This window comes from Anaerovibrio sp. JC8 (assembly GCF_002100115.1).
In the GTDB taxonomy this organism is placed as follows: domain Bacteria; phylum Bacillota; class Negativicutes; order Selenomonadales; family Selenomonadaceae; genus Anaerovibrio.
Genome location: NZ_ANBM01000007.1, coordinates 57,672 through 114,146, shown reverse-complemented (window position 1 = coordinate 114,146; position 56,475 = coordinate 57,672). Strand labels below are relative to the sequence as shown.

Genomic DNA, 56,475 nt, shown 5'->3' with positions numbered 1-56,475 from the left:
AGTAAACAAAACCTGCTGGGACATTTTGTATAATTGCGATAAGCAGATATATTCTACTTAAGGACAAGTTATATTGTAATGTCAAAGGGGTGGATATTATGATTAAACGGTTGTTTGTGATGTTTGCGATTTGTACATGTCTGTTTGCTTGTTCCGGTACCTCCTATGCTTATGAGGGTGAAAGCATAGAGGAATGCTTTGATCGGGTAGTATATCAAAATAGTTGGATTTGTCAGGAGCCAAGCCCAGGAACGGTTATTCCGCCTGAAAATATGCCTAAATTAATAAGAAATGCGCATATAACTTCATGTGATGTCCAGAGTGAGAATATGACCTTTACCTGTAATACCCAGTATTTGAGCAATCTGCATGGTGAAATAGTAAAAGGACACATGATGATTATATACAATGCAGAAGGCGAATGGGTTATAAAAATGGTTCGTTGGGGATAATGATTTGGAGAAATGACATGGAGAGGGGGATGACCCCTCTCTTTTTTATGCCTAGAATAGATGTAAATTGAGTTTTAATATTTTTGAAAAAATCCTGTTACAGCTAATTCCCATAACAGTATAGATTTGTGAGTTAGTGAATTACAAATCTTACATTACTTATCCGACAATCGAAAATGTTGGTAATAATGCAGGAATTTTTATAATTTATGTTGAAATAGATGGTTAAAACTTGTTATAAATAACTATTTGAAATGTTTGTTTTACACAAAGGTTATTTTTTGCTCGACAAAATATTGACGAATATTATCGGTTGAATAAAATCTAATCAATAATAATTATTTAAATTATTTGAAACGAAAAACTTGCATCAGAGAAGGAGGAAGATCGGAATGAATAAATTTGAGGATAACTTAATCCGTTTTATGGATGCAGGATTTCCTATTATTTATATTGACACCTTCGAGGAAAGCAAGGCTGTAAAATATGTGCAAAGTGCAGCCTGTGGACGGGTAATTATGGAATGGTCAGTAACCGGCTTTTGTGATTATGCAACTAATTCTGTATGCCCGGACTGGTCTTTGGCTGATACATTGAGATTTTTAATAAGTGATGCAAACAGCTGTCATCGTAGGGTACTGGTCTTGACGGATATTCATAGTTATCTGTCAGATCCGGTTGTAACAGCATTACTGAAATTATTAGCACAAAAGATTGTAAAGGGACTGGATGATTTTAATATTGTGATGGTTTCTCCAGTAGTAGTTATTCCTCCGGAACTGGAAAAATTTATGTCAATATTATCCATGGATTATTTAAGCCAGCCAGAGATAAAACAAGTGGTAAATGATTTTTGTGATGAACAGGAAATAGACAGGCTCAGCCCACAATTTTTGGATGAATTGTCAATGGCTTTAAAGGGGCTTACAGAATTTGAAATATGTAATATGTTGGCCATGGCTCTGACTGATGATGGTGAAATTACCAGTAGCGATATGGACCTCATTATTGAACAAAAACAACAGTTGATAAGAAAATCTGGCATATTGGAAATGATCCCGGTAAAAGAGGACTTATCCAGCATCGGAGGACTGGAAAATCTCAAAAATTGGCTTCAGCGAAAAGGAAAAATATTTAAGAATGTGGCAAAGGCTGAAAAGTTTGGTGTTGATATTCCAAAAGGTGTATTAATCGCTGGGATGCCGGGATGTGGTAAATCACTTAATGCCAAGGCTGCCGCAAAACTCTTTAATGTTCCGCTTTTGCGCATGGATATGGGGCGGCTAATGGGTAAATATGTTGGTGAGTCCGAGGCCAATATGCGTAAGGCCATAAAGCTGGCGGAGGCGATTTCTCCGTGTGTTCTTTGGATTGATGAGCTGGAAAAAGCCTTTGCTGGGGTAGGAGGTAACAGCGGAGCTTCCGATGTAACAACCCGACTTTTTGGAACATTTTTGACATGGCTGCAGGAAAAGGAAAGCCTAGCCTTTGTAGTAGCTACTGCAAATGATATTGAAAAGATGCCACCTGAGCTTATGCGTAAGGGTCGTTTTGATGAAATATTTTATGTCGGATTGCCAAACAAGAATGAGCGGGAAAAAATATTTGAAATACATATAAAAAAGCGTCGGCCAAACGACTTTAAGAAAATAGATATAAGTGCTTTGGCCAGTAAGACAGATGGTTACAGCGGAGCGGACATTGAAGGTGTAGTAAAGGAAAGTATAGAGGATACCTATGCAAATGAAAAAACCGAACTTACTACCCAGGCTATTAATGAAGCTATAAAAAATACCCACTCCCTAAAGGAAATAATGAAGGATAAATTGGAAAAAATGGATACTTTATATAAGGAGCGGAAATATAAAAATGCATCAGTATAGGGGGCGGTGCTATGGAGAATAAAATCGTAGATGCTGTGGAAGAAACACCTACAACACCTGATGAAATGGCCCAAAATCTTAAACCTATAATGCAGCGCTTTTTGACATCCTACAGTGAAAAAGACAGTAAACAATCTGATGAAGAATGGCTTAAACAACGATTTAAGGAGGAACTTCCGGAAAAATCCGAAGAAGAAATAGAGCGGATGAGTAAGGAGGTTATTTCAGAGGTACAGTCTTTTGATAGCAATTTAGCTGGACTGAACAAAGTTCGGGAAGCTGGAGGAACCAGTGAAGAATGGCTATGTAACAAATTAGAGGATGCGGCTGTAGGGTACAGCGTTACGGAATTTGGCCAATATTTGGCAAATGTGGAAAGTACGCTGGCCCAAAACAATCAGTTATTAATGGAAGCTGTTGCCACGAAAGGTGGCGCTACCAGTATGAATCCTAATTTAGATGGATTTATTGCAGAGCAGCTTCATGTAAATTCCTTTAATGCAAATGCTGCCTTAGAAAATCAAAGTTATCGGGCAGAGGTGTTGGTACCAGAACCCGGACAGGCCTATGGCAAAAACTCCATGGATATTTTGATAAGAGATGGCAACAAGACTCTGCACCAGTATCAAGCCAAGTTTGGTAAGGACGCCCAAGCTACTGCCGAGATGTTACGGCATGGAAATTATAATAATCAGCGCTATTTGGTACCCAAAGGGCAAGCTGAAGCCCTACAGGAGAAATTTCCGACTAAATCGGTTTCCGACCATATAGGTGGAACAGACCGTGTTTCCACTAAGTCTCAAGCCCTTTCTAAGGAGCAAGTAAAAAAAATACAAAATAGGGTGCAGGAAAAGGGTACTATTGTGGGGCAGGACTGGAATAGCTTTACCAATCGCCAGCTGGCTATGAATATTGGTAAACAGGCTGCAGTGGCTGGTATGGGGGCAGCTGCTTTGGGGACTGGCTTTCATTTGGCCTATAAAGTTTTTAAAGGTGAGGAAATAAAGGGCAGTGAAGTGGTACAGACTGCTTTAGTAACTGGTGCCGATGCTGGCGTAAAAGCCGCCACCGCCGGAGCATTAAAAGTGGGAGCGGAAAAAGGCCTTATTCCTCTACTGACAAAAGGTACCCCGTTGGGACTTATTACCAACATTGCTTGCGTTGGTATTGAAAATGCCAAGGTGATGTATAAATTGGCTAAAGGTGAGATAACTGGTTTGCAAGCGGCTGACTTAATGGGACGAACCACCACATCTATGGTAGGTGGACTGGTGGCCTCCGGATATGGAGCGGGCAAAGGATTTGCTATAGGTGGAGTTTTAGGTGGCCCAATAGGCGCAATCGTTGGCGGTATTGCCGGAGGCGCAGTAAGCTATATGGCTGGTTCGGCAGTTGGCAATATGGTATATAGTGGTGTTAAGAAAGTGGGTTCAGTGGCCAAAAGTTGTGCCAGTGCAGCCTGGAGTGGAATAAAATCTGTTGGCTCCGGTATTTTTAGTGGAGTGGGATCAGTATTTAGCGGTATTGGTAATGCTGTAAGTTCTTTTGGAGATTGGCTGTTTGGCTAATTGAAGGATGATTAATATTATTATTTATAAATATTACAAGGAGGATGCTTCTTATGGCTAAGAAAATCAAATTTGCATTGGAAATGGCTAACGGAGTACAAGTAAGAACTATTGAGGAATTGCGGGATAACTTTGATCAGGGCAAGGCCATGGAATATTTTGTTAATGGAAAATTAGTTGAATGGCTGGAAGATCGTTACTATGATGAGGAAGCAGAAGCCATTTCCGAGATAGAGGAAAATGCTCCGGATGCTGCAAAAAAAATCTGTAAGGCATTAGGCGTTGAATATAAGGATGATGGCAACGATATGGAGGATGCTATCAATGTAGCGGAAAAAACTGCCAAGCTAAAGAAAGTAACTAATGATGAGGCTATACTGAAAAATGCCGGCTATACAGCTTTTGATCAGGAGGATTTGGCTGATTTGCTGGATGCTGATGCCAAAACCATTTACCTCTATGGTGATGTTTTTAGTGTTCCTGTAAAAAGAATAAGTAATGTAAAATTCGTGGGTATACTGGAATCAGAACCTAAGATTAAATTGCCTAGCAGTTGCACTAAAGAAATGCTGGGAGAGAAAAAGATAGTATTTGAAGATGTATTATTACCGAAAGAATTTAGAGATGAAGTAGCGCCGGCTAAGTCGGAAGAAAATACTACAAATAGCATAAGAGAAGTTAGTGATGTTCAATTTAAAGTAATGAAAAAAGCCGTATATTCTGGCATGAAAAAAGTACAGCTTTCAAATACTATTTTGAATGATGAATATGATTTAACGAAAAATAAATTCTTTACGCTAGATGAATATGATGTACATGAAATTGATGATGAGATTGATGAAGCTGTTTATTATATGTGTGGCGATAAATACTCAAAGGATGATATCATATTGCTGGTAGTTGCAGAAGACTTTTCCTCCGGATTTGCATTTACGAGGGACGCCTTATGTATAATCAGTGATCTTGTTGATACATCTGATAAATATGAATATGTAACTAAGGCGATTATAAAATACTTTGACATTATAAGAGTAGATGGAGAATATGACGATGTCATAATAAATAAACTTAAAATCGGATTTAGTAAGTTGTATATGAACTGTAATTATGAAGATTTTGGACAGGTTATACTGAATGTGTGTAATGTCTTGAATGTCAAGGCTGGCAAGCAAATTCCAGATGGATATACGGAAGTAGATTTAAGTGGAGCTATAAACACGGTTAGCGCATTTTATGAATTAACAAATATTTTTAAAAAATAGCTTGTATAGCTAAAATGGAGCTGTAGTGTTATATAAAGATTTGTAATATTAAGGGCCAGTCGTTTTGACTGACCTTATCTTTAAAGTTAACGACGAACAGCAGATTTTAGCAAAAACACAAAGATTGTTTTTATCTTTAAAAACAAATAACCATAAAAATTGTCCCAGCGGGTAAACAAAACCTGCTGGGACATTTTGTATAATTGCGTTGAGTTGTAATGGCTCTATTGAGATTCATTTGGATGGTTTTCCTGATCATATACGGCATTAAGGGTGATATCCACAATATCCTTGCCGGAATCGCTTAAATCCAGATATTTCTGGAGCTGTCCGCTTATATGGGGAGATACTTCCCGTACCTTGCTTTCCAGTGTAGATTCCTCACGGCCAAGCAAGTAGTCGACACTGACATTAAACAAGACTGCCAGTTCATTGAGCTTTCGTACAGGTTTGATGTCGCCACTTTCGTACTTGTTATAGGCGGTTCGAGTGATACCAAGATATTTGGCTACATCTTCCTGAGAAAGCTGCTTTAACTTACGAAGCTCCCGCAGTCGGGACGCTATAATATCCATACGCAATCACTCCTTACTTTAATAAGTATAGGGGTTATTTTGCGTACGAAAAAGTCGTGAGTTTAAGTAAAAATATTCTTACTACTATGGCAGGATTTTTGTTATTTTACGTTGAAATAGTGAGTTAAAGTATACTAAACGAGATTAAAGTCGTAAGTAATAATTAATATCTTTATTATTATGAATGAAGGGATATGCTATGTGTAAGTGTATAAAGAACTCATGGTTTTATGGAATTGTTATGGGATTCGCGACAATTATCGTTATGACGGCGGTATTCACTAGCGTTGCAGTAGTAATATACTTTGTTCTGGGTAATATCCTAAGTTATATAGGTATTCCTACGGATGAAGTCAATATAGCATCTTTATTTGGGAATGTGCTTGCACTGACGACATTGGGTTATACTGCACTTAAAGTATATGAAAAAAGAAATTTTAGAAGAAAATTACAATACAAAAAGATTATTGCAAATGAGAGATTTCGGGAAAATTGGAAACTGGGGAAAGTTATTGCGGCTCTGCATGGGGCGGAACGAGCTATTTTAGAATTAAAGAAAAATAAGAGACGGGAGAAATTTATTTGTGAAATAGAGCAAAAATTATCGATGGTTGTAATGATGCTCAAAATTTATGGCCTATCGGACAGTTGTGATGAATTTGTCTATTTAGCTAAAAGAGTTAAATGTTGTGCTGGAAAAGATAGTGGAGATAGAGCAGAACTGCTATGTGATATATCCAATCAGGAAGATAAATGGGGCAGAAAATTATACAAGAGGCAGAAGTATGCTAAAAGAAAGGCAAAATGGAAGAAAAAATATAAATAGGGCAATAATATTTAAGTGTTAATTGATAATCATTATATGTACTACATGAGAGATGAGGTGACAAATATGGGCTTTTTTAGTTCAAACACCGAGGAACGTATATTAGGAAATTGTCTTTATTGTGGTAAACCCATGATAGGCAAAGTGGATAAAGATTCCGGCAAAATAGAAAAGAAGCCTGATGGCACGACGAAGGATGGAAAAGGATTTATTTGTAAAGAATGTTATGAAGCAAGAGATTTAATGTCATATGATGTTGAAGATAAAAATCTACCTGATTTGTTGGATTTTTTAAAAAAGAAAAACTTTGCGGATCCATATTCTTTTACTCCAACACATAAAATTCACCATTTGGCCAAATCTATTTCTCCAAGAAAAAAACTTATGTATTTAGAGGTAGATGAAGAAAATGAAATGATAAATATTCCTTATTATAAAATAGGATTCTTTTCTGATGATATGTTTGATGTTGTCTACAGATATGAGGATATTATTGATTTTAAGGTTATTGAAAATGGGCTTACCCTTACGGAAGGCGCTAGTCTGTTGGGGGCTGCCGTGGGTGGAATATTATTTGGTGGAGCCGGAGCTGTAGTTGGTTCTATGTTTGGTTCTAGGCAATCCAGTGGAGTTTGTAGGGAATTAGTCGTTAAAATTGTAACAAATGACATAAAAAATAATTCTAGATATATATGTATATTAGGACCAAATACGGAATTTAATGATAGCGATGGATATGAACATAACAGTAGTTTATATGGTGCGGCAGTGGCAAAAGCAGAGGAATGTTTATCTGTTCTGACGATTATATTACGTCGGAACAGAGAGCGGGCGAGTGCAGCAGCCATGAGTGCTATGACAAAAGTAATCGCTGGTAATAATACTCCTAAAAGTTTGGATGCTTCCGATTCAAATAAATGGACCTGTTCCTGTGGATCGACAAATATTGGTAATTTCTGTTCACAGTGTGGAGGCAAAAAACCAGATACATGGAAATGTGAATGCGGTAGTGTTAACACTGGAAATTTTTGTACTAACTGTGGCAAGAAAAAGGTAGACAAGTGGATATGTGATTGTGGTAGTGAAAACACGGGAAATTTTTGTACGCATTGTGGGAAAAAAGCTGATGATTGTTTATTGACAGCTCCTACATCAACTGGCGGGAATACCTCATTGAAAATCGAAGATTTGTATAACGTACGATTGGTTGGTGTCCCTGAGGATAAGGTAAATTTTATAAAGACTATCCGGTCTGAAATGATGGATTATGGTGTTTCACTCAAGGAAGCTAAGGAAATGGTCGATTCATACCCTATAGATATTGCAAATAATGTTCCGCTTGATAAGGCAAACAGATTAAAGGAGGAACTTGAAAAGCAAGGTGGTAAAGTGGTTGTTTTTAATTAATTATAAAACTTAAAAGCATAGGTACCTTCATTACTTGTAATGGATGGCCTGAGAAGAAATATTTTTTGCGATAAATATGTTATTAGTGAAAGGTAGATTTTCTTATGAAAAATAATATACTTGATGAATTGGCTAATATTTTGACTAAGTATCCAGCTGTTATTGCATCAGTAGTGTTGGTTTATGTTTTTTTAAGAGGTGATGGACTTTATGATTATGTAGGTAGTTTGTTAGCTATTGGTGCCCTGGTTATTTTAATTTTTTGTTTAAGAATAATGAAAATGCCAGATGAAACATGGTTAGAGAAAGAAAAAGAGAAGCGTTTACAGAATCCTTATTACAAAATCAAGGAAAAGCCTGCAAAGAATGTAATTATACTTGTTATTATTGCATCACTTGCAATGGGGGCTGGAGGTATTACATTAAAACACTATAACGGGGTGGTAACAACACAAGAACAACTGGAAGATCTAGACAAGAAAATTGCTTCATTAGATGAAAAAGATAGAGAAGCTTTTAACAGTGTCTACGATAAGAAATGGGATGGAACCTCTAAAGAAGTTAAATTCAAAAGGATGGCATATGACCAAATAAGGAAACAAGTAGCAGAAAGATTAGATTTGACTCATAAAATTGTAGCTTTGGATGAAAAGGGAAAAGCTATTTTTGATGGCTTTTATGACAGTAAATGGGATGGAACCCCTGATGAAAATAAATATAAGAAAGAGGCCTATAATAAAACCATTAACATAATTGAAGAAGAAAAACAAAAAGTTGAAGAAGAAAAAAAGGAACTTCAGAAAAAATATGATGATCAGGCTAAATATGAGGAGTGGGTAGCATGGAAAAAAGCAGAAGAGGCAAAGTCGGCCCAAGCCGCTGAACAACAACGTATAAAAGATAATACTATTTCTATGGGAGATTCTCCTTCCAAGGTAGAACGAGTGAAAGGTAGCCCTAAGAATGTAACCAAATCAACTAATGCGCTTGGTACGGTATTGGTTTATACGTATTTAAGAAATGGATACGATTACAGCAATGGAGTAGTTATTTATGAATTCGTGAATTCTGAATTAGTAAATATAACAGAATCACATTAAAGAAACAGGGAGGTATATAGTTATGAAAAAAAGTATTTCTATTTTATTTGCCGTTCTAACATTTCTATCATGCGCTTTATGTTGCGCCGAAATTTCGCCTAGCGAAGTTGCGTTAGGTGGCATAAAACTTGGTTCTTCACCTGAATATGTGAAAAGTGTTTATGGAGAACCAACCTCATATGATTATGGGGCTGGGAATAGTATTATTTACAATTATAATGGAACATTTAAAATCATGTTTGCTAGCGGAAAATATATGTATTGGATGGAAACAACTGCTAATAATGGAATTACAACTCCGAGTGGAATTGCCGTTGGGATGAATGCCTCAGTGTTGGATAGATATGGTGAAGCATATTACGATAAAATTGAAAATGGAGTACGCAAAAAGGCTTTCTGGGCACCAGGAAGGATTGTTCTTATTTTCAGTATAGTAAATAACAAAATCGTTTCCATAAGAGCAGAATGTTGAGCATGAAAAAGGGGAGCAAAATAATATCAAAATTTGTACATCACTTTAACAACAATAGATATCAATGGGGGTAATTGCATGAAAAAGTATGTAACTACATTTTTTGCTTTGCTTACTTTATTAATGTCACTTTCAGTTGCTTCGGCATATAGAGGTTATGACATATCAAATAGTGATTGGGACCACACATATCAAGGGATAATTCCGAAACATGCCCTGAGTGCCAGAGACTATGCTTATGGCCAATATCCACTGGTAGGAGCCAGCGAAGCCGGAACATATTATTTGGATACTTCCAGTTGCACTTACTATATTGACGGTGATGTGGCGGTAGTTAGCTGTATCGCTTATAAGGGTAGTGGTGGTGCTGCCCCAGATGGAAGCCCAGCTAAAATGAGTCCAGATACTTATAAATTTGCTACTGCTAAGCAGGATGGTCAAAGAGTGATATTTTTGTTAAGTATTGCCAAAAATTCCAATGGTGATGATGAAACCCAATGGATTTTTAAGCAGGATAATGGCTATCTGAAAAATTTGTTTTGGGAGACAGCCGATCATAGTGGATTGAGTAAAAGCCTAGACTGATTTTTATTGTGTCATATTAAGGTAAAGTGTTATAAGAGTATTCTAAATAAAATTAAATTCTGTTATACACTTGGAGGGATATAATCATGAAAAAATATATTCTGGGGATATTAGCTGTATTAACTGTTTATCTGGGAAGCACCATTTGTTTTATGCCTCAAGCTGAGGCTACTGATGTGTGGGTATGTGATGGATACTATATAGTCACGGAGTCAGTTGTATACGGAAATAAAACCTCATATTATGCTAAATTAAATGTTAAACGCGTGGCAAGGGATGGTTCCTTGCTTAACAATAGTCGTATGGAAATTAATAAAGATGGAGGTGATTGGTATTTTGCTTCCGAAGGGGAAAATAGAGGTTTAAGAGCATATGATTATGAATATACAACCGCTATTGTAAATTGGCTCATTGCACATAGAAGTGAAGCTCATCCAATAGGTAATGGTATGGAATTAGTATTCTAGTACAATGGAGGTTTGGATTATGGTAAAAAAGACTCTTGTATGTTTATTTTGAGTATCGTATTTGTTGCGGCAAGCTCATTAGTAACTTATACGCCATTAAAATATTCTATTGGTGAGGCGTCTGTTACGGTCAATTAGCAATACGGTCAAATTGGGCCATTGCGATTTGTGGCATACCAATGGATGAATAGATGTAGTTGTAAATTTCCGTCATGTCAATATCGTTCAAGTTGGGGAGATTCATGTACCGGCGAGGTTCTAAAGGGACATATTATGATTTTGTATGGTTCTGATGGTGGTGTGTTATCCAAGTTCGTCCGTTGGGGATAAAAAAATAACGCCAGGAGGTAGCAAGTAGCTACACTCCTGGCGTTTTTATGTGGAGTTATTTAGTTCGTTTAGCAAGCTCCTTGATACGGGTTTCTGGCAAGTGGGAATATTTAATGATTTCTTCCATAGGCTTGTTGTCACGGAGCATTTCTTTGGCGGTTGCTTCGCGTTCTTCGTTACGGGCTTCTGCCTGTAATTCGTTTCCAAATTTTTCCATTATTCCACACATGGCTTTAACTCCCTTCTCGTCATATTTGAAGAAATTGGCTCGTTTGGCCAGTTCAGGATAGTGCATTTTTGCTGGGTCTGCACAGAAGAAATCCTGCATTAGGAAGCCCAAGGCATCGTTACCTTTATGTTCTCCATTGACATAAATAATATGAGCAGCATCCAGGAAGGGCTGGTTTAGCTCGGTGATAACCCGCTCAATATGGTACATAGGAAGCTGAGCACCGAATATATCATTTTCAGTGATGAAAATAACCCAGATTTCAGGAAAATCTTTATACTCAGTATTTCTGTTGATTTCCCGTGAGTCAATAAGTGCGTTATTGAAACGGGCCCTCTTGGGATTAGCACCTTCGTCAGCTCGTTGAACTTCAACGTTGTATATTTTGCCATTACTATCCATGGCAATAACATCAAAACATACACCACGTCCATATAAGTTGCGGGCGGAACGCTGAGTAACAACCTCGTTGACAATGATATCATTTCGTTTGAAAAAGATGTTAAGCAATAACTGCATACATTCGTTACTGCCATCGAAACAGACATCAAAGAATGTATCATCAATTAGGCGGAATTGCCTAATCAGTTCAAGATATCTTTGGGGCGGGTCAAAGGTAAACATCTCCACATAACATCATCCTTTCTTAAAGTATAGCATATTTTGGAAAATGGAAAAATAGTATAATAGATGTTGTATAATGAAATTATATAGCATCTATTCTCAATATTCAATAATATATTATGCAATTATATTAAAATACATTACATTGTAAAATACCATGCTTATATTTTTATCTAAACTTGTTGGCTACACGCACCAGTGGTGTCCTAATTTATCATAAATGTTATTTCAGTACGTAATATTACGTATTATAATATGATACAAAGAAGGGATAAAACATGGAGGTATAGCTATGAATAGCAAATTATTCTACCCCGCTATTTTTGAACCTGAAGAAAAAGGTTTTTCTGTTTATGTACCGGATATTCCTGGATGTATGTCTCAAGGGGATAACCTTAATGAAGCTGTAGAAATGATTCAGGATGCCATTGGACTTATGCTGGAAGATGTTTCAGAGAGTGATTATCCTGCTGCTTCTGATCCATCTGCCATTTCATTAGAGGGCAAACAGTTTGTTATGATGGTATGTTTTGATAAATTGGCCTATGACAAGAAATATAATTCAAAGGCTATTAAGAAAACTCTATCCATCCCCGCGTGGCTAAATAAATTGGCTCAAGAACGGAATATCAATTTTTCAAATATATTACAAAATGCACTTATGCGGGAGCTTAATTTATAGGGATTAGAATAGATATTGTTTTTTCGTATTTATGCCAATTTTCGCAAAAAAAGTGTAAATTTAAAAGGCAATGTGCCTAGTATTTAAAGGGTTTGTATGCTATAATACGAAATAAGAGAAAATTCAACAGAGAGGGAGGTATAATAATATGCCATTAGTTGATACCAAAGAAATGTTTAAGAGGGCATACGAGGGTGGTTACGCCATTGGTGCCTTCAATGTAAACAATATGGAGATTGTTCAGGGAATTGTTGCTGCCGCTGAAGAAACTCAGTCTCCTGTTATTTTGCAGGCTTCTGCTGGTGCCAGAAAGTATGCTGGTGCTGAGTACCTGTTCGGTTTAGTACAGTCTGCTTTGAAGGTTAGCTCTGTACCTATTGCATTGCATCTCGACCATGGTGCAGATTTTGAAACCTGTAAGTCCTGTATCGATGGCGGCTTTACATCCGTTATGATTGATGGCTCCGCTCATTCCTTTGAGGCAAACATTGCCATTACCAAGGAAGTTGTAGAGTATGCTCATGCCCACGGCGTAGTGGTAGAGGGCGAGCTTGGTCAGCTGGAAGGCATTGAGGATGATGTCAATGTGGCAACAGGCAGCTATACTGATCCTGATGATGTGGAGGAATTTGTGTCCCGCACAGGTGTAGATTCCTTGGCTATTGCCATTGGTACCAGCCATGGCGCATTTAAGTTCAGACCAGAGCAGTGCACCAGAAACGACCAGGGTGTGCTTGTTCCGCCAGAGCTGCGCTTTGATATTTTAGAGGAAATTTCCCAGCGTTTGCCTGGCTTCCCTATTGTATTGCACGGTGCTTCCTCTGTTGTGCCTAAGTATGTAGAGATTATTAACCACTTTGGTGGTAACTTGAAGGATGCTATTGGTATTCCTGAGGATCAGCTTCGCAAGGCTGCCCGCAGTGCAGTTTGCAAGATTAACATTGATTCTGATATGCGTCTGGCCCTGACTGCCGGTATTCGTGAGCACATGGCCAAGTATCCGGAGCATTTTGATCCACGTCAGTATCTGAAGCCTGCACGCCAGAATATTCAGGATATTGTGGCTCACAAGATCAGAAATGTTCTTGGCTCCGATGGTAAGGCAATTGATGTTTAATAGTTGAATATTTAAACATAAAAATAAGGACCGGCCCGCTGGGCTGGTCCTTTTATGTTATTTGTAGAAGGCCTGTATCATGTCCTGGGGAATATCCGAATATACAGAAACAGTTTCCCCGTTAAGTGGGTTAAATACCTCCAAATGATAGGCATGAAGGGCCTGACGGCCGATTATATCATGATTTCCGCCATAGAGGTCATCACCTAACAATGGAAAACCAATAGAGGCCAGATGAACCCGTATTTGATGGGTACGGCCTGTTTTCAGCTCCAGCTTTATGAGGGACTTGCCGTTATTGACAGCAACTGTTTGGTAATGGGTTTCAGCGTATTGTCCATCGGGGCTGCAAATCCGCTGTATAATGCTGTCGGGATGACGGGCAATAGGCAGGTCAATTATTCCTTCCCGCTTTGGCATTATGCCGTCAATAAGGGCAAAGTAGCTGCGATGAAAGAATTTCTGGGTTATGTTATGCTCCTGCATATTTCCCTTCATTCGTCTGCCGGGCTGGGTAAGGGCACTCTGCAGCTGGGGCAGCTTGGCTACCACCACAAGGCCGGTGGTATTTCTGTCCAGCCGATGTACCGGGTGGAAGTCTATGTCTTGTCCCGTTGCCTGATAATAATATTTTAGGCCATTGCCCAAGGTGTTTGTGTGATCGCCCCCTGTGGGGTGTACCAGAATACCGTTGGGCTTGTTTAAAATAATAAGGTATTTATCCTCATAGCGGATATCCAGGGGCATTTTGGTAGGAACGATGGCTGATTCTTCTTCCAGAATACAGGTTACTTTGTCACCGGCAGCAACGGTGGCCATGGTGGCCTTTACGGCTTCACCGTTTACCAGAATTGTGCCGTTCCATTTCAGGCGGCGCCATAGACCATGGGACACACCGCAATGACTTCTAAGAAAAGCCCTGACCGAAACAGGGGTCAGGGCTTCATTATCCTTAACTTCGTAAGTGATGTTCATTTTATTTCTCACCGCGGAGCTTCTTGATTACATTGAAGCAGATGCTGAGAATGATAGCCACAACAGTGGCCAGGGACATGCCGGCCAAGGTAGTGGAGCCAATGGTGATGCTGGCAGTGGATACGCCGATACCGAGCACAATGGCGGTAAGCATCAGATTAATTGGCTGGTTGTAGTCAATCTTGGCATCTACCAGAACACGAATACCGGAAGCGGCAATAACACCAAAGAGCAGCATGGAAACGCCACCCATTACTGGTACTGGAATACTCTGAATTGCAGCGGCCAGCTTGCCGAAGCAGGACAGAAGGATTGCAAAGATAGCAGCACCGCCGATAACCCAGGTGGAGAATACCTTGGAGATAGCCAATACACCGATGTTTTCACCGTAGGTGGTGTTAGGGGTGGAGCCGAAGAAACCGGACAGGATGGTGGAGATACCGTTACCGATGATGGAACGGTCAAGACCAGGATCCTTGGTAAGGTCGGAACCAACAATGTTGCTGGTTACAAAGAGATGGCCCACATGCTCGGCAATAACTACCAGGGAGGCCGGCAAAATGATGGTAATAGCAGTAAGATTAAATTCAGGGGTATAGAAGGTAGGCAGAGCGAACCATGGTGCCTTTTCAATACCGCTGAGGTCAACAATGCCGAAGCAAAGGGAAATAACATAACCGCAGATGATACCGATGAGAATTGGAATGATACCCAGGAAGCCACGGAATACAATCTGGGCAAAGAGGGTAATTGCAAGAGTAGCAACTGCTACGATGATGCTGTTCATATCCGGCTCAGCCTCAGTGAGACCGGCCATCTTGGCAGCGGTAGGCATAAGCTCAAGACCGATAACAGCCACGATGGCACCCATGGCAGCCGGTGGAAAGATGAAGTCTATCCAGGCAGTGCCTACAGCCTTAACAATTAAACCAACCAGAACAAATACAAGTCCTACGGCAATGAAGCCGCCCAGAGCTGCCTCGTAGTTGAACTGACTCAATACGGCAAATACAGGGGAGATAAAAGCGAAGCTGGACCCCAGATAAGCAGGGATTTTACCCTTACAGATTATCAAGTAAAGCAATGTACCGATACCGTTAAACAGCAGTACAGTTGCAGGATTTACATTGAACAGGATTGGCACCAGTACGGTGGAGCCAAACATAGCAAATAAATGCTGTAAAGATAGCGGAATAGTTTTTGTAATAGGTGGCCTCTCATGGACCTGAATTACGCGATTCTCACTCATTAATAAAAACACTCCTTTAAAAATATAAACAAAAGTGGGCTTAAAAAACCCTATAAGACTTTAACACAAAAAAACAACTTGTCTATTAAAGATTTGACAAGTTGTTCATGTATACAAGATATTATTATTTATGCTGATCCTTCAGGTGATCCTTCCAGTATTCCTTATCCGGCTCGCTGAGGGGCAGTGACACCTTGTCGCCGTTATCGTAGGCAAACTGAATGGTGATAACCTCTGCCTTGCGCATGGAATCAAAGGATTCCGGCGGGAATTCCACAAAGAGCTTGTTGGTATTTTTTAAAGTGGTCTTGTCGTTATAAAAAGCGAAGGAATAGCTGGGTGGAGTCTGACGGACAGAGGCTTCCATGGTGTAGGTATCATCATCACAAATCAAAGTCATGGCAGCCAGCAGATTGGCACTGGAATAGCGGTAATCCTGTATGGTGAGGGTGGCGGAATTTACCTTGCCGTTTAAATCCACTCCGGTCTGGAAATCTATATCGCAGTAGCCGGAAAGATTATCAGCAGGACGATGGTCGAATACATAGGTAAATCCCCAGCCGAAGCCGCCCAAGCAGATTAAAAAGATACCGAAAACCATGAAAAACTTACTTGGTGATTTAGACATTTAAGTATTAATCCTTTCTACGTGTGGTTCCAAACATACGATTAAGAGGGTTCTCCTTGAAGAGATTACCCTGCTCAATGTAACGGTGAACCATTTTTTCAGATTTATGCCTGGTCTGTCTCATTATGGAAAGAGCATCCAGATCATGCTGGGCTGCACTGGTAGCAAAGCCACGGCGTAGGCTGTGGCCTGCAAAATCATCAGGATTCATACCAAGCATACCCATATATTTTTTGACAATCAGGGCTACGGCCTTATCAGAAAGCTGTGTTTCCCGAGGGTCAAGATTACGTTTAAAGCCTCTGAACAGAGGTCCTGACTTGATATTTGCTGCCTCTATCCATTCCTGAACAGCGGTAACTGCACAGGTGTGAGGGTCAGGAGCATAAGGAATGGCTATCTGGCTGCCGTGTCCCATCTGGTCTCCCTTGGATTGTGGAATAAAAATAACCATACCCTGAGGAGAAAAGGTGATATCTCTCATCTGAATAGCCACCAGCTCTGAGCGGCGAAAGGCACCGGCAAAGCCAAGAAAAATCAGAGCTTTGTCACGAATGGATACCAAATCACCGGCATCAAAAAGGTCAGCCAGCAGAGACATGGTTTCCATAAGAATAGGGGCCTTGCCATGCTGGAAGGTGCCCTTTTCACGGCGTATGGCCTGCATAGCATTACGTACCATGCCGTCCTTGGCAGGATTATTGTCATGAAAGCCGGCGGCAATGTGGTTTTCAGAGATGGCTGTTATGCGTCTGGAAACCGTATTGGCATGGGCATGGTCTGCCAGATCATTAACGTAGTTAACGATGGTTTCCGGAGTGCATGGCAGAGCAGATACCTCATGGGCCTCGCACCAGTCCGTAAAGTCATTCCAGTCGGCAGAATAGGATTTCAAGGTGTTGTCAGCCTTGGATTTCCTCATTCGTCGCTTACTTTTGGCAGACAGCATGACATTTTGGTTTATATTGTCATTTTTATAAAGAAAAAAATCATTGCGCACATTCATAAACAATTCACCACTCATATTTTATACAAGAAAACAGGGTAAATCAATAGCAGTGCCTTTATCAAGGTGACTTATGGGTGTATAATGTAGTAGTTATTAACGAATATGAAAGGTTCTTGATAAAATGACATCGGAAAATCCTATTGGGATAATGGATTCAGGCATGGGAGGCATCAGTGTGCTTCGGGAAATTACCAAGCTGATGCCTAATGAAAGCTATATATTTTATGGAGATTCCAAGAACGCACCCTATGGCAGCAGAAGCACCGAAGAAATTTATCAGCTTACGTCCAATGTAGTGGACAGGATGCTGGAACGTGGGGTAAAGGCTGTGGTTATTGCCTGCAATACCGCCAGCAGTGCCGCCGGAAAACGTCTGAGGGAAAAATATCCCCAGCTGCCAATCATTGCCATTGAGCCTGCACTGAAGCCGGCGGTTATCAGCTGCCCGGGAGGCCGGGTGCTGGTACTTGCCACCGAGGCCACCCTGAGGGAGCAGAAATTCGCCACCTTGATGGAGGCATGGAAGGACAGGGCTGAAATTATTAAAATGCCCCTGCCGGGACTCCCCGAATTCGTGGAACGGGGAGAGCTGGATTCTCCTGCCCTGCGGGAGTTTCTTATGGGTTATTTCAGCAGGCTGGAGGGCAAAAAAATTGATGGAGTAGTCCTTGGCTGCACCCATTATCCTTTTGTCAGAAAAGTTATAAGTGAGCTTTTTTAATAATGAGGTTAAGATATTTGATGGTGCTGCCGGTACTGCCAGACAGCTGAGAAGACGGCTTCACTCCAGAAATCTGCTTAATTCGTCTGCTAAACAGGGGAGCATTACATGGCTTAACAGCTCCGATGACCCTAAGATGCTTGAGCTGTCCCAAAAGCTTTATAATTTGAAATTAGATTAAAAAAAATAGGCTGATAACAGCCTATTTTTTACGTTATTCAGAATCACATAATAAGTCCCAGCAGTAGGCCTATAACGCCACTGCCAAAGAGCAGGGTAATGACACTGACCTTCTTTTTTACAGCAATCATGGCAATTAATATAATAATGATTCCTTTTATATCAAAGTCTGCAAAATTTGTTGGTATGGTCTCTGTATCCCATACGGAAAGCCATATAAAGCTAAGACCAGCGGTACAGATAAGAGCCACAACCGCAGGGCGGAGCCCGTTCAGGGTTCCCTTGATGACACTGAGATCACCGTATTTTTTCATCAGATAGGTTATCAGCAGGCACAGAATAAGGGATGGAGTGACAAAGCCCAGGGTGGCCACAATGGCACCGGGAGTACCGGCAATTTTCGTGCCTACAAAGGTTGCAGCATTTATTCCTATTGGTCCCGGAGTCATCTGGGAAATGGTAAATATATCAATGAATTCCGTCATGGTAATCCAGTGATAGTCATCGACTACAGCCGCCTGAATCCAGGGCAGTGAGGCATAGCCACCACCAACGCAGAAAAGGCCGATTTTGCAGAATTCCCAATATAATAGAATTAATATGTTCATTTTATGTACTGGCCTCCTTCTTAGTTGTACTTAGGATCTCTCAGCAGCAAAAGACCGATAATCGCATCCACAAGAACGCAATACATAGGATTTACATTAAAGCAAAGTGATGCCACAAAGGTTCCAACTGCAATTAATATTGGAAGCAACAGCTTCTTTTTGAACAGCTTGTTCACCAGATTAAGTCCCACATCGATAATTACCGCTGTGGCACCGCACTGCATGCCCTTTAGAATCAGCTGCACATAGTAGTTATGGGCAAAAAGGTCATAGAAAAAGGCAATTATGGTAATAGTAATAAGGGGAGGCAGTATCGTTGCCAGAATGGTTACCATTGTACCCATCAAACCGGACATTTTATACCCCAGCATAATGGAGGCATTAACAGCCATTATTCCCGGCAGTGACTGGGCAATAGCGGTTATATCCAGGGTATCCTTGTCATTGATCCAGCCGTATTCATCCACAAATTTTTTCTTCAGCAAGGGAATGATGACCATTCCGCCGCCTACAGTAAAGGCACTGATGAGAAAGGTGGATTTAAAAAGCACCCAGTAAAAGTGACGGGTGCCGGGTACTATATTTAGTTTGCCAGCGGCTTCCTCCAGCATTTTGTTTTCTTCTTCCATTGTCCTGCTCCTTTTAAAATTCGTCATACCTTTGTAATAATTATATACGATTAGGTAATCTAATTGCAAAGATAAAGACAAAATAAAAGAAGCCCCTTGGAGATGAGGGGCTTCTCACGGAGAAGGAATGATAATGGGATCTACATCAAGGTAATCTTCGCGTAACAAGCAATTGGAGAGGTTTGTCTGTTACTTTAACCTTGATTAGCTTTCAATAGGAGAAAAAATACTCTCCTTTGATGTAGGATAATACTACTATTTATAAATTAAATAAAAATGAAACAAAGATTAAAATAAGATTAGAAAATACTAAAGGTTCAATTTTGATGATACAATAGGTTAAACAAGTATTATGGGAAGGGACGAAAAATTATGAATATCTTAAAGCTGTGTCTGGTAGCAGTGCTGGTATTTTGGTTAATTTCCGAATTTGCACCTGAAGATGTGTCAGCTGTAACCAGCATGCTGGGAATTGCCGTGGCAGTTGTGGCCATGATCCTGTATAACAAAAAGCAAAATTCCGATGATGAACAGGGAGAGTATGGCGACTCTGATGACTATGATGATGACTACGAGGAGGACAAGCTGTCAGACAGCAAAAAATAAATCTATAGTATTATGGTCTGAAACGTGGTATAGTTAACAGGATATTTGCTCACTGTAAAATGATAGTGAATGAAAGGTTGTGTTAGTGAGGCAATGGAAGAAAAAGGAATGAACAGGGGATTGAAGAATCGCCATTTGCAGCTTATTTCCTTAGGCGGTGTAATTGGCAGCGGATATTTCCTTGGTACCGGTTATATTCTGGAAAAAGCAGGACCAGCTGCAATAGTTTCCTATTTATTGGGAGGAGCCATTGTACTGTGTGTCATGCTTTGTTTGGCAGAATTGGCGGTAGCAGAACCTATAGCGGGCTCTTTTGTAACGTATGCCAGAAAATATATTAATCCTACTTGGGCGTGTGGTGTAGGCTGGACGTATTGGGTCACATGGGTTTCCTATGTCCCGTCAGAAATGATTGCTGCCGGCATTATAATGAACAATTTCGTGCCGGAGGTCAGTCAGCTTTGGTGGGCTGTTCTTTTTTGTCTTCTGGTCACGATAGTGAACCTGTTTCAGGTTGATAAATTTGGCGAAAGCGAATTTTGGCTGGCGATCATAAAAATAATAGCTTTGTTGGCTTTCGTTTTGGTAGGTATCCTTATTATTTTAGGTATTATTGGTGATCAGGGTTACCTTGGTACCACGCTTCTCCTTGGAAGTGGGGGCTTTACGCCAAACGGCTACTGGGCCATCATTGTAACCATGACCATTATTCTTGTTAATTTCCAAGGAACGGAAATCATCGGTCTTGCTGCCGGTGAATGTGAGAACCCGGAGGAAAGTATTCCTCTGGCTGTCAGAAATGTTACCTGGAGAATTATCGCTTTATATATTATTCCAATATCAGTTTTGATTTCTATTTTGCCTTGGGATAAGGCAAGCCTTGAAGAAAGTGTTTTTGCTGTGGCTTTGTCCCAGTACGGATTGGACAAGTTTGCCGCATTCTTTAGCTTTGTGGTGCTGACAGCAGCCCTGTCCTGTACCAATTCCGGCCTTTATGGAACCAGCCGTGCCCTTTATTCCTTGTCAAAGATAGGCATGGCTCCGAAAAAGCTGGCCAAGCTGAATAAAAACGGTATGCCGCAGAATTCCGTGGTGGTTACCATTGCCACCTGCTGGCTGATTATTCTGCTTTACAGCTTTGATACCAGTGATATGGCCTATACTTACCTTCTTTCCCTTTCAGGATTTACAGGGGCCATAGCCTGGATTTCCATTTGCTGGAGCCAGTACAATTTCCGCAAGCATTGCGAGGTCAGAAACTCTGTGGATAGACTTCGCTATAAGACGCCGTTTTTCCCGTTTGTTACCCATTTTGGTATCTGGGCACAGATCATCAGTATTATTATTGTGGCATCTGAGCCGGAGCTTCGGGAGACCATTTATCTGGGTGTGATCAGTCTTATTATTCCTATGGTAATATATAAAATTGAGCATAGCCGCTGGAAGCGAAAAAAGAAGAAACGCGTTATGCAAATAAAGAATAGCTGAATATGCCTGAGCCCTTTTCGGTAGATGTCTGAGAAGGGCTTTTTTATTATGTTTTAACGTTGAAAAAAACAAATTGCCATGATAAACTTGTAGTTGTAATTTATATTATCCGGAGGATGAATATGATGGGGTTTAGGGCAAGAAAAATTGTGGGCATGATATGCGCAGCAATGCTAATATACGGTACAGCCTGGGCAGCTGAACCGGTGGCAGCCAACGTGACTGAGCATGAGGTGGGTACTGCCAATGTTCAGACAGCAGCAGTGACCAATGGGGAACAGAAAGCTCATGAGGAGGAGCTGATTCCTATGGTCAATGATGGTACCAAGATTATGGTAAATCTTGCTTCACGGGGGATTTATCTTTATGAGAAGGGGATAAAGACCAAGATTTATCCTATAGCCTGTGGCAGAGTGGAATATCGTTCACCTGTAGGCTATTATAAGGTGTATGAAAAGGCGGTAAATCCTACCTGGATTGACCCATCTAACCGCGAAGTAGAGGTGGCTTCAGGTCCGGATAATCCTCTTGGATATCGCTGGATTGGCTTTAATGGCTACTATGGCATTCACGGCACCAATAATCCTGCCAGCATCGGCACCTATGCCTCCAAGGGCTGCATCCGCATGCGTGAGGAGGATGTGGAGGATTTGTACGAGCGGGTAGATGTTGGTACTCCTGTGGAGGTTTACTACAACCGCTGTGTAATGGAAAAATCTCCTGATGGCACGGTAGTATATTACATTTATCCTGATGCCTACGACTGTCAGCCTATTACAGTGGAGCAGATCAATGAGTGGCTCCACGGTTATGGTGTAGATTGTTTTGAAAGCAATGAGGCCATTCAGACCAATATTGACGATGCAGACGGTGAGCCAAATTATGTGGCCAAGCCATTTAATTTGCTGGTAAATGGAATTGACCTTCAGAGAAAGGCCGTTTTAAAGGATGGCATTTACTATCTGCCGATTTATCAGCTGTCTGAGGTCCTGAACATTCCTGTTCACAGTGATTTGGATGCTGGTATGGTTCGTACTTCTCATGGCTTCGCTACGGTTTATCTGTTTAAGGATATTCTCTATGTAAATGCTGATGAGGTTGAAGGCCTGTTTAATATCAGCGGTGGAAAATTCTCCAACAATTCCATGGTTTATAAGTCCAATCCTGTCAAGGCTGTTGAGCCGGTAAGGGAGCCGGAGACGGTCAAGGAGCCTGTAAAGGAAATTGTTGCTCAGCAAAACACATTGGTTCAGGCTGAAGCTGTAAAACAGCCCGAAAAGGTTGTAGAAGCCGAAAAGGCTAAAGAGCCTGAAAAAGTTACGGAAGCTGAAAAGGTTGAGTTGCCTGAAAAGGTTGAGACAGCCGAAAAGGTAATAGAGCCTGAAAAGGTTAAGGAAGCCGAAAATCCTAAGGCGTCTGAAGAGGCCAAGGCACCGGAGACGGTAAAGGAGGCTGAAGAGGCCAAGGCACCGGAGACGGTAAAGGAGGCTGAACCTGTAAAGGATAATGAGCCAGCTAAGCCGGCTGAAAATAAGAAGAAAAAGATAAAACAGCCTACTACCACAGTAAATACTACTCCTTGGTACGCCAGAAGGGTTACAGCGGTAATTAAATAAGTTTTGTAAAGTTTGTTTTTCAAAGCAGAGGTAGATAATATCTCTGCTTTCTTGTGCCTATACGTCCATAGGCTTTGTATGGGGGGAGAACCTTGAAGAAAAAGTTTTTTATTTTAGACGGAAGCAGCCTGTTGTATAGGGCCTTTTATGCCTTGCCACTTTTGGAATCCAAGTCCGGTGAGTTTACCAATGCCATTTATGGCTTTTCCAATATGCTGGTTAAGCTTATGACAGAGTGGAAGCCGGATTATTTGGTTATTGCATTTGATGCCGGCAAAAAGACCTTCCGCAATGATATGTTCACAGAATACAAAGGAACCAGAAAGCCTACTCCTCCCGAGCTTTTAAGCCAGATTCCAATTTTCCATGAAATGATTAAGGCCTGGGGCATATCCCTGGTGGAGCTTTCCGGATATGAGGCTGATGATATTATTGGCACTCTGGCCAACAAGGCCCTGGATAACGGCTGTGAAGCCTATGTGGTCACTGGTGACAGGGATGCCCTGCAGCTGGTTAAGCCTGATTTAAAGGTGCTGTTTACCAAGAAGGGCATTTCCGAGCTGAAGGTTTATGATGAGGCCGCTTTCCAGGAGGAATATGAGGGATTGGACCCAATTCAGCTCATTGACATGAAGGGGCTTATGGGTGATACCTCCGATAATATTCCGGGTGTACCGGGGGTGGGCCCAAAAACAGCCATGAAGCTGCTGGCAGCCTATGGTACTGTGGAGGAAGTGCTGCTCCATGTTGAGGAAATTGCGGGCAAGAAGCTGAAGGAAAACATCCGTGATAATCAGCAGATGGCTGTTTTGTCCAAGAAGCTGGCCACTATTTGTCTTGAGGTGCCTGTGGACTTCAATGAGGCAGAGTATAAAATCACCACGGACGGCAATGAGCTTACCCGCTTTTATACCCGCTACAATATCAAATCCATGCTGAAGGCTATTCAGCCATTTATTACCGATGGTGAGGCTGTGGCGGCTGTTCCTGAAGAAACGATTCCTGATTGCGTGATAATCAATGATATTTCAACGGCAGAGAAGGTTGTTGAGGAATGCAGACAGCATGGAAAGCTTTATGCTTCGGCCGTAATCAGGGGCAAAACTCCAGATTTATCCATTGAGGGGCTTGGGATAGCCGTAAATGGCAAGCGTTTTTTTGCAGAGGTCTCTACCAATGGTGAGTTTGGACAGGATTCGCTGTTTTTTGATGAAAGCACTGCTGACAACGGGCTTTGGAATGTATTCAAGGAGCTGTTTGCTGACGAATCGGTGGAAAAATATGTCCACGGCTTAAAGAATTATTATCATGCTGGTGTTGAGGTTAAGGGTAAGGTTTATGATTTGGAGCTTATAGGCTACCTTTTAAATCCTGTCAGCTCCAAATATGATATAGCCGAGCTGGCGTCCATATATGGTCCCAGCATCAATGCACCGGAAAAGAACGCGTCATTGTGTGAAAAAGAGTCATGGCAGGCAATGGCCATGGAGCGCATAAGTGCTGATATGCTAGAAGGCATGAAGGACAAAGAGCTGGACAGGCTGTATTTTGATATGGAGCTCCCATTGGCAGAGGTGCTGGCGGATATGGAGAGTAACGGAATCTATGTAAACCGCAAAAATCTCCATGAGCAGTCAGTGGCCGTGGGAAAAACCATTGCTGAGCTGGAGAAGGAAATTCATGAGCTGGCAGGACAGGAGTTTAATATTAACTCGCCAAAACAGCTGGGTGAAGTTCTCTTTGAAAAGCTGGGGCTGCCGGTGATTAAAAAGACCAAGACCGGATATTCCACCAACGCGGAGGTTCTGAATCAGCTTCGGCATGAGCATCCGGTTGTTGAGAAAATATTAAGCTATCGCCTTTGGACCAAGCTGAAATCCACTTATCTTGACGGTATTAGTCAGCTTATAAATCCGGATACCAACCGTGTTCATACCAATTTTAATCAGACTGTTACGGCAACGGGAAGACTCAGCAGCTCTGATCCAAATTTACAGAATATCCCGGTCCGTACAGAAGAAGGCAAGAAAATCCGTCTGCTTTTTGAGCCTGGAGAGGGCTATGATTATCTTCTCAGTGCTGATTATTCCCAGATTGAGCTAAGAGTCTTGGCGGATATGTCAAAGGATGAGAGCTTTATCAAGGCCTTTAAAAATAATGAGGACATTCATGCCCGTACTGCTGCAGAGGTGTTTGGAATCTCAATTGATGAGGTTACCCAATTGCAGCGCCGTAATGCCAAGGCAGTAAATTTCGGCATTGTTTACGGTATCAGCGATTATGGCCTGTCCCAGGATTTGGGAATTACCCGCAAGGAAGCTGCCGGGTATATTGAAAGCTATTTTGAAAAATGCAAAGGTGTGAAGACCTTTATTGATAAGGTGGTTGAGGATGCCCATGCCAAGGGATATGTGCAGACCTCCTTTGGTCGGCGCCGTGAGCTGCCTTCCATCAACAGCTCCAATTATATGCAGCGGATGCTGGCTGAAAGAATGGCCATGAACACACCAATTCAGGGTACTGCAGCTGATATAATCAAGCTGGCAATGATTAAGGCCCACAAAATGCTGAAGGATGCCAAGCTTAAGAGCCGCATTCTTCTTCAGGTTCATGATGAGCTGGTATTGGAGGTTGTGGAGTCCGAGATTGAGGCAGTAAAGAGCATTTTAAGGGATGCAATGGAAAATATTGTCAAACTGGATGTGCCTCTTTCCATTGATATAAACATGGGTAAGAATTGGGCTGAGGCTAAATAGTAAGGGGGAAATGGCCATGCCGGAAATGCCGGAGCTTGAAACCATAAAGCGTTCATTGGAGCCACATATAAAGGGCAGGAAAATCACTGATGTGGAGCTGCTTCTGTCCAGACAAATAAAATTCCCGTCCCCTGAGGAGTTTGTATCCCGTATTAAGGGACAAGTAATCAGCGAGCTTCTGCGCAGGGGAAAATATCTTATTTTAAAGCTGAACAATGGAATATCCCTGGTTATCCATCTTAGAATGAGCGGACAGGCCTGCTACTGTGGTCCGAATGATCCCGATAGAAGGCATTCACGCATTATTTTCCATTTGGATGATGATGCCCGCTTTATTTTTGCGGATACCCGCACCCTGGGAACCATCTATGCCATGACGGATGAGGAGCTTCCACAGATTGGTGGTTTGGCAGAGCTGGGGCCGGAGCCTCTTAGTGACGAATTTACCCTGGAGTACCTTAAAAATATACTTTCCAGAAAAAAGGGCAAAATAAAGAGCTTTCTTTTGAAGCAGAACTATATTGCAGGCCTGGGAAATATTTATGTGGATGAGTGCCTGTTTTTGGCGGGAATTAATCCTTTAAGGACCCCTGATTCTGTAACTGGAACTGAGGCCAAGAAGCTGTATGCCTCAATTAATAAGGTTATAGAGGACGGAATAAATGACGGTGGTACCACCTTCCGGGACTATCGTGATGGTACTGGTGGCAAGGGAAGTCATCAGGATAATCTTTATGCCTATGGCCGTGCTGGTCAGCCATGTCGTAAATGTGGTACTATAATGGAGAAGCTGAAGGTTGGTGGCCGTGGTACCGTCTATTGCCCTAAATGTCAGCTTCCTAAATAATACTTAAATATATTAGTAATGCTTCAAAAATAAGGATTCATTTAAAATATGAAGATTATTGGTTTAACTGGTGGTATAGCCAGTGGCAAGAGTACTGTTACCAACTACCTTCGTCAGCAGGGCTATACTGTGGTGGATTGTGACAAAATTGCCTGGGAGCTGGCAGAGCCTGACCGTTCAATATGGCAGATATATTTTGCCCGTTATGGCAGCAGGGTTATAAACCCTGACAGAAGCCTTAATCGTCAGGCTGTTGCTGATATTGTGTTCAACAATAAAAATGAGCTGTCAGTCATTAACAGCCTTGTGCATCCCCTTATAAAGGAGGAGATGCTTTCCCAGGTGGAGGAGGCCAGAAGCAGGGGAGAGAAATATATTTTTCTGGATGTACCTCTGTTGTTTGAGGCTTCTTATGATAAAATAACTGATGAAACATGGCTGGTATATGTACCCCGTAATACACAGCTCAAAAGGCTGATGGCTCGAAATCACTACAGCCGTGAGGAAGCTATTCGACGGATAGATTCACAGATGAGCCTTGAGGAAAAGAAAAAATTAAGTGATGTAATAATAAACAACAATGCTGACAGAAAGCGACTTCGCAGTCAGCTTGAGGAAAAGCTGGAAAAATTGATGTTAGAAGGTGAGTAATGGACAGGGAAGACGAACGTTTAAAACGTCGCCGTGAATATCTACGCCAAAAAAAAGAATTTCAGAGACGAACCTGGAGCTGCGCAATAGGTATTATCATCCTTCTGATGGCCTTTGTGGTTTTCTTTGTTACTCAGCAGAAAAGTGTTCAGCAGACCTTCATGTTTCCGTATCATTATCGCCAGATTGTTCAGGTGTGCAGTCAGGAGCATGGCGTGGATGAGTTTTTGGTGGCTGCGGTCATAAAGAACGAAAGCAATTTTAAGGATAAGGCAGTTTCCACCCCTGGGGCCATTGGACTGATGCAGCTTATGCCTGATACTGCCAAATGGATTGCAGGGGAAATAAACGATGAAAGCTATTCTCCGGAGATGCTTGAGGCCCCGGAGATGAATATATACTACGGTTCATGGTATTTGGGCCGTTTGTTGAAGGATTTTCACGGCAACAAGATATTGGCCCTGGCGGCCTATAATGCCGGACATGGCAACGTGGAGGAATGGATGAAGGAATATGGCTGGGATTATGATTTTAATGATATATCCGCCATTCCTTTCCGGGAAACCGAAATGTATGTCAAGAGCGTCTTGAAAACGGAAAAGAAATATATTCAATTATACGGAGAGAGTGAATAATACCTTGGCTAATAACAAGCTCAACCTTGAGGGACAGATACAGCAGATGAAGTCGAAAAATATTGGCTTCAACATAGTGAAGGAACCGGAAGCACTGGAATATCTTGCCAGACATACCTATTATTTTCGGCTTAAGCATTATGCAGAAAACTATGAGAAAACCAAGAAGCCTGGGGTAGGTACCAGATATGTAGATCTGGAATTTGCCTATTTAAAGGAATTGTCCCTTCTGGACCTTTATTATCGCCGGGTAATGTTTAATCTCGTGCAGGATGTGGAGCATTATGCCAAAATCCAGCTTTTGAACGCCCTTGCCCGCAACAAGAAGGAAAATGGCTACAGCATTGTCAGTGAATACATGGAAAAGCGCAAATACATGGACAAGGAATTGTCCCGCCACCAGTCCAAGTATGCCAAGGGCCTGATTGAAAAGTACAATGGAAATTTTGCCGTATGGAATATTATAGAGGTTCAGACCTTCTCACAGTTCATTGACCTCTATCAGATGTATTTTGAAAAATATCAGCAAAAGCATGTTGAGGCCAAATATCTTGATACGGTAAAAATGCTCCGTAACAGTATTGCCCATAACAACTGCCTGATGTTTAACCTTCATCCATCTGCTACGGCACCGGATACTGATTTGGCTATTAAAATTGCGGTGGATATGGGCCTGGATGAAAACGAATCAAGGGTGCTGAATCATGTTTCCTTCATTAAGGAGCTAAATATAACCCTCTTTGTTTTCTGGAATATTGTTACCAGTACCGAGGAAAAGCATTTTCAGCTGGAGCTGTTGCATGATTTGGTAAATAAGCGCTTCAACCGTCACATGTATTATTTTGAAAACAACGCTACAGTATTACCGGTATTAAAATATGCACAAAAGCTGGTAAAGTATTACTTTGATATGATTCACGAAGAAAAATAAATAGACACAAAAACAGCTGCCGGGGGTATCTGGCAGCTGTTTTTGTGTTGGACTATCATTAGGATAATCGAGTTGGGTTATATGTGTATGTAATGATAGGGAACGACTAATTAATCACGGACTATAACGGATATTCCGTTTGGAATACAGGTTACAGTAGCATTTTCACCCTTGATGCGGCGTGCCTCTGCATAAGCCTCTTCCAGGGTAGGGAAGTAGTGGGCCTTCAAATCCTCAATAAGCTGCTTCTGGGCCGGATCAGCCACAAAGAGAACAGTGTGCTTTCTGAGAATGCGGCACCAAACCTGGGCACACCACTGATCCGGGAGAGTTTCCTCCTGCGGTGTGTTCACGCACTTCTGGAAAAACTCATCGGCAGTGGCAGCATCATGTATAGAGTCATAATAAGACTGACCGCCGTGGCCGTCTTTACAGGTGGCCAGCATTATTATGACACCGCCTTCATTAATGGAGGCCTCAGCGGCGGTCATCCCCTTTGGACACTGGTATGCGTTCTGGTCCAGTGGATAGCCACCGTTGGTTGTGATAACAATATCAGCAGGAGCTGGCTTTACGGCACAGTACTTCGCCAGGAATTCAGTGCCCTCCAAATGTGCTGTTTCAAAATTGCCGGCATAAGCGGCAACAGTTTTTTGTTCTTCGTCAATAATTACATTGCAGATAAAGGCAAGCTTGGCCATCTTGGCTGCAGCCACCATATCAATGTGCAGTGGATTACCCTTCAAAATACCGGTACGGGCATAAGGGGAGGCAATAAACTCACCGCAATGGTTGCCCATAACAGTTACAGCATCACAAATTCCAGGCAGGACACTCTTGCGTCCACCGGAGAAGCCGGCAAAGAAATGAGCCTCAATGAAGCCTTCTGCCACCAGCAGGGAAGATTCAGCAGCCACCTTGTCAATTATGCAGTCTGGGCCGGATGGCAATACACCAACCTTGGTGTTGCAATCTGGATTATGGGCGTCATGTACTATGATGTTTTCTTTGAATTCATCATACAAGTCATCCCCAAGTTTACTGCGCAATTCATCAATGCTTGTAGGACGATGGAAGCCGGTAGCTACCAATAGCTTGATTTTTATATCTGGGCTGCCCTTGCGGAGCTCAGCGATCATTTCAGGTAAAATATCCTTGCTTGGAACAGGACGGGTGTGGTCAGAAATAATGATGCAGCAGTCCGGCTTACCCTTGGCAAGCTCGGAAAGACGTGGGCTGTCTATTGGATTCATCATTGCTTCATGCACGATTTCACGGCCGGAGCGGGAGCTTTTCAGTTCATCCACCCGGGAGGTGAGAACTGCACTTTCAGCTGGAACCTCCAGTTCAACAGTACCTGTATCGTAGAGAAAACTAACTTTTTTGGTATTTTTCATGTTATTTTGCATCCTTTCCTTCTGATATCTCTATTGTAATTTGTTCGACAAATTTTGTCAAAGACCTTTTTTTCATATGATAAATTTTTATTGAAAATATTTCAAAATTATTTTTTAAATTGACACCGACCGATTAATCGGTTATTATTTAAAACATGAGAAAGCGTGATGAACAAAAGAGTAATTTAATATTGAAAACCACCGCAGACCTTATGGCCAAGCAGGGGATCAGTGGGGTATCCATGTCCATGATCGCCAAGGCTTCCGGTGTTCCTCAGGCCACTATTTACGTGTATTTCAGCAGCAAGGAGGAGCTGCTGAAGGAGCTTTATAAGTACGTAATCAAAAAGAATTGCGACTACATTATGGAAGATTTTGATGACAGTGGCGATATAAAGGAATGCTTTAAGCGATATTTTTGGCGGATGGTGGAATATTTTCGCCTTTATCCTGCGGAGTTTCAGGTTTATGAGCAATTTATGTCGTCTATGTTGGGCAAAGCATTGATGCTGGATAATGTTACTGACTTATTCGAGCCTATGTATGCCTTTGTAGAACGGGGGCAAAAAGAGGGGATTATAAAAAAAGAGCTGCATCCTATTGTGGTCCTGAGTTATTTTTCTCTTTTGGCTTCCAATATAGAAAAGGGTAAGCTGTTTTGGGGCAATAGGGCCGATGACATTGTTTACCAAATCATTTTTGATACCAGCTGGGATGCTGTTACTATACACAAATAATTATTCGAAGGGTGTTGTATTGTTAAGATGACGGGGAAAAGACTATTTTTTATGGATAATCTGAAGATGTTTACCATTAATCTGATGATTGTCTTCCATTTAGGACTTTGCTACATGGCATACGCTCCGGAATGGTGGTATGTGGTGGATAAGGAGCATTGTTCACTGTTTCTTACAGGTTTTGTTTGCTGGGTTGATATCTTTATTATGCCAATGATGTTCTTTATCAGTGGTTATTTTGGTATCAGGACCTTAAAAAAGCACGGGGGAAGCAAGTGGTGGCATGGCCGCTTTAAGCGGATTATTGTTCCGTGGATAGTGGGTGCAGCCCTTTTTGCGGCTCCTGTATCATATCTGACCTTCTTTAGCCGTAACTATCCTGTTGATTTTGCCACTTTTTGCCGTGACTGGTTTTTCTTTGACCCGGTAAATGGCGGATCCGGTTTGTTCTTTTCCCATATCCAGTATTGGTTTTTGGGAATTTTGACGGTATTTTATCTGCTTATGTACATTATCAGCAGATTGGACAAGAACTACCTTACCCAGTATGAGCCTACTCCAAATGACAGATCCATGGCCGTGCCATTGTTTATCTTTGTATTTTGTAATGTTGTAGCCATGGATATTATTACAGGCTTTGATGATTTATGGATTCATCTCAGCTACTTCCTTGTTCTTCAGCCATGCCGTATTTTGCCATATGTGTGGGCATTCTTTTTGGGTGCTTATGCCTGGAAGCATCAGTGGTTTACTGATAACGGATATAAGCCTTCTGTAAAGATTTGGGTACCTTTTTTTGTTATTGCTACTGCGGCTTATCCTTTGTGGGTGCTTATGGGCCGGTTTATGGTGGCTAATCCGCTTCATTTCGTCTTTATCAGGGGAATTTTGCAGGCCTTGATGTTTACTTCATCCTTCTTTGGCCTCTTGGCAATTTTCTTCAGATTTTTCGATGGAACCAATAAGTTCTGGGGAGAAATGGCCGCCAATTCCTATACCATGTACTACGCTCACATGCAGATCGTATTCCCGGTAGCATATTTCCTGCTTCCATTGGATATTCCGTGGTTCCCTAAGTGGATACTGAGCAGCATAATCGGCCTGTTTGTGACATATTGTGTAAGTAAGCTGCTGCTGTTCCTGCCGTGCTTTGCCAGCAGTAAAAAAGCCAAGCTGTCTTATTACGAAAAATAACGACGCTTGGCATTGAATGCAGCTAAAGCATTAATTTATTAAAATATATCTATACTAATAAGGTTACTGTGATATAATCATTATAGTAACCTTATTTTATTTTTGAAAATAAAAAAGGCACCTGATAAAAATCAGCTGCAATTTCAGTTTAGTGAAGAATATCTCTAAGATTAGAGAATAGACTTCACAAGGGCACGCATTTCGCTCATAGCCAGCTCTGGTGCAAAGATGCAAGGAATAGCTGCTGCTACGGTGAATAACCCTACCATTGAAAATAACATATCGATGTTAGTCAATGTTCCCACTCCTTTCGTGGCGATATTCAGTTTTTAAAAACTGTTGGTAGTTTATAACAATTATTGATTGATGTCAAGAATTATTTTTAGATTTTAGATATTTATGGCGGTGATTGTATGGAAATCAGTTTTGTAACGCCTAATGACCTGGTTCTTTTGGGGAGATTGGCGCTGTCCTGTATATTAGGTGGGCTCATAGGATATGAACGTGAGTCCAAAAGCAAATCAGCAGGCCTTAGAACCAATATGCTGGTGTGTCTGGGTTCCTGCCTTATTATGATTCTTTCCACTGAGATTTATTCCACAGTTGAGGGAAAAACCAATGCGGATCCGGCCCGTTTGGCAGCCCAGGTAGTAAGTGGTATCGGTTTCCTTGGTGCAGGTGCTATCATGAAAGAGGGGCTCAACGTCACTGGTCTTACCACCGCCGCCTGCCTGTGGGTAGTTGCCGGTGTTGGACTTTCTGTAGGTGCCGGCTATTACATGAGTGCCTTTATGACAGCGGCACTGGTATTTTTGGTATTGGAGGTTTTTGCCAAGCTGGATTCCTTTCACCCTATTGATAAGAAGATGACAGCAAAAGCAATAATTAAAAATGATTCAGTAACTATCCAGCAAATATATGATGTCTTAAAGCTCCATGACGTAAAGATAAGTCAGGTGAAAATGAAGACTGCCGAGCATTGTCAGGATGATTCCAAGGCTCTGGTTGAGATGGATTTGATTAACACCAAGCATATTAGAGAAGTTGAAATAATGAATGCAATGTATGCTTTGGATGGAGTAGAGACAGTAGAAATGACTTAATATATAATGGCATATAAAATGAAAAGGAGACCCGAGGGGCCTCCTTTTTATATCAGCGAAACAGCATATTGAACCTCATTCTTGGCAAAACCTTCCACGAGAAGCCGCTGGTTGATTTTGTCATTGGACCAGCCCATTTCCTTGTATTGACGGGCTTTGCCCAAAGCCTGGGCCTGCCAGTCAGCCACCACGTTGGTCATGGCATAAAAGGCTTCCTCCCTGGTAAAGCCCTCATTTGGAGAAAGAAGCTGAGTATAGATGCCATTTTTTGAATAATAGCCGGTGGTTAAATAATCACTGGCCCGATTTAAAGCATTATTTTTCCAGTCTATATCAGCATTTTCACTGATCATAGTTGCAATATTTCTGGGATAACCATTGTTCAGCATATATTTGAATAATCCCTTTTTCGAGAGATGATTCGATAGAGAATAGGCTTTGGCCTGTTGTAAAGCCCCCTGATATTCCGGAGGGATGGTTTTGGATGGTTGAGTATTAGGCTGAGTAGGCTGAGGGATTATAACTGGTTGTGGTGTAATAGGCTGTGGTGTTACAGAAGGGATAGGGGAGGCTGAAGTAGCATTACCACTCTGTGGCGACTTAAGGGTAGAAAGATGCTTTAATTCTGTAAGTACTAAATCCGGGTCTGCATTGCCAGTAATACGGGCTGTAATATGAATGTCGCCATCATCATCAATATGCCGTTCTATTTTTTTATCCAGCACCTTTACAAAACTGCTGCTAAAGGTGACTATTTCATCGTGGGTTACAACAGCATTTTCTACTTTGGTATTGCTTGATACAACTACGCCTACTTGTTCAGATATATCTCGTAGGGCTTCCTTTACTGCACTGTCTTCAGCCTGCTGCAAGGTCTCATTATCGCTGACAGTATATTCCCCAGTGCCCCGAAATGTTTCCATTCGAGCCTCACTATGTTGAGGGATAAAAGAGAACAGGCTAATGGCCAATAATGTATGTAAGATAAGTTGTCTATAGTGTTTCATATCCATCCGCTCCTAAGTGTATTTCTACTGATATTTTATTCATTTTAGCCATAAAATTGCAAATTAGAATTAAATTAAGGGGCTGTTTTGGCAAATTTGTACTTCAAGTATACATTTGCCAATTTTTATGAGAAAATGTGATAAAAGCAATAAAAATGTGTTGAAAAATGTGATTTTCATCGCTAAAAATGCCAGAAAAATGTGATATAATATAAGCGAAATGGGGTGATTTTTGTGAGTGACCGTTTACAACGTAAAATTGACCAATATTTAATTGAATGGAAAAACTCAGAAGGACATCTGCCCCTAATCGTTAGAGGGGCACGTCAGATAGGAAAAACTGAAGCTATAGAGCATTTTGCCAGGAATAATTATAAACATGTGGTGGAAATAAATTTTATATTACAGCCAGAGTACCAACATATTTTTGCTGACGGTTTTGATGTAGACCGAATAATTCAAAACATAACGTTTATAAATCCTGATTTTGCTTTGGAAGCGCACGAAACATTGATTTTTTTTGATGAAATGCAGGTGTGTCCTAGTTGTGCCACCAGCCTGAAAGCATTTAAAATTGATGGACGTTTCGACATAATATGTTCTGGCTCTATGATGGGATTAAATTATCAGGAGATAGAATCCAATAGTGTAGGGTATAAGCAGGATTATAATATGCACTCATTGGATTTTGAAGAATACTTGTGGGGCAAGGGATATTCGTCAAAGCAAATTGATATGCTTTATGAGTGCATGAAGGAGCTGAAGCCTCTTTCAACTGGAATGATGAGTTCTTTGCGTCAAAATTTTCAGGAATATTTAATGCTGGGGGGGATGCCAGCTGTGGTTTGGCTTTTTATTCAGCAAAAGAACTATAGCGGTATTCTCAATCTACAAAGCCAATTGCTGCTCGACTATGAAGAAGATATTACAAAATATGCCGGGGGCCTGGATAAAGTCAAAATCCTTAATGTTTACAGAAAAATACCGGTTTTTCTTGGGCAGGATAATAAGAAGTTTAAGATATCAAAAGTCGCCCATGGTGCAAGAAGTCGGGAATACGTTGGCGTTGGTGATTGGCTGATAAATGCTGGTATTGTAAATGTGTGTTACTGCCTGGATACTTTGTCACTGCCTTTGCGGGGTAATTACAATCCAGATAATTATCGCTTGTATTATGGTGATACGGGATTACTGATTGCCAGTTTAGACGAGGAGGCCCAGACAGATTTGCGGGCAAACCGAAATTTTGGCGTTTATAAGGGAGCATTGATAGAAAATGTTGTAGCTCAAATGCTTAAACAACAGGGGTACAATTTGTATTTTTATCGTAATGACAATGCCACTGTGGAAATGGATTTCTTCTTACGTGATGCCGATAGTTTAATACCTTTGGAAGTTAAAGCAACTAATGGTGCTACAAAGTCACTTAATGCTCTCATTAGTGCTGATAAATATTCTGACATAATATACGGAATAAAATTAGGTGATACCAATATTGGCTGGAATGGTAAGTTTTACACCTTCCCTTATGCATTAACATTCTTGCTTAAACGGTGGCTAAAGGAACATATTCCTGTTGAAATAAATGCTGATTCATGATATAGCAGGAAAAATATCATAAATCACGAAAGTAGTAATGTAGATTATGATTGTGATTATTGTGCCCTCATTTACAACTATTACTTGATTGATGGGAGATGATTAAATGTACAGAAGCTTATTAATGTTGGTATCGATGCTGGTTTTTAGTACAGGTATATGCTTTGCTCAGGTGTTGCCAGTGAACAGCTTGCCGGAAAAACAAGTAACGGAAATAAGGCAAACGGATTTATTGCCACATGAGCATACTTCAGAATGCCAGCTTACATCCGCTGAGCCAGTGCAAATTGTATGCATTTTGGACCGCTCCGGCTCAATGAGACATTTAGTTGGAGATACTATAGGCGGTTATAATTCTTTCTTGGATAAGCAGCGGCAGGAAAAGGGAAGTGCTGAGGTTACCACGGTTCTTTTTGATGATAAGTATGAAAAGCTGGTGGAAGCAGAGGATATAAAGAAGGTGTCTGAGCTAACCGACAAAGAATACTATGCAAGAGGGATGACTGCCCTTCTGGATGCAGTGGGAAGAACGATTACAGATATATTTGGCAAAATGAATCATGATGGTATTTGCCCTGCCAAGCGCCGAGTGTTGTTTCTCATTATGACCGATGGCAAAGAAAATCACAGCAAGGAGTATACCAAAGCAGACGTAAAGACCATGATAGAAAAGGCAACTCAGGAGTACAAGTGGAATTTTATTTTCATGGGAGCAAATATGGATTCTGTGTCTGAGGCTGCGTCTATTGGAATTTCAGCTGACCATGCAGTAAATTTTGCACATGATTCTGCTGGCGTTAGACAATCTTTTGACCTTATGAGCGAGGCAGCCACGGAAATGAGGGAAGCAGGCACTGTTGGTGAAGGCTGGAAAAAAGGTGATGAATAATTTAAGCATATTTTGAGAAAAGTTTAGTGACGTTACCAGAAAATAGGCATTGGCTGCAGTTGAGCCAATGCCTATTAAAGTGATTTTATTTAATTGGTGTTACGAGTTACATGAGCTGTCGGAACATATCGATTACCTGTTGTTCGGTGGCTTCGCAAGGGTTGCCAGGGTAGCAGGCGTCAGCCAGGGCATCCTTGGCCAGAATCTTAAGGTCAGCTTCGGTAATCTTTTCGTTCTTGACTGGAATTCCAACATCCTCAGACAGCTTCTTTACTGCAGCAATGGCAGCATCCCGGTATTCGGCCTGGGACATGGAGTCAACATTGGCTACACCCATAGCACGGGCAATTTCACGATAGCGCTCGCCAGTGTGTTCCTTGTTGAATTCCATGGAAATTGGCAGAAGCATAGCACAGGCAACACCGTGAGGAGTGTCATAATGTGCACTGAGAGTATGGGCCATCGCATGGTCTATCCCCAGACCTACATTGGAAAAGCCCATTCCGGCTATATACTGAGCCAAAGCCATGCCGTTGCGTCCTTCTGGCTTGTTGGCTACTGCGTCACGAAGATTCTGGGAAATAAGCTTGATTGCTTCCAGATGGAACATATCGGTAAGCTCCCAGGCTGCCTTGGTAATATAGCCTTCAATGGCATGGGTGAGGGCATCCATACCGGTGGCAGCGGTCAATCCCTTTGGCATGGAAGCCATCATATCAGGGTCAACAATAGCCACAGAAGGAATATCATTAGGGTCAACACACACGAATTTACGCTGTTTCTCCACATCGGTAATTACATAGTTGATGGTAACCTCTGCTGCAGTTCCGGCAGTAGTTGGTACAGCGATGGTAGGTACAGCATGGTTCTTGGTTGGAGATAAGCCCTCCAGTGAGCGTACATCCTCAAATTCCGGATTGGTGATAATAATACCAACAGCTTTTGCTGTATCCATGGAAGAACCGCCACCAACAGCAATTATGGAATCGGCCTTGCACGCCTTAAAGGCTGCCACGCCATCCTGTACGTTCTGGATGGTAGGATTTGGCTTAATCTTGTCATAAACAGTATAAGGAATATTGTTTTTGCTCAGCAGGTCTGTAATCTTGGCTGTTACCCCAAATTTTACCAGGTCCGGATCGGTGCATACAAAGATATGCTTATAACCGCCCCGTTCAACTTCACCAATAATTTCATTGATGGAACCGGAACCATGATAGGAAACTGTGTTTAATACGATTCTGTTTGACATTTGGTAATCCCCCAATCTGTTATAAATAATACTCTATGTAAATTTTAATCCATTTGATTAGCCATGACAATAAATAAAGCAAGAATTTTATAAATAGTTTGACAATTATATATAAAATGATATATAAGCTATAAAATAAAGCACTGGTTCAAAATTGAGCCAGTGCTTTTAGAATGATGTTTATTTCATTACGATTAATTCATAATCTCTGGTGCCGATGCCGATTTTTTCGCTGTGCTCCAGGGTTTCCTTCCAATGTACGTTAGGGTTGTTGTTGAGCCAGTGGTCACCATGGTCATGGTGGTGTGGGTCAGCCAGATTATCTCCCAGCTGGGAGTTGCGTATAGGCTCTGCCTTTTGGCAGATGTCCACGCAGGCCTGGTCAAGGGCAACCGGGTCAAAGGAGCAGGCAATACCCAGATTTGGCAGAATAGGGGCATCGTTTTCACCGTGACAGTCACAGTTTGGTGATACATCCATAATCATGTTGATATGGAAGCAAGGACGGTCCTGAACAACAGCCTGGGCATATTCAGCCATCTTCTTGTCCAGCAGATCCCCGGCATCCCATTGGTCGTTGCGGATAGCATCAAATGGGCAGGCACCGATACAGCGGCCGCAGCCCTTACAGATATCCTTGTCAATAATGGCCTTTTTATTTTCATAGGTGATGGCATTGGAGCCGCAATGCTTGGAACAAATCTGGCAGCCACGGCACTTATCCGGATTTACAACCACCTTGCCGGAGGAATGCTGTTCCATCTTGCCGGCACGGCTGCCACAGCCCATACCGATATTCTTGATGGCACCACCGAAGCCGGTCATTTCATGGCCCTTGAAGTGAGCCAGGGAAATGAATACATCAGCGTCCATAACAGCACGGCCAATCTTGGCAGTTTTGCAGTACTCACCATTTTTTACAGGAACCTCAACATCATCGGTGCCTTTAAGGCCGTCACCAATTATTATCTGACAGCCGGTGGAAATGGTGTTAAAGCCGTTGATATTGGCACAGTCCATGTGCTCCAGGGCATGCTTTCTGCTGCCAGGATAAAGAGTGTTGCAGTCAGTAAGGAAGGGGAGACCACCCTGTTCCTTAACCAAATCTGCTACCACCTTGGCATAGTTGGGACGCAGAAAAGCCATGTTTCCCAGCTCGCCAAAATGCATTTTTATGGCTACAAAGCGATTTTCCATGTCAATATCCTTAAAACCAGCTTTGATAAACAGATTCTTCATCTTTGTCAAAATACTGGTACCAACAGGAACACGGAAATCAGTAAAGTAAACCTTTGATTTGTCCATAATAACCTCCAAAATATCATTACACACAACACTTCTGTTTAAAGAATATCATAAGTAAAGCAGTGAATCAAACTAATGTTTTTTAGTTTAAATCACTGCTTTTACCCTTACAAATATTTACTTTTTAAGCATTGTTTCTACTTTGTCTTTGAGATATTCAGCAATTTTTCTGGAACCCTCCTGGGTAGGATGAACACCATCACCAACGTAATCAGAGGCCTGAAGGAGAGGAGTACCCTTATTCAGCGGAATATAATAAATGGCTTTATCACCTTGCTTTATAAGCTCCTTTACAGCTTTTTCCGTCCACAGGCCGGCATCAGGCCCGATAACTGCCGGAACAGGTTCTATGCAGATTATGGCAGCCTTGGGATTATGGTTTCGCACTACATTTATAAGGTTAATGTATCCCTTAATAAATTCATCCTCTGTAGGCTTATTTTCAAAGAGAAAGTCATTGGCACCGATGGAGATTAAAATTGCATCTGTAGGATTATCTGCAAAATTCCAATCAGGATGCTCGTCATTCCAGTTAAATGAGTAATAGGTCCAAGGATAGCGGTCAGCAGTGTGTACCTGGTTATATGGCCATTCCTCTGCGTAATTATGTACAAGTCCCTCACCAGATTTTCCTAAAACACTGTAATCTGCATCCAGCATTCTGGCCAGCTGTGGACCGTAGGACATATCGTTGTTCTCCACATCGTGGTACATCACCACCTCATGGGGACCGTCATTAAAGGCACCGGCTGTAATGGAGTCACCAACAAATTCCAGCTTCAGGCGATTAGGCTCCTTAATTGGGAGGAATTCAGCGCCATCATCCAGTATAAAGCCCATGAATATACTAAGTCCTGCTTCACCCTCCGTGGAGCGGACCAGCCTGATTTCATGCTGTCCATTTTCCAGATTCTCTGCAAGGATGGTGGTTTCTTTTTTGAACTTTATTCTATTATATGGTTTTCCATCTATTTCATAGCGCCACCAGCAGTTTCTGTCATCCATTCTGGCAGCAATGCTGGTGCCTGTGAAACGGGCTTTTATATATGTTGCTCCGTTGCCACAGGTAGCCTGCTGGTCCTCTACATTCCAGCGGCCGAAAAATTTATGTTTTTTTTAAAATCGTTGCTTTCGTTAATGGTAATCCCTCCAATAAAGGTAATATGCCATGGGAAAGTGACCTTAATGTCAGTGGAGTTGGGATATTCACCCAGATGCTGGGCTGCAAAGGCACGAAGCTCGTTTGCAACAAGGCTTTCAGCAGTTTTTTCATAGTCTGCCAAATCAAAATAATATTTGGAGCCTGGAAGACTTCTCATTAGCTTTTCACGCACATTTGCCTGATAGCCCCAGTCATCCAGATAGCGCTTTACCAGCAGTTTGTTGCAGTCCTCCTGGGAAAGACTGAGGTTTACAAGTCCTTGTCCAAGGGCGAAGCCCGTACTGTTGGTAGGGGTATTCCAGCCGGAGTAGGAACGCAGCCTGAACAGCAGTTTATTTTCTGAAAGCAAATTCATAAGGGCGTTGTCACTGCCATTTGCGAAGCAGATGTCAGCCAAAGCCACCTTACGTCCCTTGGCAATATTCTCCTGAATCATGTTCAGAAAATATTGGGAGTCCCTGCGTGGCTGTCCGTCGTTATACATAGGCTCCGGATCGTTAGGGTCAGGGTAGCCATCTGTAGTACGTCCCTTGTAATCCGTGTTTACCAAAAGCACTAAATCAGCCTTATCAGCTTTATCAGTTTCCCATGCACCGGCCATGATCAATTCGTCCTTTATGGACTTGTGAATTCTGGCATCGGAAAATTTTGGTACTGTATCCTCGCCTGTTCCCATGTTGAATTTTACATTTACAGAGTATTGCTTGTTCTCAATGGAAGTAACAGCTCTTGTCAACAGCAGCATACCAAATTCATCAATACCGTTGGTAATCATAAATTTGTTATTTGGCAGGTTTAATTTTTTGGAATAGGTAATAAGGTGACGGGACTCTTGATGGGTAGCACAGAATGGAGCATTATCATCCTTGCCAATAACAAAAAAGTTTAAGGTTCCATTCCTGGTTAAATCCATAAGGCGTTTGGTAACCGTAATATTTTTTGTCCGCCGCCCAAAATAATCCTTGTGAACACCACTTGGAATTTCGGCCTTTAGCTTTTCGAATTCCGCTTTTTCTTTTGCCCCTAGTACGCGAATTTCTTTTTGGTCATTTAGGGCAGAATATTTAAAAAGCTTATTGCCATAATCCTGATAATAGGCTGGTTCCTCAGCACCGGCAGCTGCGCCGTCCTTGGGAGTACGCATGAGGGAGGCAAAGGCGAATACCTTAACCTTTGGATTAGCTTTCCTTAAGTTCTTAAATTTATCTGTTCTTGATAACAATTCATCCTCTGTGGCGTTATGATTCCGGGAAGCCACCAGCCCGCCGTAAATCAGTGAGTCAGTGGATACTACTGCCACATCAGCCTTTGCGATATTTTTATTAACCCAATTCCATAGCTCTGCTGTATCCCCATTGTTATGCAGGCCCCCCAGCATATCCTTGGGAGGCATTATCACATTGTAGCCTGCCAGCTCCAGGGCTTCCGTGGATTGCTCACAGGAAGTGGGGCGATTATCGTGGGGAACAAATAAAATTGTCCCCTGACCTGTGGACTGGGCTGCGGCCTCTGTCTGTGGCAGGTCTGCAGAATTGGACAGGCCAAACACCAGTGATAGCATGGATAATAGAATTGAAAGCTTCTTTTTCATAATTGGACTCCAAATAATTGATATTGTTTTAAATAACAGTTTTTGCAGTTATCTCTGTTAATTATACATATCGACTAATTCTCTTTGCAAGGCAGGAAGATTTTTCCTTATTAAATGGGAAAATATGAGTATTTAGGTTATAATTAAGATAACGTATTAATAATTTCATGTAAGGAGCGATAAAAGTATGAAAGCATTAGTTTTGTTGGCCAATGGTTTTGAAGAGGTTGAGGGCCTGACCCAGGTTGATTTTCTCCGCCGTGGCGGCATTCAGGTTACGGCTGCTTCCATTCATGGGGAGAAAAAGGTTGTTGGTGCCCACAATATTACTGTAGAGGCTGATGAGCTTCTTTCCAATTTGAATTCTGATGAATATGATATTGTTGTGCTGCCAGGTGGAATGGGCGGTATGAATAACTTAGGCGGCAGCAAGGAAGTAGTGGCTCTCATAAAGAAATTTAATGAAGCTGGAAAATGGGTGGCTGCTATCTGTGCCTCTCCATCTGTTCTTGGTGACAATGGTCTGGTAGAGGGTAAAAAATGCACCTGTTACCCTGGCTTTGAAGGTCGCCTGAAGGGTGGCAAGACCAGCACTGATGAGGTTGTGGTTGATGGCAATATTATCACCAGCCGGGGCCCAGCTACTTCTATTGCCTTCGCTTTGAAGATGATTGAACTGCTGAAGGATAAGGCAACAGCAGAAGAGGTAGGCAAGGATACCCTTTATCTTAAATAATATTTGGAGTAAATGACCCTGCCTCTGGTGGGGTCGTTTTTGCTTTGGTTGTATTTCGCAATCAGCTAAAAATATGGTATAATGAAATGGTTTTGTGAAAACATTTAACTATTTTAATAACCAATAAGGAGTTTTTCTGATGAGCTTAACCGCAAGTGACATAAACTATGTAAAGGATCATATCCGTCTGGTGGATGATTTCCCAAAAGAGGGAATCAAGTTTGTGGACATTACCACAACCTTAAAGGATGCCAAGGCCTTTGGCCTGACTCTGGACTATATGAAGGAGCTGGTCAAGGGTGAGAAGATTGATATGATTGTGGGCCTGGAATCCCGTGGCTTTATTTATGGTGCAGCTCTTTCCGCAGCCATGAATATCGGCTTTGTGCCTATCCGCAAGCCGGGCAAGCTGCCAGCAGAGGTTATCAGTGTGGATTATGATCTGGAATATGGCAGTGATACCATTGAAATACATAAGGATGCCATAAAGCCGGGCCAGAAGGTGTTAATCGTTGACGATCTGCTGGCTACCGGCGGTACTGCTACTGCGGCTGCCAAGCTAATTAAGAAAATTGGCGGCGAGGTTGCAGCGGCTGTATTCTTTGTGGAGCTGACTACCCTTGGTGGTCGTCAGAAGCTGGAAAATGACGGTATTAAGGTTATGTCCATGCTTCAGTACGATTTGGATTAAGGAGGACGCAGTTCCATGGGAGTTAAGTTTGTTAAGAAGTCTGTGGCCGTTGTGGCGGCACTTTGCCTGATGGTGCTGAGTGTGCTGGTGGCTGGTTGCGGCTCCAAGAATATTGAATTGCACGATGTAAGTGTAAATGGCCATGCAGGAACACTGACCATGAGCCTGCCTTTCGATTTCAGAAATCCTATGGCTCCAAAGACCTTCCCTAATGGTACTACTATCTGTACCAGTGCGGATCATAACAGTGATTTTGAGATAACTGTTATGAGTGTTCACTACGACCGGGCCAAGTACAAGCAGTTTACTACCTTCGATTTTAAACCTGACTTAAATAAATACTCCGAGGATCTTTTAAAGACCTATAAGAGCAAGCGCAGTGCCACCGGCGGTCAGCTGGAGGATGCCACAGTTGCCGGCGAGCCGGCCAAGGTAACTACCCTGGATGGTACCAGCAACGATATTAAGATTAAGACCAGATTCATTTCCTTCTTCAAGGGTGATGAGCATTGGTGCATAACGATTTCCTACAAGGCCGACGATGAGGATTATCAGAAGGCGGCGGACAAAATGATAGAGAGCATACATTTTTAATGTATAAAAGCACCTAATAAAGTTAAACGGGACTAGCAAAACAGTCCCGTTTCTTCGTTATATTAGTCATACATAGGATGGATTGATATTGTGATACTGGCTGATGTTTATATTAATATTCCCATAAAAAGCATATCCCAGGCATACAGCTATATAGTTCCTGACGAGCTGAGCTACCTCGATGTGGGCTGGCGTGTTATTGTACCCTTTGGCGGCCGCAGCATTGAGGGCTTTATTGTATCTGTAAGAAATGTGGATGAGAACAGTATTGGTGGAGAATATAAGCTAAAGCCTATTAAGGAAACCCTGGACGAAGAGGCATGGTTCACAAAAGAGGTAATTGAGGCAGCCCGTTGGATGGCGGATTTTTATCTTTGCTCCGTGGGGGAAATGATGCGTCTGTTTATTCCGGGGAAAAGTGGGGCCCATATTCAGCTGGCCTATGAGGCGATTCACGGTCAGAAGGATAATGTGCTGTTGCAGGTTCAAAGCTACGGTCGGGTCTATGAGGCTTTGGTAGCTGCCGGAACAGCCAAGAAAAAGGAGCTAAAGGACCAGCTGGTGGCAGACGGTAATGAGGACATTGCCCAGGAGCTGGAAAATATACTGGAGAAGCTGCTGCAGTATAATGTTATAAAACGGGTATATAATGCAGATAATAAGGCCAAGGCGGCTTTTCAGACTGTTTATGTACCATCACTGCAGCTGACAGAGGAAATACTGGAGGAATATTCACGCAAGCCTGCACAGAAAAAGGCATTGCTGTATATAAATGACAAACAGCAAGCAGTGGCAGAAGAAAGTAAGCCACTCATTTTTACAGCAGAAGATTTCAAAAATAAAGGAATATCGGCTGCCACTATAAAAGCATTGACAGAAGCCGGTATGCTTTCCAAGAGCAGACAGCGTGTTTTCCGTAACAGCTATGATTCCTTGTCTGTAAAGCGTAAGGAAGTGGAGCTGACCAGGGAACAAAGGGCTGCGGTGGAAGCCATAGAGGAAGCAGTAGCTGCCAAGAAATTCCAGGAGTTTTTGCTTTATGGAGTAACAGGCAGCGGCAAGACCCAGGTGTACATAGAAGCTGCACAGAAGGTGCGGAAAATGGACCGCCGGGTTGTGGTTCTGGTGCCTGAAATAGCCCTTACGGGTCAGGTGGTACAGGCCTTTAAAAGCTATTTTGAAGAAGATATTATCGTTATTCATAGCCGTCTGTCCATCAGTGAGCGTAATGATGCCATTATGCGGGTACGGCGGGGAGAAGCCGGAATCATTATTGGGGCCCGTTCCGCCCTCTTTACTCCGGCGGATAATCTGGGACTGATTATCATGGATGAGGAGCAGGACAATTCCTACAAACAGGATGAATCACCCCGTTATCATGCCAGAGTGGTGGCAGAAAAGCTGGCTCAGATTTATGGGGCACCCCTGTTGCTGGGCAGTGCCACCCCTTCACTGGAAACCTATCACAAGGCCCATACAGGTCAGTGTACCATGCTGAGACTTCCTTATCGCATTGGCAATAAGCCATTGCCTGAGGTGTCCTGTGTGGATATGCGGCAGGAGCTGAAAAGGGGCCGCCGAAATATTATAAGCTATCCTTTGCGTCTTCTTATTGAAGACACTATCAGCAAGGGGGAGCAGATGATTATAATGCTGAACCGTCGGGGCTTCGCTACCTTTGTTATGTGCCGCTCCTGTGGTGAGGTTATAAAATGTCCGCAGTGTACCATGCCACTGGTTTATCACAAGGACAAGAGGCTTATGTGCCATCATTGTGATATTACGGTGCCGGTTCCGGATGTCTGCCCGAAGTGCGAGAGCCGTTATATTAAATATTTTGGTTCCGGAACTGAAAAGCTGGAGCAGGAGCTGCAAGCCTTGGTTCCTCAGGCCAGAGTGATTCGCATGGACAGGGACACCACAACGGGCAAGTTTGGCCACACTAACATTATTAACAGGTTCCGTGATAAGGAGTTTGATATTCTTTTGGGAACTCAGATGGTGGCCAAGGGCCATGATATTCCCAACGTAACAGCAGTGGGTATTATAAGTGCGGATTCGGCCTTGAATATGCCGGATTTCCGGGCCGCAGAGCGGGTGTTTATGCTCATCACCCAGACCGCCGGCCGGGCCGGGCGTGGAGATATTCCCGGAAAGGTTATTGTTCAAAGCTATTCACCGGAGCATAATGCGGTTCAAAGTGGCATAAAGCAGGATTATCAGGCATTTTATGACGAAGAAATGAAGCTGCGAAAGAGTCTGTTCTTCCCGCCTTTTTGCCGCATTGTTAAGCTGATTTTCCAAAATGAACAGCCTGAGCTGGCCCGCCAGCAGGCTCAAAATTTAAAGGATAACTTCCTTGATAAATTTGGCCGTACCGCCCATCATCAGATTATTGGGCCGGCCCCGGCCATGATTCCTACCTTCAAGGGAGTTCACCGTTTTTCCATGTTGATTAAGACTGATGATTTAAAGGTTGTAAACACTTTTCTGCGGGAACAGGGTATTCACCGCGATATGAATGTAATAATAGATATCGACCCCATAACCACAGCCTGATTGGAGCAAGTATGACTAGAGATTTATTAGAAAACAAGCTGGCAGCAGCTTACGATTACTTTAAAGATATAAATCATACCCGTAATATGAGCCATGTACGGCATCTGGCCCAGAAGCTGGCCAATGACCAATATGGTATCGCCTTTGCGGGACATTTTTCTGCGGGCAAGTCACGGCTGATAAATTCCTTCTTGGGGGATAATATATTGCCTTCCAGCCCTATACCTACCAGTGCCAATCTTGTAAAGGTGTACAAGGGGGAGGACTATGCCCGGGTATTCTTCAGCAAGGGCAAGCCACGAAAATATGTAGCTCCTTATGATTATGATCTGGTTAAGAGCTATTGCCGTGATGGGGATGCGGTTTCCTGCATTGAGCTAAGCTATTCCACCCTTAAGATTCCTTCTGGTGTGGAGATTATGGATACCCCTGGTATTGATTCAGCAGATGATGCCCATCGAATAGTTACAGAGGATGCTATTCATCTGGCTGACATTATTTTTTATGTTATGGACTATAACCACGTCCAGTCAGAGCTTAACTTTTCCTTTACCCGGGATCTGACCAGGGCCGGCAAGGAAGTGTATCTGGTTATTAATCAGGTGGATAAGCACCGTGATAACGAGCTGTCCTTTGCTGATTTTAAAAAATCAGTTTATGATGCTTTTGAAAGCTGGGGGGTAAAGGCCAGGGGGATTTATTTCATTTCTGCCAAATATCCTGAGGCACCACATAATCAATATTCTGAGCTGATGGCCTTATTGGATGACAAAATTGCCCATCGCAATGATAATCTGGAGGAGTCCATTTATGCTTCTCTCACCAGAATAATCACCGAATACATTAAGGATGCGGATAAAAATTCGGCGGCTGAACAAAATGACGCTAGGGCACTTTTGGCAGATATTTCCGAGGATAAACTCCATTTAATGCGTCAGGAGTATGACAGCTTACACAGGGAGCAGACAGCTCTTGCGGAGGATTGGGAGGAAGTCTTTAAAGCCGGTGTGGCCAAAATATTGGATAATGCCTATTTGATGCCTACCTCAACCAGAGATTTGGCCCGGGATTATCTGGAGGCCTGTCAGCCTTCCTTTAAGGTGGGGCTGTTTGGCCGTGGCAAGAAGACCATGGCAGAGCTGGAGCGCCGCAAGCAGGCCTTTTTTGAGGATGCCTCTGAAAAGGCCAGGACCCAGATAGAATGGCATTTAAAGACCTTCCTGGTTGATTTTCTGCGCCAGCACAATGTTTCCAACAAAGAACTGCAGGATAAAATTCAAACCATAGAAATATTACCGCCGGAGGAGCTGCTTACGGAGGCTATGCGTTCCGGGGCCCAGCTCACCCAGGATGGCAGCTATGTCATGAATTATACCCTTAATTTTGCCGAGGGCATAAAGAACGTGGCCCGGAGTCAGGCGGGGGAAATAAAAACAGCACTGGCTGATCTGCTGTCCATTCAGAGGCAGCAGCGGCTGGAAACCGTAAAAAAACGTCTGGAGGAGCTGAAGGAATACCAGCAGGCATGGAGTACACTGGACAATCTGGCAGCTGAAAGTGCCCAACGGGAGAGTCAGCTTAAGGAGCTGCTTGTCAATGAACATATGGCAGATGCAATATCCAATTTTGACGATTTGTCCGCCATTGAACTACCGGAGGAAGAGCTAGTAGAGCCGGATGGTACTTTAGATTCTTCAGATACATTAAAAAATAAATCCAAACATACAAAAAATAATCACCATACTATTGAAAATTCTGCATTAAACGCTGATTTCGATGCGGCTTTAATGAAGGCCTCCGGTACCGAAAAGCTAAAGGAAATGTCCGTCAAGCTCCACAAGGGGGCTGAGCTCATCGGTGAAATTCCAGGGGTTGGGCAGCTGGCCCAGGAGCTGCAGGAAAGGGCGGAACGCCTTAACAATAAAGGCTTCCTGGTAACCTTATTCGGTGCATTTAGTGCCGGCAAGTCCTCCTTTGCCAATTCCCTGCTGGGTGAACGCCTGCTGCCGGTATCTCCAAACCCTACTACGGCAGCTATCAACATGATATTGCCGGTGGATGAGGGGCATCCTCACGGCACAGTAGAGATTAAGCTGAAAAGCGACCAGATGCTTCTTGATGACCTTATCCGGGCCTTTAAGCCGTTTAATCTGCGTCCGTCCACCCTGCGTGAAGCACTGCAGCTGGCCAAGGATACGATGAACCAGGGGGGCAGTGCCCACCAAAAGGAAAAATCCTTCCTGCGGGCCTTTGTGGTTGGCTTTGCTGACGTTGAAAATAAATTAGGTGAGGTATTTAACAGTGATTTAAATGGCTTTGGACAGTACGCCGCCCAGGAATACAAATCCTGCTTTGTGGACTGGATCAAGGTGTATTATGATTGTCCGTTGACCGCCAAGGGAATAACCTTGGTAGATACACCGGGTGCTGATTCCATCAATGCCCGTCATACGAATATGTCCTTTAATTTTATCCGCCAGTCTGATGTGGTGCTGTATGTGACCTACTACAACCACGCCTTTGGCAAGGCGGATCGTGAATTTATTATTCAGATGGGCCGTGTCAAGGATTCCTTCCAGCTGGATAAGATGTTCTTTATTGTCAATGCCATTGATTTGGCGGAGGACAAGGACGAGGCGGATCATGTGGTAAATTATGTCCGCAAGCAGCTAAAATCTTATGGTGTTTCCAAGCCACAGCTGTTTGCCCTGTCCAGCCAGCAGGTGCTGGAGCAGAAGCAGGCTGGTGAAACTGCCCCTACGGAGTTTGAAGCAGCCTTCTATAATTTCGTTGTCAATGACTTAAATGATATTGCTCTTTCCGCGGCCAGACAGGAATATGACAAGGCTGTGGAGCGCATTAAGGACTTAATAAATATCAGTCATAGCGACAGTGCCCAAAAGGAGCAGCGACGGGCTGATCTGGAGCGGTTCCGCAGGGAAATTGACAGTGTTCTGGCTGATATAAATGACAGGGAATTAATGGCCGGCCTTAAGCAGGAAGCCACAGAGCTTATTTATTATGTTAAGCAGCGCGTATTTTTAAGGTATCTTGATTTCTTCCGTGAGTCCTTTAATCCGGCCACCTTAAAGTCTGGCGGTAATTCCAAAGTCCAGCTGAAGGAAGCATTGGACCAGCTGCTGGAAAGCATAGGCTTTGATTTGGCCCAGGAGCTGAGAGCCACCAGTCTGCGGACTGACAATTACATCAAAGGCTCCCTTGTGAAAATGCAGATACATGTCAATGAGCTGCTCAATCAGATCAGCAATGAATTTACCCTGTCCATAAAGGAATACAGCTATGAAAACAAGCTGACCTTCGAGCCGGCCTTTGTGGGACTGGACCGTGAAATGTTCCGGGAGGTATTGTCCATTTATAAGAATCCAAAGGATTTCTTTGAGGAGGGTGCCTCAAAGGTTATGGCAGAGGAAATGGAAGGCATTGTATCCAGATTGGCAGATGAATATCTGGCCAATGAGCATGCCAAGCTGATCAAGGAGGAATCTGCCGCCCTGGAGGAGTTGTACAACAAGGTATGTAAGCGGTTTGATACCCGTCTTCATGAGCGTTTGGCTACCAACCTTGCAGCCCTTGATGGCGGTTTGGACTCTGCCCGTTTGGAGCAGATTTATGAACAGCTTTTGCACTTGCAAAATCAGTGATTTATCGTTAAAATAAAATGATGTAAAAAAACAATTTACATTGTTATCTCCTATGTAAGTTAAGGAGGAAAATTCAGGATGAAATTTAATTTTACCAAGCTTCAAGGCACAGGTAATGATTTTGTATTAATTGACTGTTTAAAGGAGCCAAAGCAGGACTATATTGGTGCTGCCAAGGCCCTTTGTGACCGTCATTATGGTATCGGGGCCGATGGCATTTTACTGGTGCTGCCTTCTGACAAGGCGGATATCTGCATGCGGATTATCAATGCCGATGGCAGTGAGGCAGAAATGTGCGGCAATGGTATCCGCTGCTTTGCCCGCTATGTCTATGAAAAGGGCATTGTGGACAAGGAAGAATTCACCGTTGAAACCGGCGCCGGCATTTTGGTTCCCAAAATGATATTGGAAAATGGTCAGGTGAGCCAGGTTCGGGTGGACATGGGAGAGCCAATTCTGGAGGGGGACAAGATTCCTGTTTCCGGCTATGGCATGAACCGTGTTATAAAGGAAGCTATCACCGTCAAGGACAAGGAATTCCAGATGACCTGTGTTTCCATGGGCAATCCTCATTGTGTGGTATTTGTTGAGGATGCGGAGAGCTTTCCAATTTATGAATATGGCCCTCTCTTTGAGGCCCATGAGAAGTTCCCAAGAAAGACCAATACGGAGTTCGTTGAGGTCAAGGACAAATCCCATCTGCGTATGCGGGTTTGGGAGCGTGGTGCAGCAGTTACACTGGCCTGTGGCACCGGTTCCTGCGCTACCCTTACGGCAGCCGTATTGAATGGTCTGGCTGACCGCAGGGCTGAGATTCAGTTGGATGGTGGCAAGCTCCAGGTGGAGTGGGCTGACAACAACCATTTGTACATGACTGGACCGGCGGAGGAAGTTTTCACCGGGGTAGCAGATATTTAATATTTAGGAGTATATAGATGATAAAGAGTATGACCGGCTTTGGGGCCGGCGATTTTGAGAATGATTCCTTCAAGGCTCATGTTGAAATAAAGACCGTAAATCAGCGTTATCTGGAAATTAATTTCCACATGCATCACACCCTGGCACGTTTCGAGGGTGATATAACCAAAAAAATCAAAGAATACGCCTCCCGTGGTAAGCTGGACATAAATGTCAGCTTCCGCGATCTTCGGGAAAAGGCTGTATCCATTATCGTAGACAAGGGCCTGGTCAATGCCTATAGTCAGGCTCTTAATTCCATCAATGAGCAGATTGGCACTGACAGACCATATTCTGCCATGGATATTGCCCGCTTTCCTGATGTGCTGAAGGTGGACGATGATGCCAATGAGCTGGATGAGGCAGGCCCCGCTATTTTGGCAGCAGTAGAGGAGGCCATGAAAAATCTTGTGGCCATGCGGGAGCATGAAGGGGAAAATATTCAGGCCGATTTGCTGGCCCGTATTGATACCCTTGAGGACTATGTATCCCAGCTGGAGAAGCTGGCTCCTGAGATTGTGGCGGCTTATCGTCAGCGGCTTGAAGCCCTTCTGGAGCAGTATCTTGCCAAGGAGGATATTGACGAGAACCGTCTGATTCAGGAAACTGCCTTGTATACTGACAAGGTAAATTACACTGAGGAAGTGGTTCGTCTCCACAGTCATTTTGATCAATTCCGTACGATTATCAAGTCCAATGAGCCTGTGGGCCGCAAGCTGGACTTCCTGATTCAGGAAATGAACCGTGAAATCAATACTGTGGCTTCCAAGGCCAATTCCACCGGAGCAGCCCAGATTGCCGTGGATGTTAAATGCGAAATCGAAAAGATTCGTGAACAGATTCAGAACATTGAGTAAGGTTGTGGCTTAATTATGAAATTAAAGCTTATAAACATAGGTTTTGGCAATATAGTTTCAGCCAGCAGGGTAATAGCTATAGTAAGTCCTGAATCCGCCCCGATAAAGCGGGTAGTACAGGATGCCAGAGACAGAGGGGAGCTTATCGATGCCACTTATGGCCGCAGAACCAGAGCCGTTATCGTTATGGACAGCGGTCATGTTGTGCTGTCGGCGGTTCAGCCCGATACCATGTCACACCGATTTGATGAGGAGGATAAGAATTAATGCGTAAAGGTCTGCTGATTGTTATTTCTGGACCATCAGGCACCGGCAAGGGCACTGTCTGCGAAGTAGTGCGCAAGAAAAATCCGGATATAGCCTATTCTGTATCCGCTACCACCCGTGCAGCCCGTCCCGGGGAGCAGGATGGTGTAAATTATTATTTCCACACCAAGGAAGAATTTGTAAGCATGATAAATAATGGAGAGCTGCTGGAGTGGGCCAATGTATATGGCAACTACTACGGAACTCCATTAAAGAAAATAGAGGAGCAGCGGGCCAAGGGTATTGATATTATTCTTGAAATAGATACCCAGGGGGCCATGAACGTAAAGGAAAAATGTCCTGATGGACTGTTTATTTTCCTTGTTCCACCTTCTTTGGAGGAGCTGGAACAGCGTCTTTGCGGCCGCGGTACCGAGTCCGAGGAAAGTCTGAAGCGCCGTTTGGGTTCAGCTATTGCTGAAATCGAAATCGGCCGTCAGTACAGATACGTTGTAGTCAATAAAACAGTGGAGATTGCCGCCGATGAAATCACTAACATCATTAAGGCGGAGCGTCATCGCACTGATTTGAATATTGAAATTTTGGAAAAGTTAAAGAACCGGAAGGAGATTTTATAATGGATATTGTAACCCCATCCTTAGACCAGGTATTACCAAAGGTAGACAGCCGCTATACTCTTGTTTCCCTGGCTGCCAAGCGTGCCCGTGATATTATGGACGGCACTCATGATGTGACTGCAGAGCGTACCTCTATCAGAGACGTAACCAACGCTTTGGAGGAGATTTACGAGGGCAAGATTACCTATAAGCGTCTGCGTAATTCTACAAAATAATTAGGTGTTGGTTGTCCTATTTCTCTGCAGGTGGTGAGGGTATAGTATGTTAAAAGGCAAAAATGTTGTACTGGGAGTTACTGGTGGTATCGCCGCTTATAAGTCGGTGGAAATAGCCAGCCGACTTCGCAAGGCAGGGGCTTCGGTCCATGTTATTATGACCCGTGGGGCTCAGAATTTTATTACTCCCCTGACCTTTAGGGAGATTACGGGCAATCCGGTTACCACCACCATGTGGGGGGAGGTAACCCACCATAATGTGGAGCATATTGCTTTGGCCAATCTGGCTGATGTTGTCATAGTGGCCCCGGCCACCGCAAACTTCATTGCCAAATGTGCCATGGGCATGGCTGATGATATGCTGACCACTACCTTGCTGGCCACCAAGGCACCTATTTTCTTTGCGCCGGCCATGAACAGCAATATGTATGAAAATCAGCTTACTCAGCATAATATTGATTCTTTGATTGAGAATGGCTGGAATTTTATTCCACCTGAATCCGGGCACCTGGCCTGTGGGGTGGATGGCGTCGGCCGCATGCCCGAGCCTGCTGATATAATTGATTTTGTACGCTTTACCATGGCCTTTGCGGCAGATATGCTGGGCATCAAGGTTTTGGTAACGGCAGCTGGCACCTACGAGCCTATTGACCCTGTCCGCTATATCGGCAACCGTTCCAGCGGAAAAATGGGCTATGCCATTGCAGAGGCGGCCCAGAAGCGTGGGGCCGAGGTAATATTGGTTTCCGGTCCATCGGCACTTACACCGCCTGATGGTGTGGAATTTATAGGTGTTGAGTCTGCTGCTGAAATGCGGGAGGCTGTACTGGAGCGTTTCTCTGAGGCTGATTTGATCATAAAGGCTGCGGCAGTGGCTGATTACCGTGTCCGCGATGTGTCGGAGCAGAAGATCAAGAAGAATGACCAGGAGCTGACTCTTGTACTGGAAAAGAATCCGGATATACTCAAGGAGCTGGGGGAGAAGAAAAGACCAGGCCAGTTTTTGATGGGCTTTGCCGCCGAGACACAAAACCTTCTGGAGTATGCCAAGGCCAAGCTGGAAAAGAAGAATCTTGATATGATTGTGGCCAACGATGTGTCCCGCAAGGATGCCGGCTTCAATACCGATACCAATGTGGTTAAGCTGCTTTACCGCAATGGCAGCATCGAAGAGCTGCCAATTATGACCAAGCAAAAATTGGCAGATGAATTGCTCAATCGGGTGTTAAAAATTAAAATTAAATTTTACTTAGCAATATACGGACTATGTCTGTATATTGCTTTTTTTTGCAGGAATAGAAAAAATTTTGACGAATTGATAAATGATATAATTTTTTGAAAGGATGATCTGCATTATGGAGATAAAAAAGGAAAAAAATGGTTCAGCACTTACCCTGACTCTTATCGGAAAGCTATCGATACAGGAGGCCAAGGATTTGAGCAAGGTTGTTGATGAAGAATTGACTGATATTACCGATCTGACCCTGGATTTTAAGGATTTGACCTATGTGTCATCAGCAGGTCTCAGAGTTTTGCTGACGGCTCAGAACATAATGGATGATGCCGAGGGTGAAATGAAATTAATAAATGTACCACCATTTATTGTGGATGTTCTCAAATTGACGGGCTTCAATAAGTTTATGAACATTGTAGATTGATTTTTATATCTATCATGGGAGAAACGCAAATGAAATTATTAGTAAATGAATTTTTGGCTCAAGCATCAGCACATCCTGATAAGCCAGCAGTGATGGATTGCTATGGCACGGATACATATGGGTGTCTAAATCATCGTTCGGCTATTTTAGCTAATCGTTTACTTGATACTTTCCAAGATCAACATAATGGAATGAGGGTTGGTGTATTGCTGCCCCGGGCACGGGTTTACTTGACGGCGGTTCTAGGCATACTTCGTGCCGGCGGAGCAGTTGTACCCCTGGAGGAGGATTATCCGTCAGAGCGGGTTAAGTCGGTGCTGAAGGATGCAAGCTGTAGGGTCTGTGTTACTACTGAACAACTGGCAGCAAAGGTTACTGATGTTCCTGTTATGACCCTGGAGGATCTATTTGCTGAGGAAGGCACCCTTCAGGTGGATGAAACCATAAATTTGTCTGCCCCTGATAAGGAGGGCTTGATTCTCTTTACTTCCGGCTCTACCGGTAAGCCAAAGGGCGTTGTTCATCGTCAGACCTTTTTCTCCATGTGGATCCATACTGTTAAGGGGTACCATGCTTTTTCGGAAAAGGATGTGACCTGCTGTATGGCAGGGCTGACATTTATTGCCTCCTTTGTTGATCTTTATCCGCCTCTCATGGTAGGAGGAAGCGTGTACATTGCCAGTTCAACGGAGCGGATGAATGCGGACATGCTGTTTAAAATTATCCAAAAGCGCCATATCACCGGAATGTTTTTGCCACCCCAGATGTTCTATGTAATGAGGGAGTTGTACGGGCGTTTGCCCCTTGATTATGTTGTCCTGGGCGGGGAAAAGGCGAAGGCGAAGTACACCATGGACGGCAATATAATTGAGGTATATGGCTCCAGCGAATGTGCAGCTATTCTTCTCCACAAAATATCCCAGGAGGATTCCCGTATGCTGGGAAAACCGGGGCATAGTGTAAAGACTTATCTGCTATCTGATGATGGAGAATTGATTCAGAAGCCGGGGATTCTGGGTGAGCTTTGCGTAGCAGGTCCTTGGCTGGCTTTGAGATATAACAATATGCCACAGGAAACGGCTGCCAGGTTTACGGATAATCCATTCTGTGAAGGCCGCCTGTTTCACACCGGGGATTATATGGCCTACGATGAGTCCGGAAATCTTCTGTTCCATGGGCGAAAAGACCACATGGTGAAGCTCAGAGGCTATCGGGTTGAGCTTGGTGAAGTGGAACTGACCGTGCAAAAGGCCAATGGAGTCAAGGAGGCGGCCTGTGTCACCCTTCGGGTTCATGGCGGTGACAAGCTGGCTTGCTA

At 42.9% G+C, this 56,475-nt stretch carries 55 protein-coding genes (1 of these 55 cut by a window edge); 40 read left to right on the top strand and 15 right to left on the bottom strand.

The features are described from left to right. Positions 1-98 precede the first annotated feature (98 nt). The 4 genes from D081_RS08555 (at position 99) to D081_RS08540 (ending at position 5,165) form a co-directional block, all read left to right on the top strand. Positions 99-452: a hypothetical protein gene (locus D081_RS08555; protein ID WP_085023777.1), complete on the top strand. Its 354-nt coding sequence runs from the start codon at positions 99-101 to the stop codon at positions 450-452. A 392-nt stretch (positions 453-844) separates the two neighbouring features. Next, positions 845-2,335 carry an AAA family ATPase gene (locus tag D081_RS08550; RefSeq protein WP_085023776.1) on the top strand — a complete coding sequence of 497 codons (1,491 nt, stop codon included), beginning with the start codon at positions 845-847 and terminating at the stop codon, positions 2,333-2,335. An 11-nt stretch (positions 2,336-2,346) separates the two neighbouring features. Continuing rightward, complete coding sequence (locus D081_RS08545; protein WP_085023775.1) at positions 2,347-3,903, top strand: hypothetical protein; 1,557 nt, start codon at positions 2,347-2,349, stop codon at positions 3,901-3,903. A 53-nt stretch (positions 3,904-3,956) separates the two neighbouring features. After that, a complete protein-coding gene (locus D081_RS08540) occupies positions 3,957-5,165 on the top strand; it encodes a hypothetical protein (RefSeq protein ID WP_085023774.1) in 1,209 nt (402 codons plus the stop codon). A gap of 224 nt (positions 5,166-5,389) precedes the next feature. On the opposite strand, the gene D081_RS08535 is transcribed toward D081_RS08540, so the two are convergent. After that, positions 5,390-5,740, bottom strand: coding sequence for a helix-turn-helix domain-containing protein (locus tag D081_RS08535; RefSeq protein ID WP_085023773.1), 351 nt, complete (start codon positions 5,738-5,740; stop codon positions 5,390-5,392). Between the two features lie 199 nt (positions 5,741-5,939). Here D081_RS08535 and D081_RS08530 point away from each other — a divergent pair, with 199 nt between their 5' ends. The 6 genes from D081_RS08530 to D081_RS08505 all read left to right on the top strand — a co-directional run bounded on the left by D081_RS08530 (position 5,940) and on the right by D081_RS08505 (position 10,597). Beyond that, complete coding sequence (locus D081_RS08530) at positions 5,940-6,566, top strand: hypothetical protein (RefSeq protein WP_085023772.1); 627 nt, start codon at positions 5,940-5,942, stop codon at positions 6,564-6,566. 66 nt (positions 6,567-6,632) lie between these two features. Further along, a complete protein-coding gene (locus D081_RS08525) occupies positions 6,633-7,973 on the top strand; it encodes a ribosomal protein L7/L12 (protein ID WP_085023771.1) in 1,341 nt (446 codons plus the stop codon). A 104-nt stretch (positions 7,974-8,077) separates the two neighbouring features. Next, on the top strand, positions 8,078-9,073 hold the full coding sequence (locus tag D081_RS08520; RefSeq protein ID WP_085023770.1) for a hypothetical protein: 996 nt from the start codon (positions 8,078-8,080) through the stop codon (positions 9,071-9,073). A 22-nt stretch (positions 9,074-9,095) separates the two neighbouring features. Then, positions 9,096-9,545: a hypothetical protein gene (locus D081_RS08515; RefSeq protein WP_085023769.1), complete on the top strand. Its 450-nt coding sequence runs from the start codon at positions 9,096-9,098 to the stop codon at positions 9,543-9,545. 78 nt (positions 9,546-9,623) lie between these two features. Continuing rightward, a complete protein-coding gene (locus D081_RS08510) occupies positions 9,624-10,130 on the top strand; it encodes a hypothetical protein (RefSeq protein ID WP_085023768.1) in 507 nt (168 codons plus the stop codon). 86 nt (positions 10,131-10,216) lie between these two features. After that, a complete protein-coding gene (locus tag D081_RS08505; RefSeq protein WP_085023767.1) occupies positions 10,217-10,597 on the top strand; it encodes a hypothetical protein in 381 nt (126 codons plus the stop codon). 385 nt (positions 10,598-10,982) lie between these two features. Here D081_RS08505 and D081_RS08500 read toward each other — a convergent pair whose 3' ends face one another. Further along, positions 10,983-11,780, bottom strand: coding sequence for a PD-(D/E)XK nuclease family transposase (locus D081_RS08500; RefSeq protein WP_085023782.1), 798 nt, complete (start codon positions 11,778-11,780; stop codon positions 10,983-10,985). 292 nt (positions 11,781-12,072) lie between these two features. On the opposite strand from D081_RS08500, the gene D081_RS08495 reads away from it, so the two are divergent. Both D081_RS08495 and fba read left to right on the top strand, forming a co-directional pair. Then, on the top strand, positions 12,073-12,462 hold the full coding sequence (locus tag D081_RS08495) for a type II toxin-antitoxin system HicB family antitoxin (protein WP_085023766.1): 390 nt from the start codon (positions 12,073-12,075) through the stop codon (positions 12,460-12,462). Between the two features lie 148 nt (positions 12,463-12,610). After that, positions 12,611-13,579 (top strand): class II fructose-1,6-bisphosphate aldolase, encoded by a 969-nt coding sequence (gene fba / locus D081_RS08490; RefSeq protein ID WP_085023765.1) that lies wholly within the window; start codon positions 12,611-12,613, stop codon positions 13,577-13,579. A 57-nt stretch (positions 13,580-13,636) separates the two neighbouring features. On the opposite strand, the gene D081_RS08485 is transcribed toward fba, so the two are convergent. The 4 genes from D081_RS08485 to D081_RS08470 form a co-directional block, all read right to left on the bottom strand. Beyond that, entirely contained in the window at positions 13,637-14,554 is a 918-nt protein-coding gene (locus tag D081_RS08485; protein WP_085023764.1) for an RluA family pseudouridine synthase, read from the bottom strand. Between the two features lies 1 nt (position 14,555). Continuing rightward, a complete protein-coding gene (uraA, locus tag D081_RS08480) occupies positions 14,556-15,803 on the bottom strand; it encodes a uracil permease (protein WP_085023763.1) in 1,248 nt (415 codons plus the stop codon). 124 nt (positions 15,804-15,927) lie between these two features. Beyond that, complete coding sequence (locus D081_RS08475; protein ID WP_085023762.1) at positions 15,928-16,431, bottom strand: hypothetical protein; 504 nt, start codon at positions 16,429-16,431, stop codon at positions 15,928-15,930. A gap of 7 nt (positions 16,432-16,438) precedes the next feature. Further along, positions 16,439-17,437 carry a site-specific integrase gene (locus tag D081_RS08470; protein ID WP_085023761.1) on the bottom strand — a complete coding sequence of 333 codons (999 nt, stop codon included), beginning with the start codon at positions 17,435-17,437 and terminating at the stop codon, positions 16,439-16,441. A 178-nt stretch (positions 17,438-17,615) separates the two neighbouring features. Between D081_RS08470 and murI the strand changes: the two genes are divergently transcribed. Together murI and D081_RS12830 are read left to right on the top strand one after the other, a co-directional pair. Further along, positions 17,616-18,161 carry a glutamate racemase gene (gene murI / locus D081_RS08465; protein ID WP_198941982.1) on the top strand — a complete coding sequence of 182 codons (546 nt, stop codon included), beginning with the start codon at positions 17,616-17,618 and terminating at the stop codon, positions 18,159-18,161. Next, the gene (locus D081_RS12830; protein WP_198941981.1) at positions 18,148-18,342 is read left to right on the top strand and encodes a hypothetical protein; all 195 of its coding nucleotides are present in this window, start codon (positions 18,148-18,150) and stop codon (positions 18,340-18,342) included. The genes murI and D081_RS12830 overlap by 14 nt, the downstream gene beginning before the upstream one ends. Positions 18,343-18,385: 43 nt before the next feature. Here the strand turns inward: D081_RS12830 and D081_RS08460 are convergent, their stop codons facing one another. Together D081_RS08460 and D081_RS08455 are read right to left on the bottom strand one after the other, a co-directional pair. Further along, a complete protein-coding gene (locus D081_RS08460) occupies positions 18,386-18,949 on the bottom strand; it encodes a chromate transporter (protein ID WP_085023760.1) in 564 nt (187 codons plus the stop codon). Positions 18,950-18,969: 20 nt separating this feature from the next. Then, positions 18,970-19,578, bottom strand: coding sequence for a chromate transporter (locus tag D081_RS08455; protein WP_143272174.1), 609 nt, complete (start codon positions 19,576-19,578; stop codon positions 18,970-18,972). 372 nt (positions 19,579-19,950) lie between these two features. Here D081_RS08455 and D081_RS08450 point away from each other — a divergent pair, with 372 nt between their 5' ends. The 8 genes from D081_RS08450 (at position 19,951) to D081_RS08415 (ending at position 29,108) form a co-directional block, all read left to right on the top strand. Beyond that, positions 19,951-20,184: a hypothetical protein gene (locus D081_RS08450; RefSeq protein WP_085023759.1), complete on the top strand. Its 234-nt coding sequence runs from the start codon at positions 19,951-19,953 to the stop codon at positions 20,182-20,184. 108 nt (positions 20,185-20,292) lie between these two features. Further along, complete coding sequence (locus D081_RS08445; RefSeq protein WP_085023758.1) at positions 20,293-21,672, top strand: amino acid permease; 1,380 nt, start codon at positions 20,293-20,295, stop codon at positions 21,670-21,672. Positions 21,673-21,794: 122 nt separating this feature from the next. After that, on the top strand, positions 21,795-23,288 hold the full coding sequence (locus D081_RS08440) for a L,D-transpeptidase (protein ID WP_158087615.1): 1,494 nt from the start codon (positions 21,795-21,797) through the stop codon (positions 23,286-23,288). 92 nt (positions 23,289-23,380) lie between these two features. Continuing rightward, the gene (polA, locus tag D081_RS08435; protein WP_085023756.1) at positions 23,381-26,044 is read left to right on the top strand and encodes a DNA polymerase I; all 2,664 of its coding nucleotides are present in this window, start codon (positions 23,381-23,383) and stop codon (positions 26,042-26,044) included. A 10-nt stretch (positions 26,045-26,054) separates the two neighbouring features. Further along, a complete protein-coding gene (gene mutM / locus D081_RS08430) occupies positions 26,055-26,891 on the top strand; it encodes a bifunctional DNA-formamidopyrimidine glycosylase/DNA-(apurinic or apyrimidinic site) lyase (protein WP_233127464.1) in 837 nt (278 codons plus the stop codon). Positions 26,892-26,939: 48 nt separating this feature from the next. Further along, the gene (gene coaE / locus D081_RS08425; RefSeq protein WP_085023754.1) at positions 26,940-27,542 is read left to right on the top strand and encodes a dephospho-CoA kinase; all 603 of its coding nucleotides are present in this window, start codon (positions 26,940-26,942) and stop codon (positions 27,540-27,542) included. Further along, entirely contained in the window at positions 27,542-28,177 is a 636-nt protein-coding gene (locus tag D081_RS08420; protein WP_085023753.1) for a lytic transglycosylase domain-containing protein, read from the top strand. Before coaE ends, D081_RS08420 begins: the two co-directional genes overlap by 1 nt. A gap of 4 nt (positions 28,178-28,181) precedes the next feature. Continuing rightward, positions 28,182-29,108: an Abi family protein gene (locus D081_RS08415; protein ID WP_143272173.1), complete on the top strand. Its 927-nt coding sequence runs from the start codon at positions 28,182-28,184 to the stop codon at positions 29,106-29,108. A 110-nt stretch (positions 29,109-29,218) separates the two neighbouring features. On the opposite strand, the gene larA is transcribed toward D081_RS08415, so the two are convergent. After that, positions 29,219-30,505: a nickel-dependent lactate racemase gene (larA, locus tag D081_RS08410; RefSeq protein WP_085023751.1), complete on the bottom strand. Its 1,287-nt coding sequence runs from the start codon at positions 30,503-30,505 to the stop codon at positions 29,219-29,221. Positions 30,506-30,696: 191 nt separating this feature from the next. Here larA and D081_RS08405 point away from each other — a divergent pair, with 191 nt between their 5' ends. Together D081_RS08405 and D081_RS08400 are read left to right on the top strand one after the other, a co-directional pair. Then, positions 30,697-31,242, top strand: a complete 546-nt coding sequence (locus D081_RS08405) for a TetR/AcrR family transcriptional regulator (RefSeq protein WP_158087614.1) — start codon at positions 30,697-30,699, stop codon at positions 31,240-31,242. Positions 31,243-31,293: 51 nt separating this feature from the next. Beyond that, complete coding sequence (locus tag D081_RS08400) at positions 31,294-32,436, top strand: acyltransferase family protein (RefSeq protein ID WP_158087613.1); 1,143 nt, start codon at positions 31,294-31,296, stop codon at positions 32,434-32,436. A 170-nt stretch (positions 32,437-32,606) separates the two neighbouring features. Here the strand turns inward: D081_RS08400 and D081_RS13020 are convergent, their stop codons facing one another. After that, positions 32,607-32,732: a hypothetical protein gene (locus D081_RS13020; RefSeq protein ID WP_255346645.1), complete on the bottom strand. Its 126-nt coding sequence runs from the start codon at positions 32,730-32,732 to the stop codon at positions 32,607-32,609. A gap of 117 nt (positions 32,733-32,849) precedes the next feature. On the opposite strand from D081_RS13020, the gene D081_RS08395 reads away from it, so the two are divergent. Further along, entirely contained in the window at positions 32,850-33,539 is a 690-nt protein-coding gene (locus tag D081_RS08395) for an MgtC/SapB family protein (protein ID WP_085023748.1), read from the top strand. Positions 33,540-33,586: 47 nt separating this feature from the next. On the opposite strand, the gene D081_RS08390 is transcribed toward D081_RS08395, so the two are convergent. Next, entirely contained in the window at positions 33,587-34,462 is an 876-nt protein-coding gene (locus D081_RS08390; protein WP_158087612.1) for an Ltp family lipoprotein, read from the bottom strand. A gap of 318 nt (positions 34,463-34,780) precedes the next feature. Between D081_RS08390 and D081_RS08385 the strand changes: the two genes are divergently transcribed. Next, on the top strand, positions 34,781-36,145 hold the full coding sequence (locus D081_RS08385; RefSeq protein ID WP_085023746.1) for an ATP-binding protein: 1,365 nt from the start codon (positions 34,781-34,783) through the stop codon (positions 36,143-36,145). 106 nt (positions 36,146-36,251) lie between these two features. After that, positions 36,252-37,034, top strand: coding sequence for a VWA domain-containing protein (locus D081_RS08380; protein WP_085023745.1), 783 nt, complete (start codon positions 36,252-36,254; stop codon positions 37,032-37,034). 106 nt (positions 37,035-37,140) lie between these two features. Here D081_RS08380 and fucO read toward each other — a convergent pair whose 3' ends face one another. The 4 genes from fucO to D081_RS08360 form a co-directional block, all read right to left on the bottom strand. After that, the gene (gene fucO, locus D081_RS08375) at positions 37,141-38,286 is read right to left on the bottom strand and encodes a lactaldehyde reductase (protein ID WP_085023744.1); all 1,146 of its coding nucleotides are present in this window, start codon (positions 38,284-38,286) and stop codon (positions 37,141-37,143) included. A gap of 180 nt (positions 38,287-38,466) precedes the next feature. Further along, positions 38,467-39,591, bottom strand: coding sequence for a DUF362 domain-containing protein (locus D081_RS08370; protein WP_198941980.1), 1,125 nt, complete (start codon positions 39,589-39,591; stop codon positions 38,467-38,469). A 117-nt stretch (positions 39,592-39,708) separates the two neighbouring features. Next, positions 39,709-40,635: an SGNH/GDSL hydrolase family protein gene (locus D081_RS08365; protein WP_233127465.1), complete on the bottom strand. Its 927-nt coding sequence runs from the start codon at positions 40,633-40,635 to the stop codon at positions 39,709-39,711. A 38-nt stretch (positions 40,636-40,673) separates the two neighbouring features. Continuing rightward, positions 40,674-42,344 (bottom strand): DUF4127 family protein, encoded by a 1,671-nt coding sequence (locus tag D081_RS08360; RefSeq protein ID WP_085023742.1) that lies wholly within the window; start codon positions 42,342-42,344, stop codon positions 40,674-40,676. Positions 42,345-42,531: 187 nt separating this feature from the next. Between D081_RS08360 and D081_RS08355 the strand changes: the two genes are divergently transcribed. The 13 genes from D081_RS08355 to D081_RS08295 all read left to right on the top strand — a co-directional run. Beyond that, the gene (locus D081_RS08355) at positions 42,532-43,080 is read left to right on the top strand and encodes a DJ-1 family glyoxalase III (protein WP_085023741.1); all 549 of its coding nucleotides are present in this window, start codon (positions 42,532-42,534) and stop codon (positions 43,078-43,080) included. 139 nt (positions 43,081-43,219) lie between these two features. Next, positions 43,220-43,771: an adenine phosphoribosyltransferase gene (gene apt / locus D081_RS08350; RefSeq protein ID WP_085023740.1), complete on the top strand. Its 552-nt coding sequence runs from the start codon at positions 43,220-43,222 to the stop codon at positions 43,769-43,771. A 15-nt stretch (positions 43,772-43,786) separates the two neighbouring features. Then, positions 43,787-44,365 (top strand): hypothetical protein, encoded by a 579-nt coding sequence (locus D081_RS08345; RefSeq protein ID WP_085023739.1) that lies wholly within the window; start codon positions 43,787-43,789, stop codon positions 44,363-44,365. Between the two features lie 90 nt (positions 44,366-44,455). Next, entirely contained in the window at positions 44,456-46,924 is a 2,469-nt protein-coding gene (gene priA, locus D081_RS08340) for a primosomal protein N' (RefSeq protein WP_085023738.1), read from the top strand. Between the two features lie 11 nt (positions 46,925-46,935). Continuing rightward, positions 46,936-50,586 (top strand): dynamin family protein, encoded by a 3,651-nt coding sequence (locus D081_RS08335; RefSeq protein WP_085023737.1) that lies wholly within the window; start codon positions 46,936-46,938, stop codon positions 50,584-50,586. Positions 50,587-50,664: 78 nt separating this feature from the next. Further along, on the top strand, positions 50,665-51,504 hold the full coding sequence (dapF, locus tag D081_RS08330; protein WP_085023736.1) for a diaminopimelate epimerase: 840 nt from the start codon (positions 50,665-50,667) through the stop codon (positions 51,502-51,504). 17 nt (positions 51,505-51,521) lie between these two features. After that, positions 51,522-52,400 carry a YicC/YloC family endoribonuclease gene (locus D081_RS08325; protein WP_085023735.1) on the top strand — a complete coding sequence of 293 codons (879 nt, stop codon included), beginning with the start codon at positions 51,522-51,524 and terminating at the stop codon, positions 52,398-52,400. A gap of 15 nt (positions 52,401-52,415) precedes the next feature. Beyond that, on the top strand, positions 52,416-52,667 hold the full coding sequence (gene remA / locus D081_RS08320) for an extracellular matrix/biofilm regulator RemA (RefSeq protein WP_085023734.1): 252 nt from the start codon (positions 52,416-52,418) through the stop codon (positions 52,665-52,667). Next, positions 52,667-53,284: a guanylate kinase gene (gene gmk / locus D081_RS08315; RefSeq protein WP_085023733.1), complete on the top strand. Its 618-nt coding sequence runs from the start codon at positions 52,667-52,669 to the stop codon at positions 53,282-53,284. The genes remA and gmk overlap by 1 nt, the downstream gene beginning before the upstream one ends. Continuing rightward, complete coding sequence (gene rpoZ, locus D081_RS08310; RefSeq protein WP_085023732.1) at positions 53,284-53,499, top strand: DNA-directed RNA polymerase subunit omega; 216 nt, start codon at positions 53,284-53,286, stop codon at positions 53,497-53,499. The genes gmk and rpoZ overlap by 1 nt, the downstream gene beginning before the upstream one ends. Before the next feature lie 46 nt (positions 53,500-53,545). Beyond that, entirely contained in the window at positions 53,546-54,838 is a 1,293-nt protein-coding gene (gene coaBC, locus D081_RS08305) for a bifunctional phosphopantothenoylcysteine decarboxylase/phosphopantothenate--cysteine ligase CoaBC (protein WP_085023731.1), read from the top strand. A gap of 16 nt (positions 54,839-54,854) precedes the next feature. Next, positions 54,855-55,157 carry an STAS domain-containing protein gene (locus tag D081_RS08300; protein WP_085023730.1) on the top strand — a complete coding sequence of 101 codons (303 nt, stop codon included), beginning with the start codon at positions 54,855-54,857 and terminating at the stop codon, positions 55,155-55,157. A gap of 29 nt (positions 55,158-55,186) precedes the next feature. After that, positions 55,187-56,475: the beginning of a non-ribosomal peptide synthetase gene (locus D081_RS08295; protein WP_158087611.1), read on the top strand. Its footprint extends 4,813 nt past the window's final position; the window shows 1,289 of its 6,102 coding nt (coding positions 1-1,289); the start codon lies at positions 55,187-55,189; its stop codon lies off the right edge, out of view.

Coding starts and splice junctions, on each gene's coding strand:
- D081_RS08555 (WP_085023777.1), top strand. CDS start 99: ATGATTAAACGGTTGTTTGTGATGTTTGCGATTTGTACATGTCTGTTT.
- D081_RS08550 (WP_085023776.1), top strand. CDS start 845: ATGAATAAATTTGAGGATAACTTAATCCGTTTTATGGATGCAGGATTT.
- D081_RS08545 (WP_085023775.1), top strand. CDS start 2,347: ATGGAGAATAAAATCGTAGATGCTGTGGAAGAAACACCTACAACACCT.
- D081_RS08540 (WP_085023774.1), top strand. CDS start 3,957: ATGGCTAAGAAAATCAAATTTGCATTGGAAATGGCTAACGGAGTACAA.
- D081_RS08535 (WP_085023773.1), bottom strand. CDS start 5,740: ATGGATATTATAGCGTCCCGACTGCGGGAGCTTCGTAAGTTAAAGCAG.
- D081_RS08530 (WP_085023772.1), top strand. CDS start 5,940: ATGTGTAAGTGTATAAAGAACTCATGGTTTTATGGAATTGTTATGGGA.
- D081_RS08525 (WP_085023771.1), top strand. CDS start 6,633: ATGGGCTTTTTTAGTTCAAACACCGAGGAACGTATATTAGGAAATTGT.
- D081_RS08520 (WP_085023770.1), top strand. CDS start 8,078: ATGAAAAATAATATACTTGATGAATTGGCTAATATTTTGACTAAGTAT.
- D081_RS08515 (WP_085023769.1), top strand. CDS start 9,096: ATGAAAAAAAGTATTTCTATTTTATTTGCCGTTCTAACATTTCTATCA.
- D081_RS08510 (WP_085023768.1), top strand. CDS start 9,624: ATGAAAAAGTATGTAACTACATTTTTTGCTTTGCTTACTTTATTAATG.
- D081_RS08505 (WP_085023767.1), top strand. CDS start 10,217: ATGAAAAAATATATTCTGGGGATATTAGCTGTATTAACTGTTTATCTG.
- D081_RS08500 (WP_085023782.1), bottom strand. CDS start 11,780: ATGTTTACCTTTGACCCGCCCCAAAGATATCTTGAACTGATTAGGCAA.
- D081_RS08495 (WP_085023766.1), top strand. CDS start 12,073: ATGAATAGCAAATTATTCTACCCCGCTATTTTTGAACCTGAAGAAAAA.
- fba (WP_085023765.1), top strand. CDS start 12,611: ATGCCATTAGTTGATACCAAAGAAATGTTTAAGAGGGCATACGAGGGT.
- D081_RS08485 (WP_085023764.1), bottom strand. CDS start 14,554: ATGAACATCACTTACGAAGTTAAGGATAATGAAGCCCTGACCCCTGTT.
- uraA (WP_085023763.1), bottom strand. CDS start 15,803: ATGAGTGAGAATCGCGTAATTCAGGTCCATGAGAGGCCACCTATTACA.
- D081_RS08475 (WP_085023762.1), bottom strand. CDS start 16,431: ATGTCTAAATCACCAAGTAAGTTTTTCATGGTTTTCGGTATCTTTTTA.
- D081_RS08470 (WP_085023761.1), bottom strand. CDS start 17,437: ATGAATGTGCGCAATGATTTTTTTCTTTATAAAAATGACAATATAAAC.
- D081_RS08460 (WP_085023760.1), bottom strand. CDS start 18,949: ATGAACATATTAATTCTATTATATTGGGAATTCTGCAAAATCGGCCTT.
- D081_RS08455 (WP_143272174.1), bottom strand. CDS start 19,578: ATGGAAGAAGAAAACAAAATGCTGGAGGAAGCCGCTGGCAAACTAAAT.
- D081_RS08450 (WP_085023759.1), top strand. CDS start 19,951: ATGAATATCTTAAAGCTGTGTCTGGTAGCAGTGCTGGTATTTTGGTTA.
- D081_RS08445 (WP_085023758.1), top strand. CDS start 20,293: ATGAACAGGGGATTGAAGAATCGCCATTTGCAGCTTATTTCCTTAGGC.
- D081_RS08440 (WP_158087615.1), top strand. CDS start 21,795: ATGATGGGGTTTAGGGCAAGAAAAATTGTGGGCATGATATGCGCAGCA.
- mutM (WP_233127464.1), top strand. CDS start 26,055: ATGGCCATGCCGGAAATGCCGGAGCTTGAAACCATAAAGCGTTCATTG.
- coaE (WP_085023754.1), top strand. CDS start 26,940: ATGAAGATTATTGGTTTAACTGGTGGTATAGCCAGTGGCAAGAGTACT.
- D081_RS08420 (WP_085023753.1), top strand. CDS start 27,542: ATGGACAGGGAAGACGAACGTTTAAAACGTCGCCGTGAATATCTACGC.
- larA (WP_085023751.1), bottom strand. CDS start 30,505: ATGAAAAATACCAAAAAAGTTAGTTTTCTCTACGATACAGGTACTGTT.
- D081_RS08400 (WP_158087613.1), top strand. CDS start 31,294: ATGGATAATCTGAAGATGTTTACCATTAATCTGATGATTGTCTTCCAT.
- D081_RS08395 (WP_085023748.1), top strand. CDS start 32,850: ATGGAAATCAGTTTTGTAACGCCTAATGACCTGGTTCTTTTGGGGAGA.
- D081_RS08390 (WP_158087612.1), bottom strand. CDS start 34,462: ATGGAAACATTTCGGGGCACTGGGGAATATACTGTCAGCGATAATGAG.
- D081_RS08380 (WP_085023745.1), top strand. CDS start 36,252: ATGTACAGAAGCTTATTAATGTTGGTATCGATGCTGGTTTTTAGTACA.
- fucO (WP_085023744.1), bottom strand. CDS start 38,286: ATGTCAAACAGAATCGTATTAAACACAGTTTCCTATCATGGTTCCGGT.
- D081_RS08370 (WP_198941980.1), bottom strand. CDS start 39,591: ATGGACAAATCAAAGGTTTACTTTACTGATTTCCGTGTTCCTGTTGGT.
- D081_RS08360 (WP_085023742.1), bottom strand. CDS start 42,344: ATGAAAAAGAAGCTTTCAATTCTATTATCCATGCTATCACTGGTGTTT.
- D081_RS08355 (WP_085023741.1), top strand. CDS start 42,532: ATGAAAGCATTAGTTTTGTTGGCCAATGGTTTTGAAGAGGTTGAGGGC.
- apt (WP_085023740.1), top strand. CDS start 43,220: ATGAGCTTAACCGCAAGTGACATAAACTATGTAAAGGATCATATCCGT.
- D081_RS08345 (WP_085023739.1), top strand. CDS start 43,787: ATGGGAGTTAAGTTTGTTAAGAAGTCTGTGGCCGTTGTGGCGGCACTT.
- D081_RS08335 (WP_085023737.1), top strand. CDS start 46,936: ATGACTAGAGATTTATTAGAAAACAAGCTGGCAGCAGCTTACGATTAC.
- dapF (WP_085023736.1), top strand. CDS start 50,665: ATGAAATTTAATTTTACCAAGCTTCAAGGCACAGGTAATGATTTTGTA.
- D081_RS08325 (WP_085023735.1), top strand. CDS start 51,522: ATGATAAAGAGTATGACCGGCTTTGGGGCCGGCGATTTTGAGAATGAT.
- remA (WP_085023734.1), top strand. CDS start 52,416: ATGAAATTAAAGCTTATAAACATAGGTTTTGGCAATATAGTTTCAGCC.
- gmk (WP_085023733.1), top strand. CDS start 52,667: ATGCGTAAAGGTCTGCTGATTGTTATTTCTGGACCATCAGGCACCGGC.
- rpoZ (WP_085023732.1), top strand. CDS start 53,284: ATGGATATTGTAACCCCATCCTTAGACCAGGTATTACCAAAGGTAGAC.
- coaBC (WP_085023731.1), top strand. CDS start 53,546: ATGTTAAAAGGCAAAAATGTTGTACTGGGAGTTACTGGTGGTATCGCC.
- D081_RS08300 (WP_085023730.1), top strand. CDS start 54,855: ATGGAGATAAAAAAGGAAAAAAATGGTTCAGCACTTACCCTGACTCTT.